Origin of the sequence: Thalassospira sp. MCCC 1A02898, from assembly GCF_001618185.1 — a bacterium.
In the GTDB taxonomy this organism is placed as follows: Bacteria; Pseudomonadota; Alphaproteobacteria; order Rhodospirillales; family Thalassospiraceae; genus Thalassospira; species Thalassospira tepidiphila.
Genome location: NZ_LPXK01000012.1, coordinates 403,005 through 459,571, shown reverse-complemented (window position 1 = coordinate 459,571; position 56,567 = coordinate 403,005). Strand labels below are relative to the sequence as shown.

Sequence of the window (56,567 nt, the reverse complement as noted above, 5' to 3'; positions counted from 1 at the left end):
CGGTACTGCCACGCTAATGAACGAGACACCGCACGAGTTTGATTTTTGGAACAAGTATTTTCGTTTGGTGGATGAAAATGAAGCCAAACCTTACTTCAATCCAGTCACCTTGCGTCGAGCTGAAGCGGGGTTTCCTCATAGCAATTCAGCGACAATAAGGAAGAATACTTTTGCTGGAAAGTGGAATGCCGCTTCTAGGCGCATAACCGATAATGGTGAAGAATGGATTCTTGCTGACGACTACGCAGATATCTTTCGTGACAAGGTTTTGACAAAGGGACCGAATGTAGCACGAGCACCGATCCTTGATATTGCCGCTCTCTTCTTCCGTGATAGAGAATTTCCGGATGATGCTGACGCTCGTGATTTGGAAGCAGCATTCAGGTCGGAGTTCCCGCAGAGGGATGAGGATTACGAGAAACTGTTCGTATTTCATCCAGAGGACCCTGATAAAATCTTCGTCGAAGCTTCAGAGGATCAAGACTATTATGCAGCGATCCAACAGGTTCTGGTCAATGATGTAAAGTCCTCATCTGCAATTCCTGTGGTTGCTCCAGATTCCTTGGCAATGGATCTGGATGACCCAATCTTACTTCAAGTGCAGAAGCTATTGGGGCTTGGGACTTCTGGGATTATCTTAACAGGTGTACCTGGAACTGGAAAATCTTACTACGCGAAGCGAATTGGGAAGCATCTTGTTGTTGACTCGGAGCGCGACATGTTTCGGGTGCAATTTCATCCGTCTTATGGCTATGAAGATTTTGTTGAGGGGTATCGCCCTGACGAGATAGCTCAGTCAGGCTTTAAGGTGGTTGACAAAATATTCCTCATTGCTTGTCTGCGTGCGAAAGAACTTGCGCCAGCAAAACGGCTCGTGGTGATGATCGTTGATGAGATCAATCGCGGCGATCCAGCCAGAATTTTTGGTGAACTGCTTACCTATATTGAGCGCAACTATAGAGGTGAGAAGTTCACATTACCCTTCTCTGGTAAGCAGTTCTCGGTTCCAGAAAATCTTGTGATCATTGGGACCATGAATCCATATGACAGGAGTGTCGCTCAAGTTGATGCTGCTTTTGTCCGCCGTTTCGATCACATTGAAATAACTCCATCTAGAGAGGTTGTTGAGAGCCTCCTAGAAGAAGGAGGCGGCTTTACTCAAGATCAAGTCTTCGAGATTGGCCAATGGTTTGACGTAATACAGCGGATAGTTCCTTTCGGTATTGGGCATTCATTTTTCTCCGACATCAAGAATGTGGATCACTTGAAACTCGTCTGGGAGTATCGACTCCGACCCGCTGCAGTTCATGCCATAGAGTTGAACGACGGTGCAATGGATGACCTCGCCGCAAGCTTCCATGCTCTTGTTCGTCGCCTTGAGGGCGTGGCGGATCATGCCTAATATCATCGAATGTAGGGAGTTTGAGGAACTATCCGTCCGTGTTAGCTCTCTGCTGCAAGATGGGGAACTCCAGTTAGATGAGAGGATTACGACAAAGGGTTACTTGACGGCTACAATGCGTGGCGGTCAGGTTGTGCTGAGAGCAACGCGCTTTGTAGGAACTATTCCACTGACCCCCGGCATCGCTGTTAGAATAGTCCCTAGAGCAACAATCTCGAATCTTTCATACATGCTGGTTCATTCAGGTGTAATTCCATCAGCAATCTCTGGGTTTGTGCGAGGCTATATGCCCCGCTTTGTGACAACAAATAACGCTGAGCTTATTTACGCTCGATCGTTGATCGCAGGTGTTAGGCTAATCGCCCGCAAAGGTTATATGAAGGAGTACTTGGCTCCAAGATTCAAAACACCCTGGAGGGGGCGACTTATTGCATCTGACACGGTTCGCAAACATGCTTCAAAGGGTATTAGGTACAGGCATGAGTTCGAGCAAAGTGTTTTGACTCCTTCTACAGTCCAGAACATCGCTCTTAAGGTTGCGTTGAAACAAGTCATTGATTGGTTTGTTGAGAATGATCATCGGAACCCGATGCTACGCGAAGCGCGAGATCTGTATCACGGCATGTGGCATATTTCCGATTGGGAGGCTAGTCGGAGCGATTTAGTTAGGCAGCTCTCAAAGAAGATCCAGTCACTGTCTTCTCGCTTTTCACACTACAGGGACCCTCTCTGGTCGGCATACCTAATCCTTCAAAGTGCGCTACCGGAGTTAAGCTTTGATGGGTTTGTTAGATTAGAATCATTGATCATAGATGTCTCGCAAGTTTTCGAAGCGTTCCTGCGTAGGGAGTTGGCGGTGCGCCTTGCTCCACATGGGTATCGCGTTAGGGACGGCAACAACTCGTCTAGCCCATTTTTCATAGATGGAGGCGGTTATTCCGTTCACCCTGATATGATTATTTGTCAAGATGACAACATAGTTGCTGTTCTTGATGCGAAATACAAACCGGAACCCAAGGAGACAGATCGCTATGAAGTGCTGTCTTTTATGGATGCTATGCCAGTGACGCTAGGTGGGTTTGTTTGTCCTGCTGATGGTATTGATACATCACGGTACCTTGGTACTACAGCGTCAGGTAAAGAGATGGTTTTGTTGAGATATGACTTAGCTGCTTCAGATCAGGATGCTGAAGCTGATCGTTTCGCAAACAATGTTTTGCGAATGATAAATGGAAACCACGAATACTCTTGAGATGATACCCTTCGATGGCGGCCACCAAAGATAACCATAAAATATTGTTCTAGGGATATCTAGTATCGGTGTCGATCTATCTAATGCAGTGGCTGTATACGATTATTGCGTTAGAGATTTCAGCTGTCTTGTCGATTCACAGAGAGACGTACTTACATTCATTGATTTTGCAATTGAAATTTGCAAAATGGTGCCAACATTTGTGAAAATCAACGTTGATTGACACAGGTTAGCGGGGCTCTTGGTTGAACACTTGTGTCCTTACCAAACTATTGGAATGTCTTGCCATCTCGTCGTATAGCACGGCGACCGATTGGTGGATGTCATGAACCAGTCCGGGACCTTTGACCTGGACACTCTGCCAACCGTCACAGCGTCCTTACCAAATCTCCCTTCAAGCTGATCAATTGCTTTCATCAGTGGGTTGTCCAGTTGGCAGTGTCCTGTAAAAAGATCTCTGGGCGCATCTTCCGGCCGACACAAATCCAGCATCAATATGCCGGCTTTTTTCACGGCAAGATCGTTGCGCCAAATCCGATTGATGTTCTGGCCAACCAGGTTGCTCGCGATCCTTGTGTCATTCGTTGCAGGCGTCATTGTCAGCTCGCAACCCCGCGAGAACTGCTGTCGATCCATCTTGAATCTGTTGCTCAAAATAAAGAGCTGACACCGACACGCGACAAGGTTAAGCCGGCGCAACTTTGAGCATGCCCTGCCAGCGAACGTAATCAGCGCTTCTTTTAACATTTCCCTGTCGTCAATCTCTTTTCCGAAGGATCTCGACACGCACACGGTTTCACGCTGTGGTGGGCTGTCATCGAGGTTAATGCATCGAATGCCGCGAAGTTCGCGCACGGTTTTCAGGCCGCCGACCGTCATCATTTTCCGGGCGGTTGTATCAGGCATATCGCGAAGTTGACGGGCTGTAGTAACGCCAATGGAGGCAAGCTTGAGGGCGAACTTTCGCCCAACACCCCAAATGTCACCTGCCTCAGTTCGCTCCAGGGCGAGGTCTATCCATTTCTGATCATCGAGGACAACCACGCCTTTTGCCTTGGGGGATTTCTTTGCCAGGCGGTTCGCGAGCTTCGCAAGTGTTTTTGTGGTCGAGATGCCAATCCCGACAGGTATCCCGGTTTCGCGCAGGATCTTCGCCTTCAGATCCCGTGCCCATAGATCATGATCGATGGGCGTATTGTCCAGGTCGATGAAAATTTCGTCTATTGAATAGATTGCGCTGTCCGGTACCTCGTTTGCTATGAGCGTCATCACCCGTCGGCTGATATCCCCATAAAGTGCATAGTTGCTGGATTTGACGATCACGTTATGCCGACGTACCAGGTCGCGGATCTGGAACAGAGGTTGCCCCATCTTGATCCCCAACGCCTTTGCTTCAGGGCTTCGTGCAATCGTGCATCCGTCATTATTTATATTACATTTAATATAGTTTGTTATTATTCAGAGCTTTGATTTAAAAGAGTAAATACAAATATATTATTATTTTTGTTCACACAAAAACTGTTCAGTCAAATTATATAGGTGGTTAGAAGATAAGTGCATCAACACTAATTCGATGAAAATAGATTTCTGGCTACCAAGTGTAAAAAGTCGACAGATGAATTTTGGGAACGGATCAGAAGAGATTTAAAGTTCTGAGTGCTGGTTGGTATGTCATTTAAAATGGGCGAGGGGTGAACTGTCCTGTATTAAAGTCAGCCTTGTCTGGTTCACCCCTCGCCCAATCAGTCAATATTGGGATGCTAGTAACTTGCTCGACGTAACCTCAGTGCATTCGCAATGACTGATACCGAGGATAAGCTCATGGCTGCAGCGGCAAACATTGGTGAGATGAGAATGCCAAAGAACGGATAGAGCAGACCCGCAGCAACAGGCACACCGGCTGCGTTATAGACCATCGCAAAGAAGAGGTTTTGCCGGATATTGCGCATCGTTGCTTCCGAGAGTTCTCGGGCTCTAACAATCCCGCTCAAGTCACCTTTGACGAGGGTGAAACCAGCACTTTCAATTGCAACATCAGCGCCCGTACCCATCGCAATTCCGACATCAGCCTGAGCAAGAGCAGGGGCGTCGTTGACGCCGTCACCTGCCATGGCTACCTGATGGCCTTCAGCCTTGAGTTCCATAATTAAATTGGCTTTGTCTTCTGGGGAGACATCGGCCCGAATCTCGTCAATGGAAAGTTTATTGCCAACGGATTTTGCTGTTCGTTGGTTGTCACCGGTTGCCATGACGATTCTGAAGCCTTGCTTCTTGAGCGCCTTTAAAGCCTCCAATGTCGTGTCCTTGATCGGATCGGCTACGGAAATGAGCCCGGCAATTCTTCCATCAATAACGACATGCATTACCGTCTCCCCCATATCTCGCCGATCATTTGCTGTTTTATCAACAGTAGAATGATCGATATTGAGAGTCTGAAGGAGTTTACTATTACCTAGGGCAACCGACTTGCCATCCACCTTTCCGGTGACGCCCTGACCGGTTACAGCTTCAAAGTCCTCTGCCTTATCAAGGGACAAGCCGCGCTCCTGAGCAGCACTAACAATGGCGTCAGCCAATGGATGTTCGGATCCTTTTTCGAGCGCCGCAGCGGCAGAAAGAACTTCCTCCTCCTGATAGTCTGATTGAGCGATTACACCTGCAAGTTTTGGTTTACCCTCTGTCAAAGTCCCGGTTTTATCGACGATGAGCACATCGACCTTCGCAAATCGCTCCAGGGCCTCTGCATTTTTAATGAGCACACCAATTTGCGCACCACGACCGGTAGCGGTCATGATTGACATTGGTGTTGCCAAACCAAGAGCGCAAGGACACGCAATGATCAGAACAGCGACTGCTGCGACAAGCCCGTATGACAGTGACGGATCTGGTCCCCAGATGGCCCAAGCGACGAAGGCGATCAAAGCAACCAGGATAACAGCAGGCACAAACTTGCCTGCAACCGTGTCTGCAACCTTTTGGATTGGCGCTTTGCTTCGCTGAGCATGGGAGACCATATCAACGATTTGGCTCAAGACAGTATCTTTGCCAACCCGTTTGGCTTGGATGATCAGGCTGCCATTCCCGTTGATTGTTGCTCCGGTGACATCATCATCTGGATTCTTCTCAATTGGAACGGGTTCACCCGAAATCATGGATTCATCAACTGACGACCGTCCTTCAACGACAACGCCATCGACAGGTATCTTGTCACCTGGACGAACCCTCAAGCTCATTCCGACGGTCACATCTTCAAGAGGAACTTCTCGTTCAGAACCATCATCTTCAATAATGCGGGCTGTTTTTGCAGCAAGACCCAATAACGCCTTGATTGCCGAACCGGTTCGTTCCCGTGCCCCCAATTCCAACAGTTGGCCAAGAAGCACAAGGACAACGATGACAGCTGCAGCTTCGAAATACACACCGACATGTCCCTGTGCATCTCTGAATCCATCAGGAAAAATGTCAGGAGAAATCACTGCGACGACGCTAAATATATAAGCTGCGCTAACACCCATCCCGATCAATGTGAACATGTTGAGAGAACGGTTCACCACAGAATGCCATCCACGAACCATGAATGGGAAGCCGGACCACAGGACAACAGGCGTTCCGAGAACCAACTCAACCCAAAGAGTAACGCGTTCTCCAATCATTTCCCGGATGAAACCCAAACCAACAAAGGGCCCCATCGTTAGAACAATCAGCGGCACCGTAAGAGCTGCGCCTAACCAGAATCTCTTTTTGAAATCCTGAATCTCGGGGTTTGGTTCGTCATTTTCTGTTGGTGTATCCATCGGTTCCAGTGCCATTCCGCAGATCGGACAGGAACCAGGTTCGGATCGTATGATCTCTGGATGCATCGGGCAGGTGTAGCGACCCGAAGTCGATGACGAAGCGCTGTTTGCAGCAGATGCCTCTTCCTCAGTGGACAATACGCTCTCAGGAGAGCTATCGAACTTGCCCTTACATTTCTGCGAACAGAAATAATATGTCTCACTGCCGTACCGAGAGCGTGGTGTATCGGCATCCACTGTGACCGACATACCGCAAACAGGATCCGTCGCGTGTCCTGATTGATCAGACATTTTGTGATTATGCTGGTGCTTCTTATGATGATGATCAGACATGGTCTGCTTCCTGCTGTTATGCTGCAATGTCACTGCGGATAATCAATGTTCTGAGTGATCGTGACTGTGCGCCTTGGCCGATTGGTTTATCCAGTTTGACAGGAACCAACGTTCAAAAATGAACACAGCAACGATCATCAAAGTTGCAATGAGAACTATGGATGGGTCGCTTTGCAATTTCATGCCGGCAAAAACGATCAATACGATGATGTCAAAGACAATCGCTGTAATCATAACAAAGCCGCGTGCTCCTATTTCTTGTCGTAGGTACTTAAAGCATCCCCAGTGGATGAGCACATCCATGACCAGATAGAAAAACACGCCAAGTGAAGCGATCCGGCTTAAATCAAAAAAGATTGTCAACAGCGCTGCCACGACAACCGTGTAAACAAGTGTGTGGTCTTTGATTGAACCCGACATTCCAAAATGACTATGCGGGATCATCTCCATATCGGTCAGCATCGCGAGCATTCTTGACACCGCAAACACGCTTGCTAGCAAACCGGACGCCGTCGCAACGACTGCGAGCAGCACAGTCAGATAAAATCCGATGGGCCCCAATGCTGGCTGTGCAGCTTGGGCGAGGGCATAGTCTTTGGCTTTTATCAGTTCGTCCAAGTCAAGGCTTGAACCAACAGCAAGCGCCACGAGAATATATACGACAACGCAAATCAGGATTGAGAACGTAATCGCACGACCCACATTCTTATGAGGGCTCACGATTTCAGCACCACTGTTTGTGATCGTTGTGAACCCTTTGAAGGCCAGAATTGAAAGAGCAATTGATGCGACAAAACCGGCCAATGGAAAGCTCGCGCCGTCGGGTGATGACGGCTCGAACGAGTATCCACCAGCCCACAGCGCTGCAATTGCAAACAATGCAATGCCGCCGATCTTCAACGCGGCCATGACCATTGAAAACAGGCCAACCGATTTGTTGCCAGCTCTGTTAACAGCATATGCAAAAATTATCAGGCAAACACCCAATACCGGTATAAGAACTTCAAGCTCTGTCAGGTCAAACGCCCGCAAAACATAGGTTCCAAATGTTCTTGCGACCAAACTCTCGTTGATGACCATCGAAAAGGCCATCAGCAATGCTGCGCCGCCTGCTATGGCTCCCGGCCCGTATGCTTTTTGGAGGATCATTCCGATCCCGCCTGCAGACGGGAAAGCATTGGACATCTTGATGTAGGTATATGCGCTAAAAGCAGTGACAAGTGCGCCAAACAGGAACGACAACGGGAACCACTTTCCTGCAAGTTCGGCAATTTGTCCGGTCAAAGCAAAAATTCCTGCTCCGATCATAACACCGGTGCCCATGGATATGGCGCCAAGGAGCGAGATACTGTTTTTCTTGTATTCTGCCTGATGATCCATTCCTGCCTCACATTTGGTGTTTTTGGTACGCGATGCCGTTTGCTTCTTGCAGCTCGCGTATATAACGAATGATCCGTGCTACCTGTTCCGAACTGACCTGAGGCTGGGCTGGCATATCGCCAAAGGGCCAGTGATGTTGTTTTGCCCCGTTTTGAACAGCTAGATAGAATGCGCGATCTGAATGATGTCCCGGATTGTAGATTCTGTGCATCAGCGGCGGGCCTTGCTCTGTGCCTGTTGCATTGCCTCCGTGACAAGCAACACAGTTCATATCGAAAAGCTGCTTTCCTACCATGGCTTCCTTGCTGAAACTGGGGAGCGCAATTCCGCTATCGGTCAGTTCAAGATCTTTGATGTCATCTTTCCCGGGCAGAAACGAATTCAGGGTCATGGCGATGATCCCTACTGCGAAAAAACCGATAACCAAATACTTTGGCCAATTGATTTGTTTTTTCATTTTCTTCGGGCCTTTGTTTTATGCGTATGTATCAAATATTCGAAGACACGTGAGACCAAGTGAACTAGTCAACCCTGGTCCTGTTGCTGCCGCCTATTGATTTCGCTGAACTAGCTTGGCGATACGTGAGTTTGTCGGCTAATTGCGCTGCCATCGACATAGGTATCTGGCGACACTTCAAATTTCGAACGACAGGTGTCTGAACAGAAGTAGAATACTTCACCGCCATAAATGGCTGTTTTGGCGATGCGCGGATCGACAGTTTTATGACAAACCGGGTCAACGGCGGACTGAGGGTGCTCCCATCGGATTGCCTCAGCCTGACCGTCCGCTTGTTTCTTATTGTGGGTGTGCTTTTTGTGCCCAAACATGTGAGCACCGCAACCAAAGCGCATCATCAATATGATGAAGGCTCCCCAAAGCAACCAACTGAGAATATTTTCCATTTCTCTTCGCCATCCCATAAATACCTTTAGGTATGACTGTTCCGTCTGAAAGCAGCATGGTGCAGAACACCAAGGCTCAATCTGTACGCATGCCATCGGCAGGTGCAGAACCCAGAACAGTTATTCGCTATTTGTTCGGGAGGATCAGGATATGGGAGGCTGGAAAATCCATGACCGAGATACCGGCTGAAGGGACACTTCTTCTATCCCGTTCTGTACATGGGAAAACTCGGAAACCGGTAGGATAATCTCGGTAAGGACCGCTGATGTGGAGTGACAAGAAACCTGAGGGCAGCACGAAGCCAGGTCATGCTGGTGTTCAACGTCAAAACCATTGAGTTCTGCAGAATGCGCAGGAAAAGATCCAGTCGACGCGACTGCAATATGGGGAGCAAGCATTATAGCGCTAATCCCGACGAGCAGGATCAGTACGGCGCGTATTAGTGCTTGCTGTGCATTCATTGATCAAACTTCCTTTGGGCAGTAACGTAACACTTATGCCCTTAAATATCGAGTTACGTTGACCTACCTCAATTAAGGGGACGTTTTTTTTACCCTGCTTCAGATAGAACCGTTACATCTGCAAACTGATTGTCCGTAATCTCGATTTCCTTGGAGATGTAAGGTTTGATTTCGGAGTATCTGACATGAGCATCGGCTTGCGCCTGATAGTAACGAAAGAGCTCTTTGAGCGGAGCGCCCATGTCTTTGTATGCAGTTAATACTGCGATTAGTGCTCCGAGCGTGAGGTCGCCCTTTATCACCAGATACCCCCCTATTGTGTAAAAGAAGAATGGCGTCATCTGAGATATAAAGTTGTTTAAAGACTTCATGGCGAACTTGTTTTTGTGGATAGAAAGACGAAGATCGTGAAGTCGTTTGTACGACCCGTAAATATCCCGAGCACTTGGCTGGTGGTCGTTTGAGATATTCCCGATCTTCTCCCCGAGAACCCTGACTTCTTTCAGCCGCGTTCGAGACAAAGCATTAATTTTCTTTTGAAATCTGGGAATGACAAAAATCTGAAGCGGCAACAGTGCTGTTGCGGCGATGCCCAAGACCAAATCTTGCACGAGCATGAAAGCCAGAATAGTCAGGAACGTGCCACCTTGTAACAAAGGTAATACAATGGACTCCGATGCATACCCAGCTACGGGCTCTACCTCCTGCACAATAACCGGAATTAATTCCCCGCCTCTGGGGGACGGCTTTCGAAAGCTGAATTTTGAGATATCGAGCCGCAGGCGGCGTGACATGTGTTCTGCCAGCGCACCGGATTGCAAATTAACCTGATATTTCAGCCAGCCATGCACGCCAATCGCCAATAAAAAAAGCAGACAGAGAGTAAGTAAAGCCATCGTTTGAGAGAACTCCATTCCTAAATAGGTAACTGGAAAATGTCCTGACTCAATGGCGTTGTTGATGATCAACTTCGGAAGCTCGAGGCTCATGTAAAGAGCCGGCAAAGAGGCCGTCGCCAGTAGCCCCAGTTTTATCTGCCGCTTCCATGAAGCTCTGAATATGTACTGCAGGAGCGCTGTTCCGCTCTTTGCCGAGGGCTTTTGAGCCTGTTGCGCAAGAACAGATCTGCGGCGTCTTAAAGCCCTGTATCCCGTCGCGCTGAGAATAATAATTAGCGCAACCGGCACCCCAAACACCACCAAATGGAATACAAGATGAACCCACCAGTGTGCATCGCTTGATATGTAGTGCGTCAAGCGATGCCCCATATCGTGGACGATTTCCATCATTGTAGTTAGGTTCCTTGAGAAGGTTCGGCAAAACAGACAGGGAGGAAAGTCCTCCCTGTCGTGTGATGCTTAGAAAAGAAGGCGGAGACCGGTCACGAGGTAAGTTGCTTCGTAATCCTCGCCGTCGTCTTTTGCAAAGTCTGCGGTTTTGCCGAGTTTCCGCTCATAGGCAACCCCAATGTACGGTGCAACGGCTCGGTCGATTAGATCATAGCTAAGCCGCAGTCCGATTTCTGCCCTTGAAAACCCGCGCCCGACCTCTATTTCGCGATCCTCAGAGAATGCTGCATTCAGCTCAAGCGAAGGCGTGAGGATTAAACGATTGGTCAACAAGCCTTCGTACTCAACATCAAGTCGCGCACTACCGTCTCCGGTTTCGCTGACAAACAGGTCAGCGTCGACTTCAAACCATTGAGGAGCAAGCCCCATGATACCAACCGTTCCATACCAACGATCTGTTGTGCTTGGCGTATCCAGACGAATACCGGCCTTGGCATCAAAGAAGTCACTGATTGGTGTTTGCAGGACCAGCCTGTTCTCGAAGTTTTCGTAAAGGTCGTTTTTGAGATCACGCTCGCCTTCGCCTTGCCAGCGCAGCTTCAACTCATCGGTTCCGACAAATGCGTCACCATCCCAAACAAAGAGATTTTCGTCTTCATCACCTGATCGGTATTCAAACTGCTCCATTTGAATGCCATAGAAGATGTGATTGTCTGCTTTGGCAGTGAACGAGAAGGACAGGATCGTGGCAAGAACACCACCACCAATCGCGGCCAGTGTTAGGGTTTTCATTGTTATTGAACTCCATTCTCAAGTGCTGCGACGGCTGGACCGCCCTCAACAATCACTTTGCGGAACATTCCAGAAGCCATGTGATAGCTCAAATGACAATGGAACGCCCATTGCCCTGGTTCATCAACTTCGGTTTCCGAATAAACAGTCATGCCTGGATTGATATTGATGGTGTGCTTTACCGGATCCCATTTACCGTTACCGGTATCGAGGATTGACCACATCCCGTGCAAATGCATCGGGTGTGACATCATGGTCTCATTGACGAACTTGAACCGTACCCGTTCGCCATATTTCAAGCGGATAGGTTCTGCATCTTCGTATTTGACGCCATTGATCGACCAAGTATAGCGCTCCATGTTTCCCGTAAGACGCAGTTCAATTTCACGCGTTGCCGGCCGCTCCGGATACAAGGGCTTCTGTGCTTTCAAGTCGGCATAAGACAAGAACTTGCCGCCATTCGCTGCTTTTGGTGTCAAACCACTGCCAGCGGCATAGAAAGGATCATCTTTGGACATCGCCATCTGAGAGTGATCCATCCCGGCCATATTCGAATGGTCCATTCCAGCCATGCTGTTCTCGTTACCACTGCTCATTGAGGAATGGTCCATCCCGGGCATGTTCCCGTGATCCATCCCCATATCAGCCATTGTCAACAACGGAGCGTCCATGCGTCTGGCTGGCATTTCAGCTTTCAGCCCTTCTTGCGGCGACAACGATCCGAATGCATAACCCGAGCGTCCCATTGATTCGGCCATGATTGCATACGGCTTTTCAGCTGTCGGCTGAACAATCACGTCGTATGTTTCTGCAACCGAAATGCGGAATTCATCAACCTTGACCGGTTGAACATTGTTGCCGTCGGCCTGGACAACAGTCATTTCAAGTCCCGGAATGCGGACGTCGAAGTAAGTCATGGCCGATGCATTGATGAAGCGCAGGCGCACACGTTCGTTTGGCTCAAATAGTCCGGTCCAGTTTTGTTCCGGTGATTTACCATTGATGAGGCCGACGAAGCCCTGAACGTCTTCAATATCTGTTGGCATCATGCGCATGCTGCCCCAGTCTCCACGTTCAGAGAGAGTTTCTCCCAATCCGTTTTCCGAAACGTCGGAGATGAAGTCTCCGAGCGTGCGTTGGTTACGGTTGTAGTAGTCCGGCATCATCTTTAGGTTGCGCAGAATACGCGCCCCGGAATGAGGGTGCTTGTCTTTCAGAACAACGACATATTCACGGTCGAACTTGAATGGCTCGCGTTTCTCGGGTTCGATAACAATTGAGCCGTAAGCGCCATCTGGTTCCTGGAAGCCAGAGTGGCTGTGAAACCAATAGGTCCCGCTCTGTTTGACAGGAAAGCGATAGGTAAAAGTCTCGCCCGGTTCGATCCCGGTGAAGCTGATGCCCGGCACACCGTCCATCTGGTAGGGAAGGATCAACCCATGCCAATGGATAGATGTAGTCTCGTCCAGGTTGTTCGTCACGTTGATGACGGCATCTTCGCCTTCTTTGAGGCGCAAGGTCGGACCGGGCGAGGACCCGTTATAGCCAATTGCTTTGGTTTTCATATCACCTGTGTCGATGGTAACGTAATCGACAGACAGATTATAGGTTGCCGCATACCCTGCTGTTGACACAGCAATAGTGCTTAGCGCCCCCAAAAGGGCACGCCCAAGAAGTTTTCTCATTCTCATGATCTCCGATGGTTGAGGTGCGCCAGAGGCAACAGGGAGGGATTCCCTCTGGCGCGAGACCCTGCGCAGTGGTTACTGCAGGCGAACTTTACCGACCATGCCGCTCTCGTAGTGGCCTGGTACATTACACGCAAATTCTAGTTCTGCGTCTTTCGGGAAGGTCCAGATCACCTCGGCAGAATCACCCGGCTCCAGAAGCACACTGTTCGGATCGTTGTGCTTCATGGTTTTACCGTTCCCCATGTCCATTTCCATCATGTCCATGTTGATTTTATCTACTTCAAGGGCCCCGTGTTCCATCATCATCATCATTTCTTTTTGATGATCCGCGTGCATTGCTGCCGTGCCGATGTTGAATTCGTGAACGAACTCACCCTTATTTTCGATCAGGAAGCGAACGGTTTCGCCGCCACGAACAACGATCTTTTCCTTGTCATAGAAGTTGTCTTCCATCGAAATCTGGATTGTTCGGCGGACATCAGAGATATCGCCAGGCGCACCGATTTCGACGCCATCATTATGACCGCCACTATGACCTGCACCAGCAAATGCAGAAGTTTGGATACCAGCAAGGCTACCCATTGCAAGGGCAGAAACAACAGCTAGGCGAAGTACAGAAGTAGTGTATTTGGGCATGAAAATGCTCCCGAGATAATTCAGTATAAAGGATCTCGTTACGCAAACCTTGCACAGAGTCATAGATCGGACTCATAGTGATAGATTACGTTACGAATGCTGTTTAGATAAGGAACTGAATATCTTAGGCGCGGGGAGGTTTGACGCTGACATCAAGCTCTGCAGGCGAGAGCGTTCTGTCTTTTGCCCAGTACTTTACAGACAACAAAACAGGTGCAGCGTTCCAGTTACCAGACATTTGCTGCACATAGGGACCACAAACAGCCATGCCACAAATATCGTTGTGCGATGGATCCTGTGTGTGAGAACTACTGTCAGCCATGACGGAGACAACACTGTGATGGCCACTGTTAATATCAGCGGCTTTGGCATGCACGGCCTCAGCGCCAGACAGCATTACTGTCAACGCGATAACAACCGAAAGTATGCACGAGATGATCCGCAAAAGGAGAATCCTATCACAATGTTGCAGCGCAATGGTTATCTTGATGTATCAATGCGGTCAAGTGGCAATATTGTGGCAAAGACAGACTATTTCACGAATTTACATCTGCTGCTTGAGCCATCAGCAAGGTGAAAACAATAGATTACTGCATTCGTCGCCATGAAATCACGTTATGCGCTACAGATGAACAACCTGTTGTGCTGAGTTATTCACTAATCTGCGGGTATGACTTGCTAACAATCAATTTATAGATGAAGCACAATCAAATCCTATTAAATGCTGCGTAACCCAACAATTCTCCTAGTCTCTGGATATGGGCACAGAGGTGCAGCAATAGGATTTACTGTAGTTCGATATAGACAGCATCGCATCCTTGGGATAGAAGTAAACCATGCTCAATCGCATCAGGTTTTTGACCATACTTTTGATAGCTGCTTTTGCCGTCGGGACAAGTTTCCAGACGGTCAATGCTGCTGTTATGGAGGTCGGGATGCCGATGGCGGAATTGGCAATGGACAATTGTCAGGATTGTTCTGGCAGCGGCGACATCATGCCGGACTGCGATATTGCGTGCCCTCAGGTATCAACTATCGCAATTTCGCCTGTACAAGTTGCAATACCTGCACTCGCCTCAGTCGAGCATTTCGGGCCGACAGGCAGCCTTACCGGCCGCTCAAACTCTCCCGATCCATTCCCTCCCAGAACCAACACTCTGAACTGATATCTCCTTAATCCGTTTTGGTTTGAGGATATCAGTGTCATGGGGCATCACCGCGATTTCTCATGACATGCTTCGTGCCCGCAATTTTTGTTGTGGGCCTTACAGCTTCTTCAGACAAGGTTGGAAATCATGTTTTCCGATCTACAGGTGCCAAAATGTCGGCTTTGGTCGGTATTTCTTGGCGCAGTCGCGACATGCACCAAAGCATAGCTTCAGCTTCACTCAACGAGCAGGCGGCAATCCGCCCCGGCCTTGAGCGTCCCGCTTTTACTGGTGCCCGGCCTCTGAAGATCAAACCTTATAGGATCATTGTGAGCGGGATTCGGATTACGTTCTGATGCTCCAACTCCTTGAGAAACTTGCATATGAAAAGAAATACCATAGTCGCGGGCTCTGTTTCCAGACGTGCGCTGCTTCGCGGTCTCGTGACATGTGCTGGCCTCTACCTGTTGCCAGCAACAACCCTTGCCGCGGTTAGTGAAAGCTCAAACAGTGCAATTGCTTTTGATAGCAATGCGCTGATTATTGCACGCGGGTCATTGCTTCTGTATCGCGATAGGGATCGAAACTGGATAACATTGCCGGAGATGTCGGCAGGTTCCATTCTCACACTTGCAACACATCCGGAACGGCCGGGCCGAGTTATTGGTGGTCTGGATACCGGCAGGATTGTTCTGTCTGTAGATGGCGGGAAAAGTTGGGACGTACGTGGGCAAGGACTGCCAAAAGCGGCAGTCACTGCCATCACAACTGCGGCGACAAACCCAGATACCATATATGCCGCCATTCGCGGTGACGGCTTATGGCAGAGCGATGATGCTGGTCAGTCATGGGTGTTTGTCATGGACCGGCCATGGTTAGCGAATGCCGAGCGAGATCTGACAGCACTGTCTTCAGTCGATCTGGCAACCGGAATGGGTGGGATCTGGCTATATGCCGGAACCGATACCGGTGTAACGCGTGTGCCGGATTGTTTCTGCCGTTGGCAGGATGTTCAGCCGGGCGATGCCATGGATGCTCTTGCGTCCGGAAAGCAGGCAACTCCCAAAGTACCCTTACCTGAGGGTGAACCTGTGAGTGCGCTGGTCAGTGCGGTATCGCGACCGGCCACACTTTATGCCGGATTGCCATCCGGAATTTGGCAATCGCAGGATGCGGGTGTCACCTGGTTAAAGCGTTCAGAAGTTATCGCAACAGCACTCGCGGTTCATCCGCTACGCGCTGATGATCTCGTAATTGTGAATAACGACGGGGTTTTACAAAGCCCAGACGGTGGCAGGACGTGGACCGCCATTGCGAACATATGATGATGGAGAAACAGATGAGAAAATTAGTGATTGTGACAGGTGTTGCGATTCTGGCTGTTGCCGGAAGTGCTGCATTTACAATGTTTGCTCCGGGAAAAGGAGAGGCGCAAACGAACGTGACAGTAGCTGGTGAGAGAAGCAAATCGATCACAATCTATCGGGACCCGAACTGCGGATGCTGTGATGCCTATGGCGAATATCTTGAGACCAATGGATATCAGGTTACCCGTGTCGATGATCGCGATTTCGACAAGCGATCCGTTGCCGCCGGTGTCCCGGAGCAAGGGCTGGGCTGCCATTTGGCCGAGATTGACGGATATGTCGTAAGCGGGCTGGTTCCCGCCGAGATCATTGAACGGATGCTTGATGAACGCCCGGATATAACGGGTATCACGCTGCCCGGCATGCCACCAAATGCGCCGGGCATGGCACGTGAAAAAACCGGGACGCTGAAAACCTATGCGTTCGGAGAGGACGGCATTGCCGTTTACGCCAATGAATGAGTGTTTTGGACAGATGATGGATGGTTCGATGATGGGTGGCCCGATGATGATGCTGATGATGGCAGGAGGCGGTCTTGTGTTTCTTCTGATCCTTGCGATCCTGATCATGAGCGTTCTCGCGTTGTTTAAATATCTTCGGGGCGGGAAATGAGTGCGGTATCGCCCGGATCAATGGTCACCGGATTAATGGCTGGCGTCGGCATGGCTTTGTTGTTCGGCGTGATGGATGCCAGCGCGAAGCCCGAGAATCTGACTTTTCTCGAAAAGCCGCTCACTCCGGAACAGATAGCACTGGGCAAGGATGACTATGTTGAATTTTGCGCATCGTGTCATGGCTCAAATCTTGAGGGGCAGAAAAACTGGAAGCGCCGCCTTGACACCGGGCGGATGCCCGCGCCGCCACACGATGCCAGTGGCCACACATGGCGCCATAGCGATCAGGAACTGTTTGCGATCACCAAGTTCGGGGTTGGCGCTGTCGTGCCGGGGTATGAGAGCGATATGCCTGCATTTGAGGATGTGCTGAGTGATGAGGAGATCATCGCGGTACTCGGTTATATCAAGAGTGTCTGGTCGGACGAAGAACGCGAATTCCAGCACAATCTCAATCTTAAAGACGGGAGGGCGAGATGATTGCAGTCCCCAAAGAACATCGCCCGCAGAAACGGTTCAACCGGCTGATCTATTTCTTACCGCTTGGCATAGCATTGATATTGGGTGTGGCCCTAGCGAAGGGATTAACTCTTGATCCCAACACACTCCCCTCTGCCCTGTTGGGTAGACAGGTCCCGGAATTTGACCTTCCACCGGTAAAAGGTCGAACACAAGGTTTGTCGAGTACAGATATCAGAGGTGAGGTGTCGCTGGTCAATGTTTTTGCCTCCTGGTGTGTTGCGTGTCGCGAAGAGCATCCCGTGTTTATGAAACTGGCTCGCGACGGCACCGTCCCACTGCATGGCCTGAACTATAAGGATCAACCTGACGACGCTGCAGAATGGCTCGATAGCCTTGGCGATCCCTATACGAGAACCGGCGCGGACATTAACGGGCGTGTGGCAATTGACTGGGGCGTCTATGGCGTCCCTGAGACCTTCGTTGTCGATGCAAAAGGGAACATTGCTTACAAGCATGTCGGGCCGGTAACGGAAAAAGTGTTGGCCGAGACCATTCTGCCAAGGGTCGAAAAATTGCGTAATGAGGCCTCAGGTGCCGGAACTGCGGAGGCACCTCGATGAAGAGCCTCTTGGTGTATATGAACCTGAAAGTGGGGTTTGCCGCTGGCATCATACTGGTGGTTGTTACCACATTGACCATAGTTTCGTTACGCAACGAGAAGAATGCCCCCCATCAGGCGACGGACAATGCAAGGCAGCTTCAACACCGCTCGTTTGTCATGCATGATGTTCCCCGGCCTCTTCCCGGGTTCGGGTTTGAGGATGCCGAAGGTCGGCCTGTGACACTGAGTGATTTTGAGGGAACGGTCGTCTTGCTGAATGTCTGGGCGACCTGGTGTGTTCCTTGCCGCGAGGAAATGCCAACCCTGGATGCCTTGCAGGCCGAACTTGGCAATTCGGTCTTCAAAGTTATCGCTTTGTCAATCGACCGGGCCGGAGCGGATGTCGTGCAGGATTTCTATAGCGAAATCGGCATCCGGAATCTGGACCTCTTCATCGATCCAACCATGAAAACCACGACGGCTCTGGGCATCCCCGGTTTACCGACGACGCTTCTGATTGACAGGAACGGCCGCGAGCTTGGTCGACTTGTCGGACCGACCGAATGGGCGACAGCAGAGATGATAGATTTTCTTAAATCCCACATCTACACCGATTGAGGAAGGAACTCCTATGACCGAGATACAACAAGCCAAATCCGGTAATACCTCGCTTGGGCATGACGTGGTTCATGCCGTTCGATATTACCTGAAGGGACGTCGCGGTGTATTTGTGCTGGCTGGAACTGCCCTTGTCGCTGGGCTTGCATTTAACTGGAGCTGGCTGGTTGCCGCCGGTATCGCGCCATTGCTCGTCTCCGTTCTGCCGTGCGTGGCGATGTGTGCGCTGGGTTTGTGCATGAACAAAAAGGCCTGTTCATCGCAAAAGAGCGCCAGCGATATCGCCCCTTCATCCGATGAAACCCCGAAAAACAGTCTTCCCGGCAACGAGGCCGGAAGGTCCCCGGCTGCATCAGGCGCAAATATAGCGTCTGTAACACCCCAGTCGGGACATGAGTCCACAACCGAAAGGAATGTTAGAGATGCGTAAATCAATCAAACTCACCGCGTTTGCCACAATGATGGTCGCGGGACTGGCGACAACAGCCCTATATGCCCAGGAAGCCCAAACTCCGGACAAGCAATCCCCGATGATGGAGCATGATGGCAATTCAGGCATGGGGGATATGCAGGGCATGATGGGTATGATGAAGATGATGAGCCAGATGGGGCCGATGATGGAGCAGTGTACTGAAATGATGGCTGCTATGACCGATCACATGCCGCAGCCTTCCGACAAATAACATCGTGACATGGCACCCGCCCGGGACAAATACCCGGGCGGGATTTTCCACGGGATCGTTTCATGACATCGCATAATTTCAACCGGTTACGTTTCGTCCGTTCTATATTATGGGGGATGGTTGTTCTTGCTGCCCTACTCTTTGGCGGCGCATATATCTTTCAGGCTTCCGACCACAAGCAGATGTCGTCGGGGGCCGAAGGGACGGGAGAAGCCGCAATTCACTCCGATTTTTCCTTGACCGATCATCAGGGAAACCGTGTAACCGAAGCAAGCTTCCCGGGGCGTTGGCAACTTGTCTTTTTCGGCTTCACACACTGCCCTGATGTTTGTCCGACCACACTGGCCTATATGGCAGATGCGCTTGACCGAATGGGGCCTGAAGCAGACCGCGTGGCACCGTTATTCATTACTATTGATCCGGTACGCGATACGCCTGACGTCATGGCGGAATATGTCGGGGCCTTTCATCCGGCCCTGATCGGGTTGACCGGCAGCGAAAAGGATGTTGCCGCAGCCGCCGAAGCCTTCCGGGTCTATTCCGAAAAGCTGGACGACGATACCGCACCGGACGGCTATTTGATGGCCCATTCCGGGCATATATATCTGATGGCACCGGATGGCCGTTACCAGACTGTCTTTCGGGAAGGAGACCAGTCGGCAGAAGACATGGCAATCCGGGTTCTTGCGATCATGAACGGGAATACAATATGAAAAGAACCGCCATCGCCCTCGTTATGACCTTGCTGACAGCACTACCGGTTTCTGCCGAGAGCCTTGTCGAAATATCTGACGCCTGGGCACGTGCCACGATCCTGACATCCCGTCCGGGGGTGGCATATCTTACGATCACAAGTGCTGCGGCCGACCGCCTTCTGGAAATCACTACACCTGTGGCAGACCATGTGATGATACATGATGTCGTCAAGGTCGATGATGTTCGCCGGATGCGACATGTCATGGCTCTGGATGTTCCGGCCAACCGCCCGGTCACTCTGGCGCCGGGGGCAATGCATCTCATGTTGACGGGATTGCATGAAAAACTCCGTGAAGGTGAGAAGTTTCCCATGACATTGCGCTTTGAAAACGCAGGCGAGATTAGCATTGACGTCGCCATTCTTGGCATAGCTGCCGCCGGGCCGCAGGGGGAAACAGAATGATCCGGTGGTTGTTTTTGATCCTGGCGTTGACGGCCTCACCAGCTTTTGCGAATCATCCCGGTGAACACCTTGACGAGGTGATGGCGGATAAAGAGCCATATTTTGAGGTGACAAACACCGGAAAGGTTCCAGAGATAGAACTTTTTAACCAAAATCAAGGTCGCTTTAATTTGAGCGACCTTGATGATCAGATACTTATTTTAAGTTTTGTGCCAAGGGATTGTGGTGCAGCCTGTGCAGAACAGCAAACCCTACTGGCGTCCTCTCAGGCGAGGCTGAATATTAGCCCGATGCGGGAAATGGTCACGTTCATTACCGTTCATTCCGAAGATTTTTCAGATACTCCTTCTTGGGATCTGGTGAACTGGCGGCCTGTTATGCCGTCTTCGGATATCAGTGCTGTAACTGTTGCCGATAAATTCGCCAAATTGAGCCAGCGTGACGGGTCTGCGCCGATGATTCATATTATCGATCGGAATACCCGCCATGCCGGTATTTTTCACGGCACGAGTTTCAATCAGATGAATCTGATCCTTTACGTGAACGGATTGACAAACGCTGTCCACCCCCCAAAGCCGCCTGTTGAAAAGGGGTGGCTCGATCAGTTAACAGACTGGTTCTCAAAAGTAGGAAAAGAGCCCTGAACAAAGATAGGCTTAGCACTGTTTGGTTAGCTGACCTTCCTGTTCTCTGAATACTTGGTTCCTGATTTTACGGAATACAGATTAATGCCTGAACTTTCCAATATCGGCATAATAAGCGCGTTCGCCGCAGGCCTCATCTCGTTTCTCTCGCCATGCGTGCTGCCTCTGGTTCCCGGATATATCTCCTATATCGCGGGTGGTGCCTCTCTTTCGACCAGAACGGAGGCAATCCGAGTTGGTCGATTGTCATCTCTTGGTTTCAGCCTGTGTTTCGTTTTGGGCTTCACCACGGTTTTCGTCCTTCTGGGGGCCAGTGCAACAGCACTTGGTCAGTTCCTGCTCGGATACCGGTTCGAGATGAATCTGATTGGTGGCGGCATTGTCATTCTGTTCGGGCTGTTCATGCTGGGAACGCTCCGTCCGGCGTGGATGATGCGGGAAGCGCGCTTTCATCTTGATCTGCCTGGTGGGCGTGTGGTTTCGGCATATACTCTTGGACTTGCTTTTGCGTTCGGCTGGACGCCGTGTATCGGTCCTGTTCTCGGCGCCATTCTGACCGTCAGCGCCGCGTCGGCAACGGTCAGCGATGGTATTGCATTGCTGACCATATATTCCGTGGGGCTAGGTGTGCCGTTTCTCCTGGCGGCACTGTTCACCGAGAGCCTGTCTGCCAGATTGAAATCCATAGGGCGTTTCGGGCGGTTCCTTCGTGCCGCGGCGGCCTTGATCATGATTGTCATGGGCGTGGCCATGGTGACCGGTTATATGTCCGCCTTTGCGTTCTGGCTGCTGGAAACATTTCCTGTTCTGTCGTCTATCGGCTGATCCCGCCTGTCCGGAAGAATTCTGTTGACCTTCCTTTTGCTGGATAGCGTAGCCTTTAACCTCGATATGAAGGAGGTGCAGAATAATGTCTTCCGAAACCGACCCATTGGAGCATGTCATTTTACATGCTTTCAGATATGCCTGCTGGCAGGAAAGGCTTGATATTGCCGAATTCATGCTGGCAGCACTTGAAAAACTTGATCAGGAGCATACGGACTATGTCTCCGAGGATCGTCCGTTGATGGATGCGTACCGCGATTTGACGTCTAGCCTGTAACATCGCAAGAATTGATATCTTGCTTCTTTCACTTCCGGCATTGCCGACATCAAATGCTGTTGTCCTAAGTGCATGACAGTGCCTCCAGCACAGGACATTCCGGTACGTCTTCTCCCGAACATCGTGCAGCCGTCTCCGCCAAGAGCTGTTCGATCCGTTTCAGGTCGGCGATTTTTACGCGCACGTCAGCAAGATGGCTTTCCGTACGCTGTTTGACCTCCGAGCAAGTTTGCAGCTCACCATCCATGAGATCAAGCAATCCCCGGATATCTTCAATCGAAAACCCCAGTTCGCGGGCGCGCAGAATGAACCGCAACCGGGAAACATGTGCTTCATCATACAGCCTGTAACCCGCTTTGCTGCGTGGCGGATCGGGCATCATGCCGGTCTTTTCATAATAGCGGATGGTTTCAGGGTGACAGCCCGTCACCTTCGCCAGTTCGGCACGTTTCAATAGCCTCCCGGAATTGTGATCGTCCATAAGGTCAAAACCCTCTTGAGCCTGTAGCAACTACAGACTGTAGCTTGGATCAGGAACGAGCTTGAGGCAAATCACATGAACGATATCAAACCGGACCCTTTATCGCCCGATGACGGGAAACAGGCAAAAAGAGGTCTGCTTGCGGCTGGCGGTGTGACCGGGGCCATTCTTGCATCGGCCTGCTGTGTCGCACCACTCCTGCTTCTGATGCTGGGTGTATCCGGGGCCTGGATCGGCAATCTGACGGCCCTTGAACCTTACAAACCCCTCTTCGCGACGGTGGCACTGATATTCATCGGGCTGGGGTTCTGGCAGGTCTATTTCAAGACAAAACCGGCGTGCGACGAAGGATCTTACTGCGCCCGCCCCGAATCCGCCCTGATCACCAAATCCGTCCTGTGGTTCTCAACCGTGCTGGTGGGGCTGGCCCTGACAATCAACTGGTGGGCATCGCTATTCTATTAGGAGAAATCGACATGAAACGAACAGACATTATCGTGGCTGGGGCATTTGCTCTGGGACTGGCTGCCATGCATCCGGGAGGTCTTCTTCCGACTGCGGCACAAGCAGCCAGTGCCACATCGCAGGCTGAACAAACAACCGTTTTCGACATCGAAAACATGACCTGTGCCCTGTGTCCGGTAACGGTTAAAACCGCAATGGAAGCTGTCACCGGCGTAGCGGCAGTCGAGATCAATTTCGATGCCAAAACCGCAACGGTCATCTTCGATCCATCCGTTGCCAGTGGTGAAACCATTGGGACCGCTTCGACAAATGCCGGTTATCCGGCCAGGGCGCGGGATTAGACATTGCACCACAACACCATTTTCAAAACCGGGGTCACCGGAACAATTGTTACCGCGATCTGCTGTTTTACGCCCATCCTCGTTGTCACGTTCGGGGCCTTCGGCCTCTCGGCATGGCTGGGCTGGATCGACTATGTCCTCATACCCGGATTGATCCTGTTCATCGCCTTGGTGCTTTACGGCTATCGGCAACGCAACCGGGCACGCATCTGCTGCAGCACCGATACGCAACCAGTCCCACACAAACCAGCCTCCCGGAAAGGGGAACGACATGAATGATTGCTGCACGCCCCGCAAACAGGGTCAGGAATATGATCTTGCTGTCATCGGCGCGGGCTCGGCCGGTTTTTCGGCGGCGATTACGGCCGCTGAACAGGGCGCAAGGGTCGCACTTATCGGCAAGGGGATGATTGGCGGCACATGCGTCAATGTCGGGTGCGTGCCCTCTAAAACCATGATCCGGGCCGCAGAGGCCGTGCATGGTGCCGGGGCGGCAGCGCGGTTTCCCGGCCTTGCCGGCAACGCCCATGTTGCCAACTGGCGGTCGCTGATCAAAGCCAAGGATGAACTGGTTTCCGGTTTGCGTCAGAAGAAATATATCGATCTGCTGCCCGAATATGATGGCATCAATTATCTCGAAGGGGATGTTGTATTTAATGACAGCGGTCTTCTGCTTGACGGCAAAAAGCTTGTTGCAAGAAAGACAATCATTGCAACCGGCACATCCCCGTCATTTCCCGATATTCCGGGCATTGAGAATGTCCCTTGTCTGACCAGCACAACGGCACTTGAACTTGATCAGCAGCCACAATCACTTCTCGTGATTGGCGGGGGATATATCGGTTGTGAACTGGCTCAGATGTTTGCACGGCTCGGCAGCTCGGTTACGCTGGTGACACGGTCACGGCTTCTTCCCGAAGCAGAACCGGAAATTACTGCATCGCTCACTCAGGAGTTAAGGAATGAAGGGGTATCCGTTCGCACGGGCCTCACCTATGAGCGGGTTGAACGGAAGAATGATAAAACGGAACTGACCATTAACGTTGATGGCCAGGCTGAGGTTCTTTCTGCTGAACATATCCTGGTAACGACGGGCCGTAAGCCGAATACAAACGGATTAGGACTCGAAACGGCCGGAATTGAAGTAAATTCGAATGGCGGAATTGTTGTGGACGCTTATATGCGGACAACGCGTCCCGATGTATATGCCGCGGGCGATGTGACCGGACGCGACCAGTTCGTTTATATGGCAGCTTACGGAGCCAAACTTGCGGCACTAAATGCCTATAACCATGACGAACGGACATATGACAACACAACGATGCCTTGGATTGTCTTCACCGATCCACAAGTTGCAGGAGTAGGTCTCTCCGAGGTTCAGGCACAGAAACGGGGCTTTGTGGTCAAGACATCTGTCGTACCGCTTGATCAGGTGCCCAGATCACTTGCCGCCCATGATACACGCGGTTTGATAAAACTCATTGCAGATGAAGCAACTGACCGCTTGCTGGGCGCTCAGATACTGGCACCCGAGGGCTGTGACAGCATTCAGACAATGGTCATCGCCTTACGTTTCGGCATGACTGCAAAAGAACTTGGTGACACGATCTTTCCGTATCTGACGACCGTCGAGGGACTGAAACTTGCCGCCCAGGGTTTTGGCAAGGATGTTGCCAAACTGTCTTGCTGTGCCGGGTGATGCCATGTGGCGATAATGAGGAATTTGCAATCGTGACACCGGACCTGTTCAATCTGACCGGTCTTGCTTTTGGGCTGGGTTTGCTGGGGTTTATCGAACCCTGCACGATTGGCGCACACATGCTGTTTCTGAACAGCCAGTGCGACCGTCCAATGCGTAGGCGGATCGGAGCCTTGTCAGCATTCATGCTCGCACGCCTGTTGGTCATGGGCGGTTTCGGTGGTGTGACCGTGATGTTGGGACAACGCATGATCGGAGTTCAGACCAACGTATGGCTGGTGTTCGGGGGGATCTATATGGTCATCGGGATTGTCTTCCTGTCCGGTGCAGGCAGACGGTTGCTTCAGCGTATCCGCATAGCACCGGATGGTTGGCGGGTTACGCGCAACCCGTGGGTTCAGGGCATTGCGTTCGGCCTGAACATTCCAGCCTGTGCCGCACCGATCTTGTTTGGCCTGATGGGAGCGGCAACTGCAACAGGTTCCGCCGCGATGGGGTTCGTCCTGATGACCGTCTTTGCTCTGTCGCTATCACTTCCATTGGTGCCGTTTTCTGTCGTGCCGCGATTTGCCTCGTTTCTGGTCGGGCTTACCGACTGGATGCGCGCGCGCCGCTGGTTGACCGGCTTTGTTTTCATCGCCCTTGGCCTATGGTCAATCTGGTTCGGGCTGTTTGTCAATCTGGCAGACTGGGCAGAGGCATAAATTTGGGGAGGCGTCTCTCTACTGATCTGAGGAAGTGATCTGTCGTACGTGGGGATGATTTATGGAAGATGGGAGACATGTGCCTTAGCAGAGGCTTGGCGTAGCCACCATGATTAATGTAAAAGGCTTGTTAAGGGCCTTCCTGTGTCGTGGAAAGCCATTACTTATCAGAACCTTCTGCTTGTGTCATACGTACTGCCTGACGAATTCCTGAATCTGTTTGTCGTTCCATCTCGCGCATTTGAAGCAGCATTGTTGCCATCAGGTCTCTGGCCATTCTGCTTTCTTGCTCCAGTCGGGCATTTTCCTGGCGCAGCCTCACTATTTTACTCTGCTTTGACGGTTTCGTTGTGGCTTCAAGTGATTTCAATCGTGCAAGCACGTTTGGATATTTGTACAGCGTTGTCCTACTGTGCCCGGCTTCGCGCGCAACCACACTTTTACTGATTTTGGATACATCGCTGGAATTCGCTTTGAGAACATTGCGGGCGAGTAGCCGATCAATCGCCATCATGAATGCTGTTTCAACAGATGTAGAGGACATGGTTCGATTACCCAGGATTGCTGTTTTCTGTAGCTGTCGTTTCAGTATTTTCAAGCTTGTTTAGCACCATAATACATTGTTCGAGGCGTTGTTTGCAGAGTTGCGCGAGAGCAAAGTCATCATTGGTTGTTGCCGTTTTCAGATCATCTTGCAATTTGGCCCGGCGGTCTTTCCAGAAGGGCAAATGAGTCTCGTCAAGGACAAGATTTTGACATTCCCAACATAAATCCGGGCGTGCGGCCGACCATAGAGGGGCACTGATCACCCATCGGGCAGAGCAACCGATGGTACAATTCCCGGTTCCCTGTCGAAACAGGCAGGTTCCGAGGGATGTCTTTCCCCAGCGAATATCATGTGCCCGTATACCCGAGGTACGAACGAGTTCTTCAATATCGCGTGGGCGGTCATTTTCCGGACGGTTGTCCAGAGATTTTCCGAGTTGATTCGCAGTCTCTTTCAGTTTTCCACTGAGGGCCCCCGAGACGGTTTTTCTGCCGGCAATCATTTCGCCAATGAGAGAGACCGTTGACTGAACCGCAGCATCATCAAGGATCTGTTTCAGTTCTGGATCCGCATTTATATATCCCTGTTCCGTCATCGCCATACTGATGTGTTTGAAATGCTCCTGAAGCACCGGGAGCATGCGACTGTCGCTTCGGATGACATATTGGGCGAAGGATTTGCGCCATTGATGAGAGGTCACAGTCCAATCCTTTACACCGCTTCTGACAAAGAACCTTCTCTGGCAGCGATTGACCCAACTTAAAGTATGGGCTTTCACATCTTTGGTCAGGCTTTTTGCTCGGCTAAAACCAATAATCAGTTCGTTGATGTTTCTTCGAGTGCGCCAGGGGGCGTACAACCTTTCGATGACAGATATTGCCTTGACCGGAACTGGAAGGTGGTCACTCCCGACCGGGCGCAGTCCGGTGACCCAGGTAACGGGGCGGGGAGACTTCGTTGCCTTGTAGAGATGACCGGAAAGGTAAAATATCTCATGAAGACCGCTGGCCGACGGTTCAATTTTTATGCAATCGGGCAAGGCATTTTGCGCCAGTGGCGTATCAGAGGCTTGCAGTCCCAGCAATTCACTCACTCTGATACCCGACAATCCCTGGATGAGGATCAGGCACGCGTCAGTCAGAGAGTTCATGCGATCGCGTAAATGCTTCCTGTCTGGTGCATGTTTTTCGGCAACCTGCAGGTCTTTGGTGTCCGCGAAATGCCGAGCCTGTAAAATAATATCCTCTGCCGCGTCAAGCATGCACAAGGCGCTGGTCATTATGTGCAAAAATATGGGGTCGGGGACTGGCGGGACGGATCCCTGTTCCCGGCCTGCCAGCTGTTTCGCGACCTCGAACGCTGTCATGCCATGCCAGGGGGGCGCTGCCCGGTACAGGAATTCCCGCCTTTGCCAGAACAGGGGCCTGATATCCCAGAGAAACAGGCAATGCGAGATGTTCCATAAGATACACGGCGTTGAGATTGGCTTTATTCTGCTTGTCGATGAGCAGGTTGTCGAGATACTGGTCAAAAGCACAGGTATCAAGCGCGCCGAAATGAGCGTAGCCGGATTTGCCCATCCAGCGGGCAAGATAATGAACCCGCCGGGAGAGCTTGCCCATTGAGCCCGGCTTGTATCTATGTCGCTGTCTTGGGTCGACAATCAATGACCAGACCAGTCGACGATGCGCGTCGAGCAATATCGCCCATTTAGGATCAACGAATTTACTGCCGTCCGGCATGATGAAATCCCAGCGTATGGTGCTGGCTGCAGCGTCGTGACCTGGCGTCAGATTGTCGAAGAACCATCTGTCATCAGACCAGCGGGAATGGCGGTTGATCCTCGTTTCCCGCAGATCTTCCGCTGCCATGAGATGATATGCTGTAGCGGTTTGTATAGGGTTCATGTCATTCGATCAGAATGGCGTGGGTTCTTTGAATGTTTTTGGCCCCATGCCAAACACTCTTGGCCGGGAACTTGCTGAGCCAATTGTTCAGGGCCTTTTGTACCGTTGACCAATATAGCCAGCGACCTGGCGGTAAATCGTGACGTGCTTTCTCAATGGCATTGTGGAGATGAAGCAGTTGTGCCAAAGCGTGTGAATTGTCGGGGATCACGGCGGCGCGAGGACATAGCGGACACTCTCCCCAGGCGGTGCAGAGTTGTCCTGTGGACTGGGATGCGAGAGGAGAATCATAGGGGTCGGTGCATTCAAACCCCGGCGTTGCGGCGCGACCTGTATTGTCTGGAATATTGATACGGTCATCGGACTTTCCGGATGTCTGGATATATCGTTCCCGTCGGTTCAAAAGATTGCCCAATGTTTCCCGTCTGCGGTGCCGGGCCGCTTCCGACACATAATGCGTTTCCGTTGTCTCTGTGCGCCAATGATTGAGAATTGCCTGCTGTGCCTTGATATCCCCGTTACTGAGTTGATTGACGATCTCCGAGATGGTGGGGCGAATGTTCGACAAGCTGAAATCAGGGAGTTGATTATCTTTCCTGAAAGCAGAAAGTGCGTTAGGGAAGGTGCAGGTTGCATTGAGATAATGATGAACCCTTCCGTAATTTCTGCCCTGAAATATGAAGAGCATATCATGGTCGGGATCGTGCTCGGCATTTGGTAGTCGTCGGGTCAGCTTTTTGACATTGTTGAAAATGGAAATCGGGCTATCAATCTCTGTGCTGTCTTGAGGATAGGTTCGGACCTGGTCTCCTCTCGCACGTTTCTTCCCGCCGACCACCCGATATCTCGGAGCCAGTTCGGCACTTCCTTTAAGTAAAGAGCTCTCCCGCAGGGCGGATTTTCGTAAAGCCAGTATGGTTTCCGGATTGAAGGCCGTCCTGATTGCCATCATCACGACAAACGGGACCAGAGCGCGCTTCGTTGCATACAGCCACGGGGCAATACCCTTGATTCCTCCGAAAAACTCGATTTGTCGTCTCCGGCCCTCGCAGTCAGCAAAGAATTGTTTGCTGTTCGTGACATAGCCATCATACTGATCTTCAATAGCTGCCAGCAGTGTCTCAAGCTTGTGCTCAGTGGGCGACGCGCCAGCCTGTAATCGTTCCCTGCCAGATTGAATGAGATGGTTTCCTTCTTCCCATTTGATCATCCATGTCTGCATTTCTTTGATGCAGACGCGCTCAATCGTTACAAGATCGGTGATAGCTAAAATTGATCGATGAGAAACCTGCTCGTTTACGCCCGGCCAAGGGTTTGGCTTAATATAAGCATCCCCGGGGACTTTTCTTGTATATTGTGGATTTTGTTTGAGATAGCGCAACACAACACGGAGTGGGGAGATTAGCCCGGCTTTCGTTTTACTTGTAAGCTGTTGGGTGTCGAGCCAGAAAATGTACTCATTAAAAAGAGTTGTGGTCAGATCCGACAGTTCAAAATGTGCTTTTCCCTGTTCGCAAATAAAAGCAAAGAAGCGATTGAGAGCTTGAACCTTGTTGGTTTGGGTAGAGGGACCAAACTTGCGAATGTGAGAAAAAATGGCCGTAGCAAACGGGACAGACAGATATTCGGCTTTGAGCCAATCGTCACTGACCTTGATCTCTGCACTGCCGCGGTTGGATTTTGCAGTACGGGGACAGTTCAGCGTGAGTTGACACAGTTTTCCGTCAGGTGCCAGCTTTTGAATAACCCCGTATTCTCTCTCTTCTTTTTCCGGACTGGCCAGGTTGTTCCTGTCGAAGGCAGGTACCTCACCCGGACGATGCGTGAGAAAATATCTGTCCATGCGCTTTCTAGCCATCGCGTAGGGCCTTGAGATACGTATTCAGGGTATCTGTCATAAGTGCTTCCCGAATTTGTACACTCCGCAAATATGTATTGATTGTTGTCGTTATGTGACTATGCCCAAGCAATGTTCGCAGGCTGAGCCAGGGTTCTGCTTTGCCCGCGCGAACCAGTTCAAAATACATGGTAACCGCAAAGGTATGACGGAGGTGATGAAAGCTGTGCAGGGCTTCAGGTCTGTCTGAGGGGCTGGTGGTGCCGTTTTTATGGGAAGAGCACACAAGACCGGCTTTCAGAACCGCGTGCTGAAAGTGGCGCCAGATGGAATGAGCTGTTATTGCTTCACCCGGATTTCTTTTGGCATGGGCGTGATTGACAAAAAGAGCCTCGACAGATGTTTTCGCGCGTCGAACCGCACGGGCCCGTTCTGTTTTTACGTAATGTCGCAGATCATCATGGATTATGCCCGGTATGACAACTGTGCGCGGCTTCAGGCCTTTGGTTTTATACAGAGGCAATGCGACGTTGCTGTAGCTACCATCTTTCTTGAGATTCTTGTATTGCGACAGAGTGAGGTTGGCACATTCGTCAAGTCGCATTCCTGTGGCGACAGCAAGGCTGGCAATCAGCCGGTCTCTGCATGGACGACGATCAGCTTTGTCTCCGGGGATCGAACCAAGTTCGGCGAGCACTCGTTGAAGAGCTTCGGGAGAAAATGCCTCAGCCGTTTCACTGTTATAGGTTCTCGGAAGCAGTTTACTCGTTTTGACCGTATTGTCGCCGGATTGGACATGGGCCATCCGGGTAATTGCATAATTTCGGGGTTTGATACGTTCTTCGTAAAACTCTTTCGCATCAAATTCAATCAAGCCTTGTCTGGTCGCCCATTCATAGAAGTCAACTATGGTGCCGAGCCTGCGGCGTATTGTTGCAACAGCATATCGTTTACCGGTTTTAGGTGATTTGCTGCATAAAAGCCTGTCGCGATACAGTTCGATGTCATCGAAACAAGCAGCGTCCCAGTCCCTATGAAACAAGCCTAGATATGAGAACCACTCATACAGGTCATAGGTTAAAGCTGTTTGTGTGTTTCCTACCGAGGGAATTCTCGAGGACCGTACGCATTTGTCATGGAGATAGAATAAGACCGGCTCAACAATTCTGCATCCGTCATAGACAAGATAGTGGAAACCGATAGGGAGACTGTGGCTCTTCACTTGATCCCACTCGGTATCGCGGGTGATCGTTGCAGGTCGAACGATATCCGCTGCTTTGGCAACCGTGTAGTAGGGAACTGTCCGCATGCTTCCCTCATTCCAAATGTCGGGCACCGGGTTTTGTTTGTCATCTTGAGGCTGTGATATCAGACCTTACCTGCACCGCCAGCATGCTGGCGGTGCAGGTAAGGTCTGTGGGCACTGTGGCAGCTAAACAGCCATGTTAGCAAGGAAGTTTGTGTATGTGAACAATGTTAGTAATGTCATATAACATTATTCGAAAGGCAAATGACGGGGCGGCTACGCAGACTGGGGTCAAACAGGCGCTCGCAGCTCACATAAAAACAGTCGCAATCGACAAGACCGATCATGATAGAGATGGCCAATGAAGGTTGATCAGGACAACGCCCCATATTTCCGTGTCATCGGCGCAGGGCAGGCGGGGATAGTTCGGATTGTCAGGTTCAAGCCAGGCGTTGTTGCCTGATCGACGCAGACGTTTCACTGTCAGGTCGCCATTATGTACAGCGACAACAACATGGCCGTTCCGGGCCGTCTTTGCGCGATCAACAACCAGAAGATCGCCTTCGCGCATGACGGGCTCCATGCTGTCACCTTCGAGCCTGAAAAAGAAGGTTGCAGCCGGGTGCTCGATGAACTCGTTCAGATCCAGTTGCCGGTCAATATAATCTTCGGCCGGAGACGGGAAGCCTGCCGGCACGCGGGCGAGGGCAAGCGGCCGGGGCAAGAATCTGAGCGGTGTATATCTGGCGATGAATGAGAACATAACAGGAACATTGTCCTAAGTGTTCTCATTGTCAATATGGAGCATGATGAGACGAAGGCGGCAATGAACAACATAGCGTGCAAGTCATTCAGCTTACATGCGAATTTTCTTGGTGAGATCCTATGCCGACTTCGGCAAACGTCAGTTCCAGGGGCATAAAGCTTTGTTCTGTGATCATGAACAAGGACGAATCACACACCGTCCGCAAGATCTGCCTGCATGATTTGTGGATTGTGCATTCCACAAATCAGAACTAGCAATATATCAATATAATACTTTTTTGATACTTATTTAGTTGATTGCCGGTATCTGTGGTGTGCAGGTTAGCCACTTTTGCCAGAGGCAAATATCGTGAACTGTTCTGGCGAATGTTTGCGCAATCAACATTCGCAACAATTTCAATGGCTTATTTTCTTCTGGATTGTGCAATCCAGTCAGGGCAGGTCAGTGCGGCGGGTAACGGGTACGGGTTGAGGTTCACTCTATTCCGGTAGGTCGCCGCCCGCTCTTGGGCTATCGCCCAGGAGCAGACCCCGGCCAACCTCCACGGAACCCGCAAGCGGTTTCCGCCCTTTCGGGTAACGGTTCACGCAATGCCGGCATAGAGCGATGCCCACCAGATCACAGATCCACACAGCTCAATAATAGAAACACCGTAAATGTGGCGCTGCTGCATCAGGGCTTTGCCCTCTGCCGTCAAGCAGAATCAGGGTCCCTGTTCGCCCCTGGAAGGGCGCGAACATCCCATATTCAGCTTGACGGCATTCACCCTTTTTAGACGACGGGAAGAAGTTGAACTGGCCAGATCGGTCAGTCAGTTGTCACCGGGAAAGGTAGAATAATGCACCACGTAACAGACAGAGATATCAAGGAAGCCAAGCGCATTGCTCTTGAATTTGATAATGCAGTTCGGACAAATGATGGGGATGCCGCAAGTACGGCGGCACGGTCTTTCCGCTCTCTCATTGCGGCGACCAATGGGGAAAATGGCAGCTTTGGCAGTTTTGCCGAGGATGGGGCTGGAACTGCCATCACAGCTGCACTTATGGCAGAAGCAGGACTAGTTCCGCATTGGGGGCAGAACGGGTTGTTTGTTCTGGAAACCAGACATGGCCGGGCATTGGTTGATTTTACTTGCCCACTGGATGTCTGCAGCAGCTTTGGATTTACCGCTATCGATCTCGGTCTGCCCTTTATTTCCGAGACAGGATATCGCTCGCATTTCTACACGGAATGGCCACCACTCAGCGTCAAAGAAGCAGCTGCCGCAATCTTCTGTCAATATGCCGAAGCCGAAAAAATGACAAATATAGAGATCGAATATCGGCAACGCAGGAGCAACTCTATGCCTGATTTTGCAAGGTCTTCCTGTACGTCATTTCAAGGCGTTCCAACGCAGACCGACAACAAAGGCCAAATCGGCTTTCAGTTTTGATCGACCGGTTAAAGACGACAGGAGAAAAAGACATGACCATTCTGAAGGATTGCAATCTGCGTGAGCTTATTATCGGGGGAATGCTGGAAGCTCGCGAGAAGGTAAGTGAAGACTTTGAACGGGCTTCCAAGATCGAGCGGCATTTTTATTCCGATGACGACCGCAGCACCATGCGAGAACAGCTTGCGGAATATGACGCATTTCTTCATGAACCAGATCGCTGGTTTCATTCGCTTGCGAGTACATTTCCACACGGTCAGTCAGAGTGAAGAAATAGAACCGGCAAAATCTTGCCGGTTCTATTTCTTTTTACCAAGCACACGGGCCATGGCCTCAAAGTCATATTCAATTTCGCAGGTACGATGCCAGCGCAGGTCTGAATCATCCCACTTCGCGGTGATGGTGTATTTCTTCATCACGTGCCGGAGCTGTGAAACAGTTTCAGGCTCACGCGACCAGACCTGTAATCTGGAAATCAGGGCGAGAAATCGTTTATGTATGTCGGCGATATTTGCGGGGGCCTTTATCTCTTCAAGTGACCTCTTAAGCCGCGCGATCTCCAGCTTTACAAGGCGCATTTGTTCAGTGTTGTCCTCAAACCACGTCTTTAACTCGGCACTGTCGCTGTTCACCTTGAAGGTGTTCAGGGCATGGGCTGCTCGATCACGCTTTCCCTGCAGTCTTTGTTCCGCATTGCGGATCTGCTTATCCAGGTCGTTCCGTCTTTTCGTGATGGCTTCATGGCCATAATGTGCTTCGATGTCCGCACAAGTCAGGCGCATGGCCTCACGAATGATGATATCGCATAGCTCTTCATAGCGGATCGCCCGGTTCGGGCATCCCTTTTGCTTACAGGAATATCGATCCGCCCAAGATGCTGTGATCGTGGTTGTATGTTCGGCACATCGAAGACGGCCAGCGAACACAGCAACAACTTTTCCACTCGATTTGATTTGTCTCTGTCGCCAGTGCTTGATCCGTGTTTTCGAAATCTGGTTAGTTTCTTCAGCTGATCGCAGGTTGGCGGTTTTCCGATATTCCGCCACCTTGGATGATCTTTCATCCAGTTGCGCCTGAATTGCGTCAAATTCCTTTTCATCGATTATTTGCAGTTCGGGAACAGGGACCTGTATCCATTCGCTTTCCGGACGAAGCACTGCGAGCTTCTTGCCCGTGTCTGGGTGCTTGCGATATTGCATCCTGTTGAACGTCACTACGCCCTTGTAAAGCGTGTTACGGAGCAGGCCGGTTTTGCGAATGCGCGAGCCTACCAATGTCGTTGGTGCCCACTTGCCGCCCGAAGGAGCCGCGATCCCCTTTCGGTCAAGAATAGTGCAAATATGCTGAAGCTTACTGCCAGTCGAATACAGTCCGAAAATCTCCCGGATAACTTGGGCTTCCTCCTCGACAATGCGACGCTTACCCCGGATCAATTCACCATTCCCGTCAAACGCCCGAACGATCTCGTATCCGAAAGTCCGGCCACCGGGAACGCCGCCGCGTAACACTGAAGCAATCATGCCGCGATGCGTCTTATCTGACAGATCCTTCAGATAAAGAGCATTCATCGTGCTTTTCAGGCCGATATGCAGCTCCCCGATCACACCCTCGGTAATGGTCTCGACATCGATGCCAAGGAAGGCCATTTTTTTAAAGAAGTTCGCCGTATCTGCTTGGTCGCGGCTGATGCGTGACAGGTCTTCTGCAATGATCCTGTCAAAGCGACCATCAAAGGCACCCATGAGAAGATTGCTTATGCCAGGACGATTTTCCATCTGGGCACCAGAGAACGCTTCATCGAAATACACATCTTCGATTGTATATTGTTTGGCTTCGCAATAGCCCTCGCACCTGAGTATCTGATCCTGGCTGCTGGTGGTCTGGCGGTCTGTCGAATGACGTGCGTAGATCGCTACTCTCACGTGAGGTCCCCTGCTTTTCTCTTTTTTGATTACACGGCGCAGAAACAGGTGTGCAAGCAATATATAAGCGGAGGTTTTTCGCCTAAAAAATGATGGACTGCAACAGTTTGAAGGATTTCTGTCTCTTTACAGGAGTTTGTCCGAGATTGACATGAGTTGCCAATCTGTATCCAACTTTGACACAACTTTACCTTGTCGTTTCTTGGGCAGGATAGGTTTGGTGATATCACCAAACGATCACTTCGCGATCATCCTGCCTTATTCGCACGACAAGTCGTACTCAACGGTTAAAAGGGTTGACATTTATATGCACCTCTATTCTGATCATACTCTCATAATGGAGGTGGATTATGTCTGACGGTCACGGGCCAACGAACACAAACAGGATACCGCTGCAACTGGATGACGACGATGTGGCGAAGCTTGATGAATTGAGTTCGCGGCTATTTGCGACGCGAAACCAAACAATCCGAATGCTGATACAGCGAGAGGTCGCCGAGCCACGCATGGCATCACATGAACCACGCTCAAGCACTGTTTTCAGGGTTGCCCAGGGCAAATATGGACCAACGACTGAAATCCGAATGAAGAACGGGCGGGTGCTTCATTTCTACGTCGCTCCATTCCGGAACAGATGCTGTATATTGCTGCTTGATCCGGAATTGACTGAAACAGTCGGCTATCCAAGGTATGAGGATCTTTATGGTGATTCTGATTTGTTGGACGCCATACTCGACCTTAGAGAAACCCGATATGATTGGGATGATCCGCGTTATCGACGGATCTGCACGCTGCTGGATATAGATCCGGACGAGAAGAGACCTCAGTTCGTTGAGGAATTCCAGTGGATAGCGAGAGGTTTGATGAACCGTCAGGCTCGCTTCAGTTATAATTCACCACATTGGGAGCTCATGCTCGATCTGGTAGATTTACTTCGAACCGATATCAGCGATAACAGTGAGGACAGGCCCAGTCTTCAAATGCTTAATCGCGCAAAAGAAAGATTTGAAACTCTGTCATCGAAAGAACAGGCAGATATATACAAGAAAGCTATTGAAGCAGCCGAAAGAAGAAAGCTCCCATCAAACTGTCGTTTGAGTACGGATATAATTTTCTTACCAAGCTGGACGGATTGTTATTGGAACAAGCGCGTAAATATCTGGGACAGCAGCTATTGCGATGAAGAGGGTTGGACGCCGGGGAACAATACCGACCTGCAAGGGGTAGCTGCATTACCTGCAGGCACTCTTAGCGATGTCCAGGAGGTGATCGTCCGCAAGCTGAAAAAGCAGGGAGTGATTTTCCTGAATAAAGACGAGACCAAAGAATATCTCAACAATGAGGGTGCATATTGGGCGTGGAAGAACTTGACCATCAGGAGTCTTTACGGCGGGCATCACGGGGCTCGAAAGGTAAAAACTTCCGAAAAAATGAAATGGCAACTTCGCAAGCCTGAAACACCAATTTATGATCGATGGCAAAGTAGACAAGTCTTGGTTGGTAGATGAATGCAACTATCCAAGATCAAATAGCGCTTGAGGTACAGGCTTGGCAGAAAGAGCACCATGGAAAGACTTCCCGCCAGTAATCCGCAATGGAGAGCTGGGGGAGCTGCAGAAGCAACCTGAATATTCCTTAGCGAAAGGTGGGGATACAGAGGCCGCGCAAGATATGGCCATTAGACTGGTACGGGACAGCACGCTTGAGCAGATACAAAGCGTGATAGGCAACAACAGGCCTCGTATCGTTCCAGTACTCGCCGAAGAAGCTTCCGGACATAACAAAATACCTCTGGCAATGGCTTTTGAGGTGGGCAACAGGTTGGGGCTGGAAGTCGATGTGTCAATATACCAAGCCGAGCGTGTTGCCAGAACAGGCGAGGGTGCGGATTATCGCCTCGCATTCAACCCATCCTTCGACGGCCCTGTAACGCAAGGCGGGCAGTATCTGATTTTCGACGATACACTTACAATGGGTGGCACCATCGCCTCTTTGCGTGGATTTCTCGAAAACAGAGGTGGGAATGTTATGGCTGCTGCTGTGATGACCGCGCATCCAGGTGCATTGAACATTTCCGTTAAACCCGGTATGTTGGAGGCAATCAATCAGAAGCATGGCCCTGCCATGGATGACTTTTGGAAGGAGACTTTCGGTTATGGTATCGATCAGCTCACTCAAGGCGAAGCCGGACACCTCCGAAAGTCCCCTTCGGTTGACGCCATCCGAGCTCGAATCATTGAAGCAAGACATGCAATCTTCTCTCAAGCGCATGCAAGAACGGGCGTTGCAGAAAGACAGCACGACCCCGAACAGACAGAGCGCGTAACACCTGAAATTGCCCGGCCATTGCTGCCCTATTATCAGGCATTAGAGAAGCTTGAGAGCATAGTTGCACCAGAGCATGAGATAATCGTAGCGCGTTGCAAGCTTGCTATAGCAAGAAATCTTCATGAAGCAGGTGATCTTGATGTCCCTGGTGCTTATGCCGGCAAGATCCGCGAAGCCGCCCATGAAGAGGCACGCAAAATCATGAGCGCCTCAACGACAGCGATAGCGCGTGAGGCGGCACCAGCAAAAGAAAAAGCGATCAAGCATCCTGTGAAGAAGAATCCGGGGCCAAAGCTGGACATCTAGCTTCAATCAGGAATTATTGTCGCTACAGGGCGCATTTATTGTCGTGGCCAGATCATTTTTTGTCGCAAGAAATTTTGCATCCGGAATTATTGTCGATAGAATTGCGGCCCGTCTCCTTGGTAGCCTTTGGGAATTGAACCACCCCAGTTGAATACAGGAGGTCTGAATGACTAAGAAGCGTGCTCGCGGAAGACCAAAGGGTACTGGAATAGACGATGCCGCACGTCTGGAGCGTGTCGCAGACATAATGGTGAAGAATCCTAGCCAAAGTGCAACTTCGGCAATCAATAGAGTTATCGGTTCTGAGTACGGTCGCTCTATTACGACAGAGCAGGAAGCCAGCATCAGACGACGTTTGCAGCGAAAATGGCGCGTGACCTGTTCGGAGCGCATGGAAGCCGCTCGGGAACGTTTGCTGGAGCTTACTCCGGTACGATATCAGGAGCCTGTCAATGTTCTTGACCAGATATCAGGTCTTCATTCGTATGCGAAGCATATCAACGACAGCTTAAGGCCTGCCGGTCTTCAACAGGCCTTGGAACAAGCCAAAAATGTTACCAGAGTGCATGATGAAATTTTCGAAGCTTCGGGGGCAAAGGCATTCCGTCAACAGGTCGAACAAATCCGTCGTCTTAACGACATTATGAACCCGCCAGCCTTAAGGCACCTTCGAGAGATATCTGAAAGAATGAGGATAACTTTCGGAAGGGCCGGCCAGTAGGGAATATGGGCTATCGCCATTTCTTAATCGATAGCCTGTCCCTGACTTCTTGACCGCCTTTTTTTCTTGTTTTCGACATCAATGCCCGCTTTCTTAAGGGCGGCTTTGACAGCCTTGGTCTGTCCCGATTTAATAAGATCTCCGAATGACATCTTATTTTGCTTCTTGTCTGGATCAGATAGAGGCGGATAAAGCAAATCAGCACCAGAGACCATAACTGCTTTCCTGGCTTGATCGAGCGGCCTGTTCTCGATGGCCATATGCGCATCGGTTGCAGCGATGACAATCTTCCGATCTGGATTATGTCTGCGCAGGTTTTTTCCAACAATTTCCAGATTTTCCGATTTAACAGCCCAGACAACGGACTTTTTTGTAAGACGATTGAGTTCTATGGCACTAATCAGGTCATCAGTCATAAGAATGGGATCGTCCGGATCCTTTGACAAAGCTCCCCCAATAACGTGATGTAGCCCTTGAACGCTGCCCACACCGACCAGCGTTTCAACATATCCGCTATTGTTAACACGTTGGACGGCAGAGAGGCGATTTCCAGCGTCTTTGAGAGGGATAAGGACATTTCCTGCACCATCCACACGGAAACCGGCCCAAGCCTTCTCAGAGCCCATTTCGACCCGTGCGGACATTACATTTTTGTCCGGGGCAACAGCTTCCTGCCACGCGAGCCACCCGTCATCGCCAATTGGAAGGGCCATTTCATTGCGCAACGCAGTCATTGATGGAGATCGATCCGGATCAGGCTGGATTTCCGCTTTCCAGACGTTGCGGTGTGTAGTGACCATGCGGCTATGAAGGACGCCTTGATCATCACGATGTTTTTCCAAGACCTGAACTTTCTTCTTTTCCGAAATATCAAGTGTGATCCAGTCGCCCGCTTTTGCACCAGATTCATAGACAGCGCTGGTGATATCAACACCCCAGACGAAACGTTCCGAGCCATCCTGCCCTTGAAGCTTTACAAATTCGGATTTCGATTTATCGGGATCGAAATTGAAATGATCATGGCCCAGATCAATCAGACGGGCAGCTGATCGGGAGGGCTCATGCAAGGCATATTCCTTGAACGTATTAGCGCGTGCTGGCCGAACGATCTGAGCGGAGAGTTTTTCGGTCGCAATCTTTTCCCACGGACCTTCCTGTTTATCCAGAGCAAGTATGATCGTTGCGTCACTGTATCGCAGGCGGGTTTGTTCAAGGGTGGCCTGCCAGTCGTCCGGAGTTTCTGGAACAACAACGGGACACCTTGTTGCCCGATGGATGGCTGCTGCATCGGCATAATCACGCGCAACGATGATGGTATCTTTTTCGTTCCGCCATGCGGGATCAATCACATGGGAGAGGGGCATATCGTCAACCGGATCGTTGACGGTTCTCTGGTTCCCTTTTTGATCGATCACAATGAGATTTTCCAAGCGGCCTGAACGATCTTTGAGAGGAACGGCGATCTTACCATCTGCTGTTAGTTTTACGCCATAGCCGCGAATGCCGGCGGATCTGAGCCACGATGAGTTGCCGGGGGTTGCCCATTCCTGGCAGGCATCCCAGACGAGAAACACCTCGTCCCCTGTCGCACGGGAAAATGCGCGTCGGATCTCGGTAAGATCGTCTTGGTTCGGCATTTGAACATACCCGATACCAGGTAACTTGGCATCGACCGTTCCTGAGACAACCGGTTTAATCATAGGATTGGTTTTCCGATAGCGGTTGATTACCAGCTGCAGTTCACGTGGATCTGCGATAATTACGACTGGACGGCGGGTTGCATCATGAATCTTAACCCCTTCGGCATAGTCGGTTGTGAAGATCACCGGCCCGGAACTGATCTGTTTTCTTGAATCGATGACATGAACCAAGCCTTTTGCACTGGTATTGCCGATTGACATCGATTTTTGGTCAGGCGCATATATGCGGACAGCCTGCATAAAGCCGTTCTCGTCTTTAAAGGGCACAAGAAGATTGCCGGCATCATCCAGTCGGCAACCGCGTCCAGTGGAACGAGTATCTGCGAGCCAGTTTAGTGTTTTGGCGTCCGCCCACTTTCCGGCTTCACGCCAGGCGGCAAGTGCAGGAGCGGTAAGTTTGGATACAGGTGTGGGACGATCATCACCAAACACCAAGTGAAAGAATTCCTGTTGGGCGAGTAGAAACACCATGGCCAAAGGATCTCGATACGCCTCACTGAGCAGAAACAGTTTCCAGTTTGAAATCGTGCGTGACAGGAGTGAGCTGCGTCGATGCACGGGTTTCTGACTGTTCAGATACCGACGCCAAAGTGGGGACATGCGTGGATGACGCATTGTTGGCCGACGCTTGTAGCGTCGTTTAGTTGGCTTCGGAAGGGAGGGTTTGTCGACTGTTTCTCTAATCGGTGGCACAAAATCGCCGAGCTTCTTTTCAAGGGCGGATTTGCTCATGTTACGATCAAGTGCTGAGGCCTTCATGCCCTGACCGTCAGGGCCGACCAGAACAAAACCGTTGCCGCGTTTTTTAAGCTCGATGTCATGTTCGTCAAGAATTTTGTGCACATCCTGCCATGCCTCCGCCCCATTGATTTTTTCGAGCAGATCTTTGCGATGTTGAAGAACGTGATTCTGGAAACTTTCTTGCCAGGTTTGCGCCTCATAATCACGAGCTGAAGGCGACAATTTAGGCCCGTGCTTTTCTCGCTGTGCCATGCCCCGGTCGATAAACAGGCCGAATTGTTTTTCAAGTTTTCGCGAGACGCGATCAAGCAGTTTGAAATCCCGAAAAGGATTGACGACTTGAAGCGTTCGGGGATGAATCTTGTTAAAGGCGATATGCATATGAAAATTGTCAGTATTAATATGCGTACCAGCCACATATTGATGTTCGGCAAAGCCGAGGCCTTCCGCATAAGCTGAAGCGATATCCTTCAAATCTTGTTCTGCAAGTCGATCTTTCTCACCCGGCCGGAATGACACTACCATGTGATATGATTTGTCTGTGACCTCGGGTTTCATCAGACGGACAGCGTAGACCTCTCGCAAGGCCAGTTCGAGATCATCGAGTGTTTCGCCGGCACCACAGTTTTCGATCCAGAATTTATCCAGCTTTTCACCCGGCTCCTTAGCCGCTGCAATGTATTCTGCAAGTTCTTTGTAATTGTCAGGTATATCCGGTCGTTTAGGGATTTTCTTGGCGATCATTTCGCACCGCGGCCGATAGTTCGATCAATCTTTCGTACGACATCTTTCAGTTCATCACGGGTGGAACTGATGGAGACCGTCAATTCATCGAATTTACGTAAGAGATCGGCGCTCAGTGGCTCATCAAGCGCGAGTTTCAGAAGGTTTCCGAGCCTAGCGAGATCTGCATTGACTTGCAGTAAATCAAGGACCGCTTGGGCTGCTTCAAAATCACGAGCATTCGGGAACGGCGAGTTCATAAGCAAACGTCGCAGAACTTCTGATCTGGAAAGACGCAATTGCGAAGACAGATCATCAAGATACTTGCTTTCTTCGTCTGGAAGTGTGACCAGAAGTCTTCTCTTGTTTGTTGCCAATGCCCAATCCTGTCGCAAATCGATGAGAGGGTGCCGACGATCCGGGGACCGTCGGCACGTTTAAGAAATCAAACCGACATCTGGCTTGATTGGGTCTTTTGTTTCTTGGACAAGATCTGCGTTGATCTGCCACGGCTGGTCGAAATACCCAGTTCCGAAAGTTGTTCGCGGATCTCGCGCCGGAACACATCAAAGCCTCGCGCAACATGCAGATCATTGTGATCAGATAGACCTTGCAGCTTTTCCTCATTCGTAAAGATGGGTTTGAGGATCTGGGCCTGTGACCTATCTGCAGCCCGTTCTGCTGCTTTCAGGCCCGGGTTGAAACCCAGTTTTTCAACTAGCTTGTGATCATCATCAGCGGCGATGAGGATCTGCCGGTCGGGGTTCTGTTGCCGCATGGCTTCCGCGATAACCGGGAGGTTTCCACCATCGAAGGCTACTACGGTACTAAAGCCGGTGGCCATGTTGAGGCTTTTTGCCGTCGCATAGCCTTCGGCAATGATAAGCGGGCTATTCTTTTTGCCAGGAATGACATGCATCAGGCCGCGTTTTCGTCCGTCCTTCAGATAAATTTTTGTACCATCGGAAGAGATGTTCTGGACGTTCTCGATGAAGCCTTTTTCATTGCTCATCGGCACAAGAAGGTTTCCAGATCGATCCACACGAAGCGTTTCACCAGTTACCTGCTTTTTCTTCAGATATCCGTGGTCATTTGAGGCATCAATCGCATTTGCAAAGATGCCATACGCGCGTTTGGCCACCTGCTTGTACTGGAACTGCAGTTCCTGCTGTTGCTCTGCTTTCCGGGCCGCAGCCTGCGCCTTGAGGCGTTCGAGATCTGCAGGATCAACCTTGGAACCGGTTGAGACCCATTTGACGGGTTCCGACGCCTTTTTGAAGTTCATGATTTGGCCAGCTGGTATCCCTTCAATGAAACCGCGATAAGAGCCGCTGGTTTTGCCTTTTGCATCTCCGATGACGGCAACACGATGCCATTTACCATCCATGACAGGTTCGTCGATCAACAAACCTTCTGACCTGCAGGCAGCTGCAAACTCCTGCATCGGATCGATTTCCTGTTCGTTGACCTCGATCTTTTGCTGCCATTTGGTAAAGGCCTTCAAATCCTCGCCATCATTGACATACCAGGATTTATGCCGACGATCCCATTTTGCGCCAGCTTCCTTGGCCTCATTCTTTTCCCGGAATGGGACATTCAGATAAATGCGTTTGTTTTCTGAATGATCGAATGCTTGATCATTAGAAATTTGGCTTTTGTCAGCTTCAGACATCTGCAATTCCTCCCGGCTCGAATTCTGCTGCGGGGACATGGACTGTTCAGAGATCTTGGTATTTTCTGTCGCTATCGGCAGAGACAAGCGCATCAGAAAGCCGGTCTTGCGTTCCTCCGCTTCGATATACCAGGAAGGCTTCTCGATACGGCTTGTCTCTTTGGGGCCGTCCAGATCCCACATGGCTGACAGAAACTCCTGATGGGCAGCAGATTTGCCGGATTCTTTTTCAAGTTCAGCTAAAATCTCGGCTCGATAGGCCGCACCCATGGTTTTGCGTTCTGATGAGGCGGCTATATCAGAGAGCCAATCGACCTTGTTAAACCTCTCCGCCAACCGGCTGTAATGTTGGTGGAGGGCGCTGGGCGTGCCACCGTCCTGATTTGGTAAATCTCCTAAGGCGACATTTGCCCAGTTCGCCATTTCGGCGGACTGCCCCATAAATCGCACAAGGTTGTCTGTGGACAGGTCTGTTGCGTACAACCGTTCTTTCAACACGTTTACAGGCAACAATTGTGTATCTTCGCGAGAACCGGTCAAAACCAGAGAATCTTGCAGATGCATAGCCCACAGGGTCGGATGGGCTTCGGGATGTTTTTCAAACATGTTGTCTATGGCTTCTCGTCGTCTCTGGTCCATCCGTTGATCAACGGACATTCCTGGCGACATCGATTGCACTTGGGACATTTCCTTTGTTTGTTCCTTGCCCTGGGCAAGTTCCAAGCGCTTTTCAGGCTCCATAACCCACGTTCGAATGACTTCTGCGTCTCGCGTTGCCTGGAACAAAGCATTGCGATCCTCACGGATCGCAGCCATCCAGCTCTTTAGATAGGGCGCATGACGTTCCGGATAGTGACCGAGGCCGAGCTCAGTCGTCATCATGTAGCTTGCGATTTCGGCTCGCAGCTCTTCGCGAGCGTAATCCTCAGACCCGAATGGTCCACCGTCTCGGGCAAGACGGGAAGGGTGGCCAGTGGCATGGCCACCTTCATGCAAGGCCGTTGCATAATATTCGTATTGTCCTTTGAACCAGCCTTTCGGGGGCATATGGATTTCATCGCTGAGTGGATGGTAAAAGGCACGGTCTCGCTGATCATGATGGATCGGGACATTCAACCCTGAAAGCACCTGTTCAGCGCGTTCAACCGGGTTAAACTCTGGTTCGCGGCCGACATACGCCTCAAGACCGTCAATCTGAGAGCCATTGAAGACGACAGCGTGAAATACCTTTGGGCGATCCAGCCGGGTTTCCAGATACCGTTGTTTGCCGTTTGCATCGAGCATTGGTTGCCCTTGCTCATTTCGCATTGGGCTGCGCTCAGACCATTGCCAATATTCGATTTGTGTTCCTTTTTCGCCTTTTCGGACCTGATATCCGTTCGACTGGGCTTGGCGGTAAGTTACCCAGCGCGGATCTGCATAGCCTTGTGCTTCGAGCCACACCTGGTTCAAGCCGCGATAGGCTTTTCCAGTTGCAGGGTTGAACGATGGTTGACGGAAGCGGCCGGGTTCCCAAGGTTTTTGCCAGGGGGCGGTGCCAGCCTCCATTTGATCAAGCAGCGTTTTAACAACGTTCTCGCGGAAATTCATTTTAGCCATTGCCCAGAATCTCCTCGAATGCGGTTGGATCTTCGCCATCGAGGTGACTGTCCAAGGCGTCATCAAGAGACAACGCCTCTTCGTCAAAGGCTCCCATCGCGTCTGCAACATCCGGATCAACTGGAACTGGCCCGCCGACACTCGCAGCCACAACAACGGAGGAAGCGAGCTTGAGATACTCTGTTTCATTTAACCGGGCGTTTGCGCCCTTGATGTTTTCAGGCTGCGTCATGCTGTTTCTCCATAGTTACGGTCGTTAGATTGGCGACACCCGATTGTTTCATCCGTGGAGGTGCGAGTTTCGATCTTTCGGACAGTTTCTTGTCGAGGAAATAAAGACGCTGACGCCCATAAATCGGGGGGCGACCAGCCACGAAAATCAAGCTGTCACCCGGCACGGGTGGTCTATTCCCGTCTTCATCGACATCGAGCATAGGCAAGCGCATGATTTCGTCAGGCGTCAGCAAGTCCCGTGAAGTTTCTTGAATGTTTGCCGAATTTGAACCGGTAATTGAGCCGGCTTTCCCTGACTGTGATTGTTTTCGTTGAACAATCGTCTGCTTGCCGGCCAATTTGGACAGGAGCTCGGCAGTGCTAAATTGATTCGGAGTGAACGCGCTTCGAACATGGCAGTTCGCAAAGATCGATTCATCTTTGCCATACTTTTTCCAGAGCTGTTCGATGTTCTGGATAATGATGTAGGCTTTGATGCCGTAGCCGGCCATGAAGGCGAGAGCGTCTTCAAATATCTCTAATTTGCCAATTGCCGGAAACTCATCAAGCATGAGCAGGAGGCGATGCTTGTAACCACGCTTCGTCTTGCCGTCTTCGAACTCCATTTTCTCGGTGAGGCGGCGCAAGAACAAGTTCATCATAATTCGGATCAATGGCACCAGGCGGTCTTTGTCCGCCGGCGAGAAGGCCAGATAAAGCGACATTGGTGTTTTACCGTTCATCAGATCATCAAGCCGGAAATCACTGACAGCGGTGTTTTCAGCAATGATCGGGTCAGCGTAGAGTGTTAGCTGGGTTTTCGCGTTCGAATGTACGCCAGATCTTTCTTGTGGAGCTTTAATGGCAAGACTGTTCGCTCCACGACGCACCTCTTTATTTACATGTGCATAACCATGGTCATATTCGGCCATCGCTTCGAGGATCTTTACAAAGTTGTCTTGTGCTGACATCTGATCATCTGAAACTTCCCTGGATGCTCCTTCCCTTGCAGCTTCCAAGGCTTCTGCGGGCGGCTTCACTGTCGATATGCCGGAAAGAAAGATATTCACATCATCAAAGCAGGCGATGCGATTTTCCTCTTTCATGACCTTGTAAAGCACATGCAAAAGGACAACTGATAACCATCCCCAACCTTCTTCACGCCAGTAATTGCCAGCAATTCCCTTGCCATCCGGATCAATGACCATGTTTGCGATATTCTGGCAGTCGGCAATATCCCGCCGCGATGTAATGCGGACTTCGGCAAGCGGGTTAAAACGGATTGTCTCGCTTGGCTCGGGATTGGTGGGATCAAAACGACATACACGATGTCCGAGGCTTGCTCGCCAACCCGCTGTTTTGGCAAAGTTCTCACCTTTGATATCAAGGATGAGAACACTTTCCGTCCAACTCAAAAGTGTTGGAAGAATGATACTGACACCTTTACCTGTACGAGTTGGAGCAAATGCCAGCACATGTTCAGGCCCGTTATGCCGGAGTTCCCGAACTTTCCCAAGTCCGGTTTTGACACTGCCAATGACCACACCGTTTTTGCGAAAAAGACGTGCTTTCCGGATATCCTTGATGGTTGCCCAGCGAGCTGAGCCATGGATATCTTTGCTGCTACGCCCCCCAGCCATCGTATCGTTGCGAGCGCGGTTCATAACAAAACCAACAACGCCCATAAGCGCGATACCGCCAAGGATGATCCCAAAGGCTGGAAAAAGCATTTCCTTAGGAAGGCCGGCCGGGTGAACCAAAGTCGCACCCAGCCATTTCCACCAATCCGGGTTTCTGGGATCGAAGCCGACCGACAGATGCCATTCAAGCAGGATGCCAGCAATGGTCCCTAGCAAAATGACGACAAGAAGAAAGTGACCGAAACGCTGGCTCATCACGCTGCCCTCCCGTCTTTGAGGATGAAATTGTCGTTCTTGGGCTGCCAGATATCTGTGATCCGTCGGAAACCGTCACGGTCCCGCTTGATTTGAACGACAACATCAACGAGTTCGGTCAAAAATTCTGGAACCCTGTCCATTTTCATCCCCGCCCAGGCAATATTCTGATCGAACTTGCGATGGATGGCGTGTCTCGGGTTTTCAGAGTGGATCGTGAAGGTCACACCTTCTACGCCGGCATTGAGCGTGCCCAGAGCGGCAAAGGCATTTCTGGTGCTGATTTCACCAAACAAAACTCTGTCCGGAGTGATGCGGTTGGTGTGATCGAACAGAACACGCCAATCCACCATGCCGGTTCCTGCTGCACTCTCACGGGCTGCGAGCAATCCGTTGCCGTCCCAGAACCGTTCAAGCGCCAACTCCATCGTGTCTTCCGCACCGATCACACGGATATCGTCATCAAGAGAAGCAAGCAGTAGATTTAGGAGGGTCGTTTTACCGGTATTGGTGCCGCCCGAGATGATGATGTTCCAGCCATTTACCATCGCCTCAATCAGAACATCGCGGATTTCGGTTTCGCACCGGATTTTTCGGCGCTCAAGAGCTTCATCCAGTGCATCCCGATTGCCTTTTCGAGTTGCCTTGATGAGCTGATCCCATGTCGGAACGAAAGGATGCTTGCAGCGAATTGCAAGACTCAGACCCGACCGGACGGATGGTCCGACCAGACATTCAAAGCGATGCCCTTCATCCAATGCCGTTGAGAGGATTGGATTGTTGTCCGGATCGAAATTAAGACCACGGACATTCGACAGGCTTTTGCAAAGCTGCTCAATAGCTGCCTGTGTAAGGTTCTCATCAACGATGAGCTGTTTGCCTTCTCCTCGGCGATCCACGATGATCTGGCCCGGCTTGTTCAGCCGGACCTCCACAGTGTTTGGATCGTCATAATATTGGGCAAGAGGTAGGACAATCTGCCTGTAAACAGGGTTAATTGGTGGGGTTATGGCGTTCATCACCACCACCCCCAGTTGCCCATGCAACCGCTCTTCACGCTGTCGGAATGTGTGGGGTAATTGTATTTATTTGGTTCGTATTGGGTCCAATATTCCCAGCCTGATTGTTTTTGGTGGACTGAGCTTTGTGCCGCGAGTGTTGTGCAGGTATTACTTTGCGGTTCTCCTATGAGTTCCCCGTCTTCGCGCACAGTCGTTCTTGTTCCTACTGACGAGGTATAGTTGCAATGGTTGGAGTTGTAGACCGTTCGGTTCTCGTAGTAGCCGTCGGATCCGCCCACTTTGACTGTGGTGGTTCCAGAGCCATTACCGCAAGGACCCCCAGTATGGTTTTGGGGGGCTGTCCAGCTTGAGTTGGTCGGGGTGGCCCAGTCAAAGTTCGCGATGCACTTGTTGCCAAGATTTAATGGTAGCGCATCACCAACTATGACTTTATGCGATGACCCATCAGGACGCTTGTAGGTCTCCACTTCGTCCCGTTCGTCAAACCGGGTGCATCCCTCATAAAAGGTTTCCCCATTTGTTGCAGGCCCGACGCCGACATATGTGTAGGGAATTTGGGGGTCTCCAGGTAGCACCTGGGATGTCAGTACGTTGTATCGACCAGTAACGGTTGGAACGCCCTCGATATAGACCGTTACGAGCCTATAAGCGAAAAGCTGCACATCGTGAGGTTGCCAGCCGGTCAACTCCTGTTGATGAGAATAAATGACACCGTTGTCCTGGCATTCAGTAACGGGTTCCTGTTTCCCATCGAGAAGATAATAAAACCGTTCCTGCCCGATACTTTGACTGGTGCTGAGATTGTGGGTCCATTTTGATGGATCTTCGCAGCCGGCCGTCGTTGACTGGATATCCTTGGCAGAGGTGTCCGGCGTGCATGGCGAGCGATAAAGCTCGAAGCCGTTCACATTAATCATCACCCGGCTTTGAAGAGTAACTTTCCCGCTCTCCCTGTTGATAATCGGTTCGCACACCTGATCGCCGTTGGCTGTCTTATAGATCGTGGTGTGTGAATACTCTTCATCGTTATCCTGACAGGACGTATCCCAATCCTGACCTTCAAGATTGTAGATATATTTCGAACGACCAAATGACATTCCGGCGATAAAGTCATCGCGAATATCGCAGCCTTCGGTGGTTTCGATCATCGGCACCGGATCGATTTCAATTGATGCAGCACAATCGGCTACAGGAACAACTTTGCCATTATGATTGGTGTAAACCAGCTTGCCTTGCGGGATGGCCTGAAGGTTGATGTAATCGAGATAGACACGACATGCGTTACGGTCTTCAACGATGTCATAGACTTTCTCAGAGTCTGGCTGACAATCGCCAATCTCTTCTCGGTTTCCGCCGCCATCCGTGTAGTAATACATGAACTGGGCGGTTGCCTTCATCGTTTCGATATTTTCATCGTAGGGGCATACAGCGAACGACATATCAATCTTGAAACGCTCCGCACCATCAGCACATTCGCCATATTCCGGGGTGCCGTCTGTCGTTGTGACCACCCGGGTTTGTTGAATCGCTTGAAGTTGATCTAGATCGACACGGATCTCACACCCTTCTGTAGTGATGTTTGACGAAATTTTGGGTGCGTCACCTACGTCAAGAGAGGCCGGAGTGCTATAGCCTGATGCGTCGGGATTGGAGCTTGCGTTTGAACCCGGATCTCCACCTGTTGCGCCAACACCGGAATCAGCCACTTCTTCTTCTTTGACTTGTTCTGATGTTTCTTCATCTGCTGCAAGACGTTCGAGAGCTGCAGTTAGTTCTTCCTTGTTACCTTCAACCGAAATTGGTGAAGAAGGATCCAGAGCCGGTTGATTGAGATCGAACTGTGCAACAAAGTTGTCGGAGTTCAGGGCTTCAACACGATCACCTTTCTCGACACTGGACAGCACCAGCTGACCGATCTTCATGCCGTCAACAGAAACGTATCGTGCATATGCTTTGGCCGTAACACCCTTTGTCAGATCCGTGGAGACTCCCGGAACTTCGACAAGTCCGAGATCAAGCGGGATCGGATCGTTCTCGGGCAGTTCCGTTGTGCTGTTCGCACGGGTGATGATGTTTACCTTTTCGACCATCGCATCGATGTCGGCCGTATCTTCGGGAGCGGCAGTCGATATAGGCGCATTGGTGTTTGTGTCATTGCTGATATCCTGCGCTGATGCCGACAGGTCAAGACAGGACAACAGCAAAAGCAACGCTAGCAGTTTGCTCTTCATGGTTTACTCCATTTCCTTGATATACCAGTCCGTTGCAGGACGGATCTGAAGACGGGTACCTTGTGGTATCTGGATGATCGGTTTGAGATCGATGGTCTTCTCAAGCATGTCAGCCGTTATCTCGCCGAACTTGTTGGAAAGTTCTTCTGATGCTTTCTCGGCAGCGGCCGTTGCGACCTCGCCATCATCGTTTTCGCTTTTTGTGCTGGCTGCGGCATATCGAACGGCTGTGGAAATGCCGGTCAGCAAGAAGGCATTTCCATATCGCTGCCAGAACCGGTTATCGACTTCGCCAGAAACACCGAGCCAACCCTGCTGATTGGTCACATTTGATCCGATATCGACAATTTCAGCTCGATGACCAGCCATGAGAATGCGCTCACAATTGATCCCGATCTGGCTGCTCCCCATGTCACTTGGGGCCATGAAGGTGCATACAAGGCGGGAGCCTTTCGGCACCAACACCAACCGTCCATGGTAGCCATAGACATCACGAGTGGTTTGCAGAATGACGGATCCTGGCTCATCTGCGCCGACCTGCGTGTTTATCCCGGTTTCAAGCTGGACCGAGATGTATCTGTCTTGCGCGATCTTGCGTGAGTTATCGACGGGCAGAGATGAAACCTTTCTCGGGCCGGAATAGTCTTCTGGCTCTTTACCGATCTGCTTCAGGTCCAGCGGATCGGGCGAAATTCTGCGACCGATTTTGGGTAGATCGGTACCGATCAATGGCGGTTCATCTGGTCCCATCGGAACGGTAGGGTTGCTGTAGGCAGCAAGCGCAACGTTCCGCGCAGTGCTTTGTTGCGCCCGTGACCAGGCTGCTTGCAATGCCAACCGATAGGGATCTGGTTTCGGCATGACTTGTGGCGCCGGTTCGAGTGCTGGCTCTGGCATTGGTTCTGGTTCCGGTTCCGGTGCAGGGGCAGGTGGCGGAGCTTCCCGTTTGATGATGATTGGCGGGAAATTCGGCGCGGCCGGGGGCGGAGCTGGCGGGGGTGGTGGCGGTGCAGCTGGCAACTCCCAGACAGATCGATCATCTTCGGGCAAGGTTGGCTGATGTGCCCCTTGTCCAGCGTCACTGCACATCCCGCTGAAAGTCATCCCCAGTACCAGGGCGATATCGCAAAAGCCGTTCATTTGCTATGCCCCTGTGTACTCAATACACATGAACTTGAAACCGCTCTTGAGCGTGATCAGCTTCTGAGTGCTTTCGACGATGAACGTCTGTCCTTGCACTCTGGTATTAACCAGTTCGTCAAATTCATCGACGACGACATAAGCCGTGGGAAGTTCCACATCCTTCCACTTGTCGCCAAAGCGAATGTAAGTGAATTCGTCATCCCTGAAGACGGTTTCGGGTTCCAGTTCCTCATCACCCCACAACTTGTATTTTCCCCAACCGCGCAGTGAGTTGGGATCAAATTTGGCTTCTGCCACGAAATCATCATCAGCTGTTCCAGGAGCGGTTTCCGTAAGACCTGTCACAGCATCGGAAACGTTGTCATTTCCCGACACTGCCAGTTTCGGAAGCTTGGCAGATGTCTTGGTGGATTCATCGGTCGGAGAGGTAACAGTCGTTTCAGATGACGTTTTCCCGACGTCCGGAACCGCAATATTCCGATCTATCTGGACGACGCCAGCGATCCGCACCATTAAGTCGGGGATATTTGTCGAATTAACACCTTCTGCCCGTAGATAGATCGGATACACGTGGCCAGACGCGCCATAGACAGCCATGCTGGTGTCATATCCATATCCTTTTGGGCGAACAGCAATACGCCGTTCCCCTCGTTCCTGGACTGTCCAATTGTCTAGATCGCCAATGTCAATTCTGCTGATGACTTCGCCTTGCGGAAGTTCAATGACTGTGATGGCATACTCGCGGGTCCGGATACGGTAGGTGCAGTCCTTGCAAAGATCGGTGATATAAACGCCATCGTCTTTTGTGGCGTAGTCCCACACCTCTTGAATCTGTCCAGACGTGCGAGGACGTTCAAGAACGCCAAACTCGCCTTCTGCCTGTTGTTTTGCCTGTTCGACGATACTGTCAGGAACCGGCATCGCCGCTTGGGGTGCGGCGTTCGGCGTGGTGGGGGAACCCTGCGAGCCGACGAATGGCGCACTTTGCCCTGGCATTGGAGGCCGTGCTGGGGTTTGTGCCATCGCGTCAAGTCCCATCAGCACGATAAATCCGATAAGGCACAGGACCGCAACAAGATGAATAAATATGCGAAGGATTTTAGGGATGATCATGATCCACCTCGGGAACGCAGAGACAGGTCCGTCACGACGATGCCGAACGGATTGGTGTATTTGTCTTCAAGGGAAACGACGGTCGGAACCGAGACCATCGACAGGTAGGCACGCAATTTGACAGGATCTCCGACAAGCTTTCCTTTGATCTTATCAATGCGCGTGAAATCGACAGCGAACCGGTATTTGTTGTCGCTGCTATAAATGCGGTTTGCGCTTTCGATTTTGATTTCGCGATCACGACCCTCTTTAATCGCATCGCTGATCTTTCCGCTTTCAATCCACTCGGAATGAAACGTGTTCCAGAGCTTTCTTTCGCTCATCTTCGAGACTTCGCGTTGGCGGGCCTCTTGTGAAACCGCATCGATCTCAAGAAGCATTTTGACATAGCGTCTTGCGGTGCCTTCAAGTTCGACATCAAAGCCCTTGACATCCTCTGTTGCAGGCTCAATGCGAAAGCGCAGCTGATCGTCTGTTACCGGTCGGATCAGAAGGGGAATTTTCTCTTTCAAGGGCACCATGCCGGCGATCACATTGACCAGCACAACAATGGCGAATAGTTGCGCGATGTTTCCGCCGGCCGAAAGGCGGAACATCCATGCAAGCCGTTTATGAGACGCCTCGAAGGCAAACGGATCTGCCGTGGCAACTGCAGCGTGCCGACCGGTAGGGGCGAGTGCTGCAGCTGCAGCTCGTTTGTCCTCGCGTTCTGCCTTGACACGGTTCTTCTTCGCGAGTTTGGCAGCGCGGCGAAAGCGACGGTTTTCAAGGAATGTTTTCAACCGACCCATTCAAAGCCTCCGCTGTTGAATTCAATCGGTTGACAGGCACACGGGCTCTTTTTCATTTCGTCTGTGCCTGTGCCCTCTTTGGGCAATTCCACATCTTTTTTGGTGACCGCACAACCGGTAAGAAGAACGACAGTGGAGATAACAATGATCAGATGTTTCACTTGCTTTCTCCTTCGATAGAGGGGAAGGCAGATCGTGCTGCGCCTATCTTTTCAGGGTGCTTCGAAGCTTTAGCTGAAAACGGGAATTTGCCGGAGATGGCAGCAAATAAGCCCATATGCATGAACCACAAGCCGGTCAGAATGGGAGCCAATTCGAGAGCTCCACTCTGCAAGGTCTCTGGCGTGGTCGTTGCCAAAATCTCAAATGCATAGATAGCTTCATTCGGAACGAAACAGATCAGAAGCAGAAAACTGCCACCGATGTAGCCAGAGACGCATGCCAGAAAGGAGGCACCCATCCTCAAAACAAAACCAAGCCAATTTGCGATTTCCGGAAGGATGTAATGACGCACATTTTTGAGCTGCGCTTTCTTATCAAAATTGTTCATGACGAACCTTTCTTGCGGAGGGAGACAAGCTTCATGGAAAGAATGGAAACGTCCCGGAAGGCGCTGATCGCAGCGCAGGGCAGGATCGCGACTGAAAGGATCCCCCAGTAGGGTTCTTTGTCGGGAAGGACTGCGAATGCCATGAGAAACACAAGGCATATGCCGCGCATTGGCAGGCATTTTTCAATCAGATTGAAGACCGGCCGCCCTGAAAACATCCTGTAAAACAGGATGCAGACCAAGCTCGAAAAAAAGGCCAGCGTGGCGTAGAAGATGTAATACACACCACCTGCACCTTCTGTGATAGCAGCACAGAGGGAAAAGCTTGCAAGTGACACCATAAAGGACGGAAGGAAATCAGGGTGAGCATTGCAACCTGTCTTGATCATCACACCCTTGTCGGCACGGAATTCCTGCAAGGAGCACTTTCCCCTAATGACTTTGCCCCTGATCCCGACTTCTTTGCCCATATGGTACAGGAATGTGGTGAACCGGCTGCGCTCAGCGGTATCCTCACTTTTCTGATTGTTGGACTGGTCCTGGTTGTTTGGGGTTTTCTGAACAATGTCCCGCTTAAGCAATCCATGCGGAAAACTGCCGTACTCACACTTTCCGCTGTCGCACTTCCGTTGTTCATCCCGATTATTTTCTGGATGGTGGGAGCTATCATGCTGTCCATCGGATGAGAGCTTGCCGGGGCCGGTCATGATGCACCTTTCTCACCGTCAACAGAGCTGCTGGTTTCACGGCTTGATTTGAGACTTGCGAGGTCAAGCGCGAGCTGGACGATGAATGAAACACCCAAGACCATGAGCGTGACTTGCCGCAAAATCTGGGCTTGATCCCGAATTTCCAGTGAGAGAAACGCACGAATAATCATCACCAGATTGTCCGGTTCGAAAACAAGCGCCAAGACGAGTGCAGAAATGGTTAGAAGACTTGCTTGCCTGATCATCGTGGCGATAAAACCGGCGACCGGAAACAGCAGGCTGTAAATTTCAATCAGGATTTTCATTATCCTCACCTAATCTGTGTCAGTTGCGTGAAATGCCGCCACGACGGAGGCTGTCGAGATAGTCATCAAAGTTTTTGGTATGGTTGCCCCGGCTTAGGTCGCGGATATCTCCGCCAAGACTGCTTTTGGCTGAGCCAAGAATGTCGGAGTTGTTCGCATAAGCGTCTTGGGCTGAGCCGATGCCAGACTGGATTGCACCGGTTGCCTTATCCGCAAACGCCAGCGCAGCTTTTGCTCCGGGAGGCGCAAACTTCTTGCCCAATGTGGCGGCAGCACCGAGCGCGGCACCGGCCATAGTTGCGGCTGCAGTGTTGGTGAATTGCGATTCAGCTATAGAATTGGCGACAGCAGTCGCTTCGGTGACAAAGACAGTTCCCATCACGCCAAGAACAACTGCAAGGAAGCCCGAGCTGGTGAAGAAGGTTCCACCACTCATTTTGGCGGCGGAGAAGGTATCTCCTGAGGAGAGCAAGGCAACTGCACATAGACAGATACCTACTGCCATGGTTGCTCCATAAAGGACCATAGCCGCTGCAATCAGTGATTTGATTCCCTGCCAGACCATCCCTTTGCTCCATTGGAATCCCACTCCCAACAGTATCCAGGGGGCAAGCCCGGCAATTACGCCAACACGGAAAAGCGTGACTGTAACTTGAGCAAAATACACGACGACCAGAAGCATCCACGGAATGACGATCAGGACAGCCGTGAGTGGGCCGGTCATGTTGCCAACCGAAAACGATTTCCAGAGTTCCCAAGCTACATCAAGGACTTTGAAGAACCCTTGTTCTGCCACATATATTAACGCGGCCGCTTTTGTGTACTTGCCCGGCACATCAATGAGAGAAGATTTGTCGTTTATATTTTGAGCGGCAACTAGCACTGTTTTTGCCGCTGCATTCATGGTTTCGGTCGCAATCATATAAAAACCCATGACAAGACCGGCTTTGTTTCCAGCAAGTAGTGCTCCTGCCAGAATTACGAAGAAAAGTTCTCTACCTATGCTTGCAAGATCTGTTTGACCTAGTAGAATCTTTAGACCTGAAACACACAGCCAGAGGCAGGTTACAGCGATGAAAACATCGATCATGCCGTCCAAAAGTACGGTGGACAGCGAACCAAAGA

Annotated in this window: 61 protein-coding genes (2 of these 61 cut by a window edge); 28 read left to right on the top strand and 33 right to left on the bottom strand. The window is 50.9% G+C overall.

Annotated features, from left to right (window positions below):
- Together AUQ41_RS16560 and AUQ41_RS16555 are read left to right on the top strand one after the other, a co-directional pair.
- On the top strand, positions 1 to 1,402 hold the 3' portion of the coding sequence (locus AUQ41_RS16560; RefSeq protein WP_063089342.1) for an McrB family protein. 140 nt of this gene lie to the left of the window's left edge; 1,402 of the gene's 1,542 nt are visible here — the last part of the coding sequence; the start codon falls outside the window, past its left edge; it ends in the stop codon at positions 1,400 to 1,402.
- Positions 1,395 to 2,654, top strand: a complete 1,260-nt coding sequence (locus tag AUQ41_RS16555; RefSeq protein WP_063089341.1) for a hypothetical protein — start codon at positions 1,395 to 1,397, stop codon at positions 2,652 to 2,654. Before AUQ41_RS16560 ends, AUQ41_RS16555 begins: the two co-directional genes overlap by 8 nt.
- Before the next feature lie 261 nt (positions 2,655 to 2,915).
- Here the strand turns inward: AUQ41_RS16555 and AUQ41_RS16550 are convergent, their stop codons facing one another.
- The 9 genes from AUQ41_RS16550 to AUQ41_RS16505 form a co-directional block, all read right to left on the bottom strand.
- Positions 2,916 to 4,085: a Y-family DNA polymerase gene (locus AUQ41_RS16550; protein ID WP_369813537.1), complete on the bottom strand. Its 1,170-nt coding sequence runs from the start codon at positions 4,083 to 4,085 to the stop codon at positions 2,916 to 2,918.
- Between the two features lie 329 nt (positions 4,086 to 4,414).
- Positions 4,415 to 6,781 (bottom strand): heavy metal translocating P-type ATPase, encoded by a 2,367-nt coding sequence (locus AUQ41_RS16545; protein ID WP_255356211.1) that lies wholly within the window; start codon positions 6,779 to 6,781, stop codon positions 4,415 to 4,417.
- A 42-nt stretch (positions 6,782 to 6,823) separates the two neighbouring features.
- A complete protein-coding gene (locus tag AUQ41_RS16540) occupies positions 6,824 to 8,161 on the bottom strand; it encodes an APC family permease (RefSeq protein ID WP_063089338.1) in 1,338 nt (445 codons plus the stop codon).
- Positions 8,162 to 8,168: 7 nt separating this feature from the next.
- A complete protein-coding gene (locus AUQ41_RS16535; protein ID WP_063089337.1) occupies positions 8,169 to 8,618 on the bottom strand; it encodes a cytochrome c in 450 nt (149 codons plus the stop codon).
- A 110-nt stretch (positions 8,619 to 8,728) separates the two neighbouring features.
- Positions 8,729 to 9,064 (bottom strand): YHS domain-containing protein, encoded by a 336-nt coding sequence (locus AUQ41_RS16530; protein ID WP_064781637.1) that lies wholly within the window; start codon positions 9,062 to 9,064, stop codon positions 8,729 to 8,731.
- A 551-nt stretch (positions 9,065 to 9,615) separates the two neighbouring features.
- Positions 9,616 to 10,815 carry an ABC transporter ATP-binding protein gene (locus AUQ41_RS16520; RefSeq protein ID WP_063089334.1) on the bottom strand — a complete coding sequence of 400 codons (1,200 nt, stop codon included), beginning with the start codon at positions 10,813 to 10,815 and terminating at the stop codon, positions 9,616 to 9,618.
- Between the two features lie 69 nt (positions 10,816 to 10,884).
- Positions 10,885 to 11,607 (bottom strand): copper resistance protein B, encoded by a 723-nt coding sequence (locus AUQ41_RS16515; protein ID WP_063089333.1) that lies wholly within the window; start codon positions 11,605 to 11,607, stop codon positions 10,885 to 10,887.
- 2 nt (positions 11,608 to 11,609) lie between these two features.
- Positions 11,610 to 13,292, bottom strand: coding sequence for a copper resistance system multicopper oxidase (locus AUQ41_RS16510; RefSeq protein ID WP_063089332.1), 1,683 nt, complete (start codon positions 13,290 to 13,292; stop codon positions 11,610 to 11,612).
- A gap of 78 nt (positions 13,293 to 13,370) precedes the next feature.
- Positions 13,371 to 13,934 (bottom strand): plastocyanin/azurin family copper-binding protein, encoded by a 564-nt coding sequence (locus tag AUQ41_RS16505; RefSeq protein WP_083952843.1) that lies wholly within the window; start codon positions 13,932 to 13,934, stop codon positions 13,371 to 13,373.
- Positions 13,935 to 14,274: 340 nt separating this feature from the next.
- On the opposite strand from AUQ41_RS16505, the gene AUQ41_RS20765 reads away from it, so the two are divergent.
- From AUQ41_RS20765 to AUQ41_RS16440, 15 genes are all read left to right on the top strand, one after another.
- The gene (locus tag AUQ41_RS20765; protein WP_143588745.1) at positions 14,275 to 14,511 is read left to right on the top strand and encodes a hypothetical protein; all 237 of its coding nucleotides are present in this window, start codon (positions 14,275 to 14,277) and stop codon (positions 14,509 to 14,511) included.
- 259 nt (positions 14,512 to 14,770) lie between these two features.
- The gene (locus AUQ41_RS16500; RefSeq protein ID WP_063089330.1) at positions 14,771 to 15,100 is read left to right on the top strand and encodes a hypothetical protein; all 330 of its coding nucleotides are present in this window, start codon (positions 14,771 to 14,773) and stop codon (positions 15,098 to 15,100) included.
- Between the two features lie 365 nt (positions 15,101 to 15,465).
- Entirely contained in the window at positions 15,466 to 16,407 is a 942-nt protein-coding gene (locus AUQ41_RS16495) for a hypothetical protein (protein WP_196871078.1), read from the top strand.
- Between the two features lie 14 nt (positions 16,408 to 16,421).
- Positions 16,422 to 16,910: a DUF411 domain-containing protein gene (locus AUQ41_RS16490; RefSeq protein ID WP_196871077.1), complete on the top strand. Its 489-nt coding sequence runs from the start codon at positions 16,422 to 16,424 to the stop codon at positions 16,908 to 16,910.
- A gap of 13 nt (positions 16,911 to 16,923) precedes the next feature.
- The gene (locus AUQ41_RS20760; RefSeq protein WP_155988749.1) at positions 16,924 to 17,061 is read left to right on the top strand and encodes a hypothetical protein; all 138 of its coding nucleotides are present in this window, start codon (positions 16,924 to 16,926) and stop codon (positions 17,059 to 17,061) included.
- Positions 17,058 to 17,543 (top strand): cytochrome c, encoded by a 486-nt coding sequence (locus AUQ41_RS16485; protein ID WP_063089329.1) that lies wholly within the window; start codon positions 17,058 to 17,060, stop codon positions 17,541 to 17,543. Before AUQ41_RS20760 ends, AUQ41_RS16485 begins: the two co-directional genes overlap by 4 nt.
- Positions 17,540 to 18,145, top strand: a complete 606-nt coding sequence (locus tag AUQ41_RS16480; RefSeq protein ID WP_063089328.1) for a DsbE family thiol:disulfide interchange protein — start codon at positions 17,540 to 17,542, stop codon at positions 18,143 to 18,145. The genes AUQ41_RS16485 and AUQ41_RS16480 overlap by 4 nt, the downstream gene beginning before the upstream one ends.
- Complete coding sequence (locus AUQ41_RS16475; protein WP_062959164.1) at positions 18,142 to 18,744, top strand: TlpA disulfide reductase family protein; 603 nt, start codon at positions 18,142 to 18,144, stop codon at positions 18,742 to 18,744. Before AUQ41_RS16480 ends, AUQ41_RS16475 begins: the two co-directional genes overlap by 4 nt.
- Before the next feature lie 13 nt (positions 18,745 to 18,757).
- Entirely contained in the window at positions 18,758 to 19,174 is a 417-nt protein-coding gene (locus AUQ41_RS21070) for a hypothetical protein (RefSeq protein WP_197467363.1), read from the top strand.
- On the top strand, positions 19,167 to 19,427 hold the full coding sequence (locus AUQ41_RS16465; protein ID WP_062959163.1) for a hypothetical protein: 261 nt from the start codon (positions 19,167 to 19,169) through the stop codon (positions 19,425 to 19,427). The genes AUQ41_RS21070 and AUQ41_RS16465 overlap by 8 nt, the downstream gene beginning before the upstream one ends.
- A gap of 236 nt (positions 19,428 to 19,663) precedes the next feature.
- Positions 19,664 to 20,140, top strand: coding sequence for an SCO family protein (locus tag AUQ41_RS16460; RefSeq protein ID WP_232308421.1), 477 nt, complete (start codon positions 19,664 to 19,666; stop codon positions 20,138 to 20,140).
- Complete coding sequence (locus AUQ41_RS16455; RefSeq protein WP_063089327.1) at positions 20,137 to 20,586, top strand: copper chaperone PCu(A)C; 450 nt, start codon at positions 20,137 to 20,139, stop codon at positions 20,584 to 20,586. Before AUQ41_RS16460 ends, AUQ41_RS16455 begins: the two co-directional genes overlap by 4 nt.
- Positions 20,583 to 21,230 (top strand): hypothetical protein, encoded by a 648-nt coding sequence (locus tag AUQ41_RS16450; protein WP_062956572.1) that lies wholly within the window; start codon positions 20,583 to 20,585, stop codon positions 21,228 to 21,230. Before AUQ41_RS16455 ends, AUQ41_RS16450 begins: the two co-directional genes overlap by 4 nt.
- Positions 21,231 to 21,314: 84 nt before the next feature.
- Positions 21,315 to 22,055 carry a cytochrome c biogenesis CcdA family protein gene (locus AUQ41_RS16445; protein ID WP_062959159.1) on the top strand — a complete coding sequence of 247 codons (741 nt, stop codon included), beginning with the start codon at positions 21,315 to 21,317 and terminating at the stop codon, positions 22,053 to 22,055.
- An 85-nt stretch (positions 22,056 to 22,140) separates the two neighbouring features.
- Positions 22,141 to 22,332 (top strand): hypothetical protein, encoded by a 192-nt coding sequence (locus AUQ41_RS16440; RefSeq protein WP_062959158.1) that lies wholly within the window; start codon positions 22,141 to 22,143, stop codon positions 22,330 to 22,332.
- Positions 22,333 to 22,396: 64 nt separating this feature from the next.
- On the opposite strand, the gene AUQ41_RS16435 is transcribed toward AUQ41_RS16440, so the two are convergent.
- Positions 22,397 to 22,813 (bottom strand): helix-turn-helix domain-containing protein, encoded by a 417-nt coding sequence (locus AUQ41_RS16435; protein WP_062959157.1) that lies wholly within the window; start codon positions 22,811 to 22,813, stop codon positions 22,397 to 22,399.
- Positions 22,814 to 22,888: 75 nt separating this feature from the next.
- Here AUQ41_RS16435 and AUQ41_RS16430 point away from each other — a divergent pair, with 75 nt between their 5' ends.
- Genes AUQ41_RS16430 through AUQ41_RS16410 form a run of 5 tightly spaced genes read left to right on the top strand, consistent with a single transcriptional unit; the run spans position 22,889 to position 26,022 of the window.
- Entirely contained in the window at positions 22,889 to 23,278 is a 390-nt protein-coding gene (locus tag AUQ41_RS16430; protein WP_062959156.1) for a mercuric transporter MerT family protein, read from the top strand.
- Between the two features lie 11 nt (positions 23,279 to 23,289).
- Positions 23,290 to 23,619 (top strand): heavy-metal-associated domain-containing protein, encoded by a 330-nt coding sequence (locus AUQ41_RS16425; RefSeq protein ID WP_062959155.1) that lies wholly within the window; start codon positions 23,290 to 23,292, stop codon positions 23,617 to 23,619.
- Between the two features lie 3 nt (positions 23,620 to 23,622).
- Positions 23,623 to 23,898 carry a mercury resistance system transport protein MerF gene (gene merF / locus AUQ41_RS16420; RefSeq protein ID WP_101270210.1) on the top strand — a complete coding sequence of 92 codons (276 nt, stop codon included), beginning with the start codon at positions 23,623 to 23,625 and terminating at the stop codon, positions 23,896 to 23,898.
- Entirely contained in the window at positions 23,891 to 25,318 is a 1,428-nt protein-coding gene (gene merA / locus AUQ41_RS16415; protein WP_062959154.1) for a mercury(II) reductase, read from the top strand. Before merF ends, merA begins: the two co-directional genes overlap by 8 nt.
- Positions 25,319 to 25,350: 32 nt before the next feature.
- Positions 25,351 to 26,022: a cytochrome c biogenesis protein CcdA gene (locus tag AUQ41_RS16410; RefSeq protein ID WP_231886908.1), complete on the top strand. Its 672-nt coding sequence runs from the start codon at positions 25,351 to 25,353 to the stop codon at positions 26,020 to 26,022.
- 160 nt (positions 26,023 to 26,182) lie between these two features.
- Here AUQ41_RS16410 and AUQ41_RS16405 read toward each other — a convergent pair whose 3' ends face one another.
- The 7 genes from AUQ41_RS16405 to AUQ41_RS16385 form a co-directional block, all read right to left on the bottom strand.
- Positions 26,183 to 26,566, bottom strand: a complete 384-nt coding sequence (locus AUQ41_RS16405) for a hypothetical protein (RefSeq protein ID WP_143588746.1) — start codon at positions 26,564 to 26,566, stop codon at positions 26,183 to 26,185.
- Positions 26,567 to 26,573: 7 nt separating this feature from the next.
- Positions 26,574 to 27,830, bottom strand: coding sequence for a site-specific integrase (locus tag AUQ41_RS16400; RefSeq protein WP_143588747.1), 1,257 nt, complete (start codon positions 27,828 to 27,830; stop codon positions 26,574 to 26,576).
- Positions 27,823 to 28,440 carry a hypothetical protein gene (locus AUQ41_RS20755; protein WP_143588748.1) on the bottom strand — a complete coding sequence of 206 codons (618 nt, stop codon included), beginning with the start codon at positions 28,438 to 28,440 and terminating at the stop codon, positions 27,823 to 27,825. The genes AUQ41_RS16400 and AUQ41_RS20755 overlap by 8 nt, the downstream gene beginning before the upstream one ends.
- 37 nt (positions 28,441 to 28,477) lie before the next feature.
- Positions 28,478 to 30,334: a phage integrase SAM-like domain-containing protein gene (locus tag AUQ41_RS16395; protein WP_063089324.1), complete on the bottom strand. Its 1,857-nt coding sequence runs from the start codon at positions 30,332 to 30,334 to the stop codon at positions 28,478 to 28,480.
- On the bottom strand, positions 30,327 to 31,622 hold the full coding sequence (locus AUQ41_RS16390; protein WP_083952846.1) for a tyrosine-type recombinase/integrase: 1,296 nt from the start codon (positions 31,620 to 31,622) through the stop codon (positions 30,327 to 30,329). The genes AUQ41_RS16395 and AUQ41_RS16390 overlap by 8 nt, the downstream gene beginning before the upstream one ends.
- Positions 31,623 to 31,798: 176 nt before the next feature.
- A complete protein-coding gene (locus AUQ41_RS21365) occupies positions 31,799 to 31,906 on the bottom strand; it encodes a hypothetical protein (RefSeq protein ID WP_083952847.1) in 108 nt (35 codons plus the stop codon).
- Positions 31,903 to 32,322 (bottom strand): LexA family transcriptional regulator, encoded by a 420-nt coding sequence (locus AUQ41_RS16385; protein ID WP_063089322.1) that lies wholly within the window; start codon positions 32,320 to 32,322, stop codon positions 31,903 to 31,905. Before AUQ41_RS16385 ends, AUQ41_RS21365 begins: the two co-directional genes overlap by 4 nt.
- An 841-nt stretch (positions 32,323 to 33,163) precedes the next feature.
- On the opposite strand from AUQ41_RS16385, the gene AUQ41_RS16380 reads away from it, so the two are divergent.
- Positions 33,164 to 33,757 carry a hypothetical protein gene (locus AUQ41_RS16380; RefSeq protein ID WP_063089321.1) on the top strand — a complete coding sequence of 198 codons (594 nt, stop codon included), beginning with the start codon at positions 33,164 to 33,166 and terminating at the stop codon, positions 33,755 to 33,757.
- A gap of 32 nt (positions 33,758 to 33,789) precedes the next feature.
- Complete coding sequence (locus AUQ41_RS16375; RefSeq protein ID WP_063089320.1) at positions 33,790 to 34,026, top strand: hypothetical protein; 237 nt, start codon at positions 33,790 to 33,792, stop codon at positions 34,024 to 34,026.
- 30 nt (positions 34,027 to 34,056) lie between these two features.
- On the opposite strand, the gene AUQ41_RS16370 is transcribed toward AUQ41_RS16375, so the two are convergent.
- Positions 34,057 to 35,679: a recombinase family protein gene (locus AUQ41_RS16370; protein WP_063089319.1), complete on the bottom strand. Its 1,623-nt coding sequence runs from the start codon at positions 35,677 to 35,679 to the stop codon at positions 34,057 to 34,059.
- A gap of 350 nt (positions 35,680 to 36,029) precedes the next feature.
- On the opposite strand from AUQ41_RS16370, the gene AUQ41_RS16365 reads away from it, so the two are divergent.
- The 3 genes from AUQ41_RS16365 (at position 36,030) to AUQ41_RS16355 (ending at position 39,034) form a co-directional block, all read left to right on the top strand.
- Positions 36,030 to 37,187 carry a hypothetical protein gene (locus tag AUQ41_RS16365; protein WP_063089318.1) on the top strand — a complete coding sequence of 386 codons (1,158 nt, stop codon included), beginning with the start codon at positions 36,030 to 36,032 and terminating at the stop codon, positions 37,185 to 37,187.
- A gap of 40 nt (positions 37,188 to 37,227) precedes the next feature.
- Positions 37,228 to 38,313 carry a phosphoribosyltransferase gene (locus AUQ41_RS16360; RefSeq protein ID WP_063089317.1) on the top strand — a complete coding sequence of 362 codons (1,086 nt, stop codon included), beginning with the start codon at positions 37,228 to 37,230 and terminating at the stop codon, positions 38,311 to 38,313.
- 166 nt (positions 38,314 to 38,479) lie between these two features.
- A complete protein-coding gene (locus tag AUQ41_RS16355; RefSeq protein WP_063089316.1) occupies positions 38,480 to 39,034 on the top strand; it encodes a hypothetical protein in 555 nt (184 codons plus the stop codon).
- A gap of 23 nt (positions 39,035 to 39,057) precedes the next feature.
- On the opposite strand, the gene traI is transcribed toward AUQ41_RS16355, so the two are convergent.
- The 8 genes from traI to AUQ41_RS16315 form a co-directional block, all read right to left on the bottom strand.
- The gene (traI, locus tag AUQ41_RS16350) at positions 39,058 to 42,219 is read right to left on the bottom strand and encodes a TraI/MobA(P) family conjugative relaxase (protein WP_063089315.1); all 3,162 of its coding nucleotides are present in this window, start codon (positions 42,217 to 42,219) and stop codon (positions 39,058 to 39,060) included.
- On the bottom strand, positions 42,216 to 42,575 hold the full coding sequence (locus AUQ41_RS16345; protein ID WP_063089314.1) for a hypothetical protein: 360 nt from the start codon (positions 42,573 to 42,575) through the stop codon (positions 42,216 to 42,218). The genes traI and AUQ41_RS16345 overlap by 4 nt, the downstream gene beginning before the upstream one ends.
- Positions 42,576 to 42,643: 68 nt before the next feature.
- Complete coding sequence (locus AUQ41_RS16340) at positions 42,644 to 45,469, bottom strand: zincin-like metallopeptidase domain-containing protein (RefSeq protein WP_168173424.1); 2,826 nt, start codon at positions 45,467 to 45,469, stop codon at positions 42,644 to 42,646.
- Complete coding sequence (locus AUQ41_RS16335; RefSeq protein WP_063089312.1) at positions 45,462 to 45,701, bottom strand: hypothetical protein; 240 nt, start codon at positions 45,699 to 45,701, stop codon at positions 45,462 to 45,464. The genes AUQ41_RS16340 and AUQ41_RS16335 overlap by 8 nt, the downstream gene beginning before the upstream one ends.
- The gene (locus AUQ41_RS16330) at positions 45,688 to 47,577 is read right to left on the bottom strand and encodes a type IV secretory system conjugative DNA transfer family protein (RefSeq protein WP_083952850.1); all 1,890 of its coding nucleotides are present in this window, start codon (positions 47,575 to 47,577) and stop codon (positions 45,688 to 45,690) included. Before AUQ41_RS16330 ends, AUQ41_RS16335 begins: the two co-directional genes overlap by 14 nt.
- Complete coding sequence (locus tag AUQ41_RS16325) at positions 47,577 to 48,596, bottom strand: ATPase, T2SS/T4P/T4SS family (RefSeq protein ID WP_063089311.1); 1,020 nt, start codon at positions 48,594 to 48,596, stop codon at positions 47,577 to 47,579. The genes AUQ41_RS16330 and AUQ41_RS16325 overlap by 1 nt, the downstream gene beginning before the upstream one ends.
- Entirely contained in the window at positions 48,596 to 50,830 is a 2,235-nt protein-coding gene (locus tag AUQ41_RS16320; RefSeq protein WP_063089310.1) for a hypothetical protein, read from the bottom strand. Before AUQ41_RS16320 ends, AUQ41_RS16325 begins: the two co-directional genes overlap by 1 nt.
- 3 nt (positions 50,831 to 50,833) lie before the next feature.
- Positions 50,834 to 51,691 carry a TrbI/VirB10 family protein gene (locus AUQ41_RS16315; RefSeq protein ID WP_232308420.1) on the bottom strand — a complete coding sequence of 286 codons (858 nt, stop codon included), beginning with the start codon at positions 51,689 to 51,691 and terminating at the stop codon, positions 50,834 to 50,836.
- Here AUQ41_RS16315 and AUQ41_RS21225 point away from each other — a divergent pair.
- Positions 51,690 to 51,890: a hypothetical protein gene (locus tag AUQ41_RS21225; RefSeq protein WP_232308419.1), complete on the top strand. Its 201-nt coding sequence runs from the start codon at positions 51,690 to 51,692 to the stop codon at positions 51,888 to 51,890. The two genes, AUQ41_RS16315 and AUQ41_RS21225, sit on opposite strands and share 2 nt — an antisense overlap.
- Positions 51,891 to 51,973: 83 nt before the next feature.
- Here the strand turns inward: AUQ41_RS21225 and AUQ41_RS16310 are convergent, their stop codons facing one another.
- The 7 genes in view from AUQ41_RS16310 to AUQ41_RS16285 are tightly spaced (at most 19 nt apart) and all read right to left on the bottom strand, a layout consistent with a single transcriptional unit that may run on beyond the window.
- Positions 51,974 to 53,086: a TrbG/VirB9 family P-type conjugative transfer protein gene (locus tag AUQ41_RS16310; protein WP_232308418.1), complete on the bottom strand. Its 1,113-nt coding sequence runs from the start codon at positions 53,084 to 53,086 to the stop codon at positions 51,974 to 51,976.
- Entirely contained in the window at positions 53,083 to 53,877 is a 795-nt protein-coding gene (locus AUQ41_RS16305) for a type IV secretion system protein (RefSeq protein WP_063089308.1), read from the bottom strand. Before AUQ41_RS16305 ends, AUQ41_RS16310 begins: the two co-directional genes overlap by 4 nt.
- Positions 53,865 to 54,038: a hypothetical protein gene (locus AUQ41_RS21065; RefSeq protein ID WP_168173425.1), complete on the bottom strand. Its 174-nt coding sequence runs from the start codon at positions 54,036 to 54,038 to the stop codon at positions 53,865 to 53,867. The genes AUQ41_RS16305 and AUQ41_RS21065 overlap by 13 nt, the downstream gene beginning before the upstream one ends.
- Complete coding sequence (locus AUQ41_RS16300) at positions 54,035 to 54,427, bottom strand: hypothetical protein (protein WP_063089307.1); 393 nt, start codon at positions 54,425 to 54,427, stop codon at positions 54,035 to 54,037. The genes AUQ41_RS21065 and AUQ41_RS16300 overlap by 4 nt, the downstream gene beginning before the upstream one ends.
- Entirely contained in the window at positions 54,424 to 55,134 is a 711-nt protein-coding gene (locus AUQ41_RS16295) for a hypothetical protein (protein WP_063089306.1), read from the bottom strand. Before AUQ41_RS16295 ends, AUQ41_RS16300 begins: the two co-directional genes overlap by 4 nt.
- Positions 55,131 to 55,442 carry a hypothetical protein gene (locus tag AUQ41_RS16290; protein WP_063089305.1) on the bottom strand — a complete coding sequence of 104 codons (312 nt, stop codon included), beginning with the start codon at positions 55,440 to 55,442 and terminating at the stop codon, positions 55,131 to 55,133. Before AUQ41_RS16290 ends, AUQ41_RS16295 begins: the two co-directional genes overlap by 4 nt.
- 19 nt (positions 55,443 to 55,461) lie before the next feature.
- Positions 55,462 to 56,567, bottom strand: partial view of a hypothetical protein gene (locus AUQ41_RS16285; protein ID WP_063089304.1) — the 3' portion only. It continues 73 nt past the right edge of the window; the window shows 1,106 of its 1,179 coding nt (coding positions 74–1,179); the start codon falls outside the window, past its right edge; it ends in the stop codon at positions 55,462 to 55,464.

Coding starts and splice junctions, on each gene's coding strand:
- AUQ41_RS16325 (WP_063089311.1), bottom strand. CDS start 48,596: ATGAACGCCATAACCCCACCAATTAACCCTGTTTACAGGCAGATTGTC.
- AUQ41_RS16385 (WP_063089322.1), bottom strand. CDS start 32,322: ATGTTCTCATTCATCGCCAGATATACACCGCTCAGATTCTTGCCCCGG.
- AUQ41_RS16540 (WP_063089338.1), bottom strand. CDS start 8,161: ATGGATCATCAGGCAGAATACAAGAAAAACAGTATCTCGCTCCTTGGC.
- AUQ41_RS16465 (WP_062959163.1), top strand. CDS start 19,167: ATGCGTAAATCAATCAAACTCACCGCGTTTGCCACAATGATGGTCGCG.
- AUQ41_RS21365 (WP_083952847.1), bottom strand. CDS start 31,906: ATGATCGGTCTTGTCGATTGCGACTGTTTTTATGTGAGCTGCGAGCGC.
- AUQ41_RS16435 (WP_062959157.1), bottom strand. CDS start 22,813: ATGGACGATCACAATTCCGGGAGGCTATTGAAACGTGCCGAACTGGCG.
- AUQ41_RS16400 (WP_143588747.1), bottom strand. CDS start 27,830: ATGCTTGACGCGGCAGAGGATATTATTTTACAGGCTCGGCATTTCGCG.
- AUQ41_RS16380 (WP_063089321.1), top strand. CDS start 33,164: ATGCACCACGTAACAGACAGAGATATCAAGGAAGCCAAGCGCATTGCT.
- AUQ41_RS16535 (WP_063089337.1), bottom strand. CDS start 8,618: ATGAAAAAACAAATCAATTGGCCAAAGTATTTGGTTATCGGTTTTTTC.
- AUQ41_RS16375 (WP_063089320.1), top strand. CDS start 33,790: ATGACCATTCTGAAGGATTGCAATCTGCGTGAGCTTATTATCGGGGGA.
- AUQ41_RS16395 (WP_063089324.1), bottom strand. CDS start 30,334: ATGGCTAGAAAGCGCATGGACAGATATTTTCTCACGCATCGTCCGGGT.
- AUQ41_RS16405 (WP_143588746.1), bottom strand. CDS start 26,566: ATGTCCTCTACATCTGTTGAAACAGCATTCATGATGGCGATTGATCGG.
- AUQ41_RS16440 (WP_062959158.1), top strand. CDS start 22,141: ATGTCTTCCGAAACCGACCCATTGGAGCATGTCATTTTACATGCTTTC.
- AUQ41_RS16305 (WP_063089308.1), bottom strand. CDS start 53,877: ATGGGTCGGTTGAAAACATTCCTTGAAAACCGTCGCTTTCGCCGCGCT.
- AUQ41_RS16475 (WP_062959164.1), top strand. CDS start 18,142: ATGAAGAGCCTCTTGGTGTATATGAACCTGAAAGTGGGGTTTGCCGCT.
- AUQ41_RS16510 (WP_063089332.1), bottom strand. CDS start 13,292: ATGAGAAAACTTCTTGGGCGTGCCCTTTTGGGGGCGCTAAGCACTATT.
- AUQ41_RS16505 (WP_083952843.1), bottom strand. CDS start 13,934: ATGCCCAAATACACTACTTCTGTACTTCGCCTAGCTGTTGTTTCTGCC.
- AUQ41_RS21070 (WP_197467363.1), top strand. CDS start 18,758: ATGACCGAGATACAACAAGCCAAATCCGGTAATACCTCGCTTGGGCAT.
- AUQ41_RS16355 (WP_063089316.1), top strand. CDS start 38,480: ATGACTAAGAAGCGTGCTCGCGGAAGACCAAAGGGTACTGGAATAGAC.
- AUQ41_RS16495 (WP_196871078.1), top strand. CDS start 15,466: ATGAAAAGAAATACCATAGTCGCGGGCTCTGTTTCCAGACGTGCGCTG.
- AUQ41_RS21225 (WP_232308419.1), top strand. CDS start 51,690: ATGACTTGTGGCGCCGGTTCGAGTGCTGGCTCTGGCATTGGTTCTGGT.
- AUQ41_RS16490 (WP_196871077.1), top strand. CDS start 16,422: ATGAGAAAATTAGTGATTGTGACAGGTGTTGCGATTCTGGCTGTTGCC.
- AUQ41_RS16515 (WP_063089333.1), bottom strand. CDS start 11,607: ATGAAAACCCTAACACTGGCCGCGATTGGTGGTGGTGTTCTTGCCACG.
- AUQ41_RS16480 (WP_063089328.1), top strand. CDS start 17,540: ATGATTGCAGTCCCCAAAGAACATCGCCCGCAGAAACGGTTCAACCGG.
- AUQ41_RS16390 (WP_083952846.1), bottom strand. CDS start 31,622: ATGCGGACAGTTCCCTACTACACGGTTGCCAAAGCAGCGGATATCGTT.
- AUQ41_RS16315 (WP_232308420.1), bottom strand. CDS start 51,691: ATGCCGAAACCAGATCCCTATCGGTTGGCATTGCAAGCAGCCTGGTCA.
- AUQ41_RS16485 (WP_063089329.1), top strand. CDS start 17,058: ATGAGTGCGGTATCGCCCGGATCAATGGTCACCGGATTAATGGCTGGC.
- AUQ41_RS20765 (WP_143588745.1), top strand. CDS start 14,275: ATGGCCACTGTTAATATCAGCGGCTTTGGCATGCACGGCCTCAGCGCC.
- AUQ41_RS16500 (WP_063089330.1), top strand. CDS start 14,771: ATGCTCAATCGCATCAGGTTTTTGACCATACTTTTGATAGCTGCTTTT.
- AUQ41_RS16545 (WP_255356211.1), bottom strand. CDS start 6,781: ATGTCTGATCATCATCATAAGAAGCACCAGCATAATCACAAAATGTCT.
- AUQ41_RS16340 (WP_168173424.1), bottom strand. CDS start 45,469: ATGGCTAAAATGAATTTCCGCGAGAACGTTGTTAAAACGCTGCTTGAT.
- AUQ41_RS20755 (WP_143588748.1), bottom strand. CDS start 28,440: ATGGCAGCGGAAGATCTGCGGGAAACGAGGATCAACCGCCATTCCCGC.
- AUQ41_RS16365 (WP_063089318.1), top strand. CDS start 36,030: ATGTCTGACGGTCACGGGCCAACGAACACAAACAGGATACCGCTGCAA.
- AUQ41_RS16320 (WP_063089310.1), bottom strand. CDS start 50,830: ATGAAGAGCAAACTGCTAGCGTTGCTTTTGCTGTTGTCCTGTCTTGAC.
- AUQ41_RS16520 (WP_063089334.1), bottom strand. CDS start 10,815: ATGATGGAAATCGTCCACGATATGGGGCATCGCTTGACGCACTACATA.
- AUQ41_RS16430 (WP_062959156.1), top strand. CDS start 22,889: ATGAACGATATCAAACCGGACCCTTTATCGCCCGATGACGGGAAACAG.
- AUQ41_RS16530 (WP_064781637.1), bottom strand. CDS start 9,064: ATGGAAAATATTCTCAGTTGGTTGCTTTGGGGAGCCTTCATCATATTG.
- AUQ41_RS16295 (WP_063089306.1), bottom strand. CDS start 55,134: ATGACCGGCCCCGGCAAGCTCTCATCCGATGGACAGCATGATAGCTCC.
- AUQ41_RS16335 (WP_063089312.1), bottom strand. CDS start 45,701: ATGACGCAGCCTGAAAACATCAAGGGCGCAAACGCCCGGTTAAATGAA.
- AUQ41_RS16300 (WP_063089307.1), bottom strand. CDS start 54,427: ATGAACAATTTTGATAAGAAAGCGCAGCTCAAAAATGTGCGTCATTAC.
- AUQ41_RS16445 (WP_062959159.1), top strand. CDS start 21,315: ATGCCTGAACTTTCCAATATCGGCATAATAAGCGCGTTCGCCGCAGGC.
- merA (WP_062959154.1), top strand. CDS start 23,891: ATGAATGATTGCTGCACGCCCCGCAAACAGGGTCAGGAATATGATCTT.
- AUQ41_RS20760 (WP_155988749.1), top strand. CDS start 16,924: ATGATGGATGGTTCGATGATGGGTGGCCCGATGATGATGCTGATGATG.
- AUQ41_RS16555 (WP_063089341.1), top strand. CDS start 1,395: ATGCCTAATATCATCGAATGTAGGGAGTTTGAGGAACTATCCGTCCGT.
- AUQ41_RS16450 (WP_062956572.1), top strand. CDS start 20,583: ATGATCCGGTGGTTGTTTTTGATCCTGGCGTTGACGGCCTCACCAGCT.
- AUQ41_RS16290 (WP_063089305.1), bottom strand. CDS start 55,442: ATGAAAATCCTGATTGAAATTTACAGCCTGCTGTTTCCGGTCGCCGGT.
- AUQ41_RS16425 (WP_062959155.1), top strand. CDS start 23,290: ATGAAACGAACAGACATTATCGTGGCTGGGGCATTTGCTCTGGGACTG.
- AUQ41_RS16330 (WP_083952850.1), bottom strand. CDS start 47,577: ATGAGCCAGCGTTTCGGTCACTTTCTTCTTGTCGTCATTTTGCTAGGG.
- AUQ41_RS16310 (WP_232308418.1), bottom strand. CDS start 53,086: ATGATCATCCCTAAAATCCTTCGCATATTTATTCATCTTGTTGCGGTC.
- AUQ41_RS16455 (WP_063089327.1), top strand. CDS start 20,137: ATGAAAAGAACCGCCATCGCCCTCGTTATGACCTTGCTGACAGCACTA.
- traI (WP_063089315.1), bottom strand. CDS start 42,219: ATGATCGCCAAGAAAATCCCTAAACGACCGGATATACCTGACAATTAC.